Origin of the sequence: Pseudomonas sihuiensis, from assembly GCF_900106015.1 — a bacterium.
GTDB classification, from domain to species: Bacteria; Pseudomonadota; Gammaproteobacteria; order Pseudomonadales; family Pseudomonadaceae; genus Aquipseudomonas; species Aquipseudomonas sihuiensis.
This window is the reverse complement of the sequence record NZ_LT629797.1, coordinates 5385721-5443391: the sequence shown is the minus strand read 5'-3', so window position 1 is coordinate 5443391 and position 57671 is coordinate 5385721. Positions and strand designations below refer to the sequence as shown.

The following is a 57671-nucleotide window of genomic DNA, read 5'->3' as shown; positions in this document are numbered from 1 at the left end:
AAAACCGGACTGGTTCGTCCAGGTGGATGCGCCGCGTGACGTGATCGAACGCCCACTGGACGACGAGCTGGACGTCAGCGGCTGGGAACTGCGCAAGACCCTCGGCCTGCTGCGCAAGTCCAACCCGACGCTGCTGGAGTGGCTCGACTCGCCGCTGGTGTATCGCCAGGAAGATCAGGCAACCGCGCGCCTGCGCGAGCTGGCCGAGCACTTCTACAGCCCGCCGGCAGCGCGCAACCACTACCTGTCGATGGCCAGGAAGAACTTTCGCGGCTACCTGCAGGGCGACTCGGTGCGCTTGAAAAAATACTTCTACGTACTGCGCCCGCTGCTCGCCGTGCGCTGGATCGACCAGGGTCGCGGCCGGCCGCCGATGACCTTCGCCGACCTGCTGCAGACGGTGGACGACTCTGCGCTGCTGGCCGAGGTGGAGGAGTTGCTGGTTCTCAAGCGCAGCGCCGACGAGTCCGCCTATGGCCCGCGCCGCGCCGCTCTGCATGCGTTCATCGAAACGCAACTGCAGCAGCCGGTGCCGAGCCTGCCGCGTACCCGCGCGGACAGCAGCCTGCTCGACGCCTACCTGCGCGAGACAGTGAAACGCTACGCCTGAGCCGAGTACAGTTCGCAGCCGATCCGATATCCACCGTGCGGATAGTGTGGCAACGATCACCAAGGATTACAGATGAACAAGGACCTTATCGAGCTGGACGGCGCCATCGGCGGCGGCCAGATACTGCGCAGCGCGCTGAGCCTGTCGATGATCACCGGCAAGCCGTTTCGCATTCACAACATCCGCGCCAAGCGCAGCCGCCCCGGCCTGCTACGTCAGCATCTCACGGCTGTAACAGCGGCCGCGCAGATCAGCTCGGCCCGCGTGGAAGGCGCGCAGCTCGGCTCGCAGAGTCTGAGCTTTGCGCCCGGCGCGATCTAGGGCGGCGACTATGACTTCGCCATCGGCACCGCTGGTAGCTGCAGCCTGGTGATGCAGACACTGCTACCCGCCCTGCTGCAAGCCGACCAGCCCAGCCGGGTGCACATCAGCGGCGGTACGCACAACCCGCTGGCGCCACCCTTCGAGTTTCTCGAGCGGGCCTGGCTGCCGCTGCTCCGGCGCATGGGCGCACAGGTGGAGATCGAACTGCTGCGCCATGGCTTCGCACCGGCTGGTGGCGGCGCAATCGCCCTGCAGGTCGCACCGTCGGTGCTAAGCCCGCTGCACCTGAAGGCGCCCGGCGCCGTTCACCATCAGCTGGCAACCGCCATAGTGGCGGACGTGCCAGGCCATGTGGCCGAGCGCGAACTGGCGCGTGTCGGCAAGCGCCTGAAGTGGCCGGAACAGGCACTGAAAGGCATCTGGCTGGACAAGCAGATCGGCCCAGGCAACGTGTTGCTGCTGGAAATCGCCTGCGAGCACCTTACCGAGGTGTTCAGCAGCGTCGGCCAAAGCAGCGTGCGCGCCGAGCAGGTCGCTGACCGGGCCGTGGGTCAAGCGCGGCAATGGCTGCACAGCGGCGCCGCCGTGGCCGAGCACCTGGCCGATCAGTTGCTGCTGCCACTGGCCATGGCTGGCGGCGGCAGCTTCAGCACAACGCACATGAGCGAGCATCTGAGCAGCAACATGCAGGTAATCCAGCACTTCCTGAATGTAGCCATCATCTGCACTCAGACCGATGAACACGCCCTGCAGGTGGAGCTTCGGCGTCGCTGAAACCCGCCAGGCGCCGATGGCTCTGAGCTCTCCTATACTGAGATTCCCCTAACCCGTTTCAGGAGAGTCATCATGCGTCGCACGCTCATGTTTCTCGCCGCAACCCTGATCAGCCTGCCACTGTGGGCCATGCATTGCCCGCAGGATATGGCCAAGATCGATGCATTGTTGCAAAGCGATCCGCCTGCCGACCCAGAGGTGCTGGCCAAGGTGCAGGAGCTGCGCGCCGAAGGTGAAGCCCTGCACAAGGCCGGTGATCATGTCGAGTCGGTCAAGGTGCTGGGCGAAGCCCTCGACCTGCTGGCCGCCAGCGAATGAATCACGCTGGGCTTGCTCAATAACCGCTGTACAGCAAGCCCAGCGCGACCTGACGCACCTCCTGCAGATCTACCGGTTTGCTCAGGCAGGCCGAAGCGCCGCGCGCTTTGGCATCCTCGAACAACCGTGCATCGGCCACCGCGCTGATCACCATCACCGGCACATCACGCAAACGCGGCTCAGCGCGCATGGCGTCGAGAATATCCAGCCCATTGCCGTCAGGCAGGTCGATATCCAGCAACACCAGTGCCGGCTCACTTTCCTGCAATTCGGCCAATGCCCGCTGGCATGAACTCACGCCCCTGACCTCGGCAAACTCACGCAACGATGCCTGCAGGATCTTCATGCAGGCGGGATGATCCTCCACGCACAGCACCTGCACCAGACTTTTCACGGCCTGCGCCGGCACCTCGGCAGTCTCGTCGCCGAACACATCAGGGCTGGCCGCACTGGGGATGTCGAGCCAGAAACGACTACCGACACCAGGCTCGCTACGCACGCCGATTTCGCCTTCCATCAACGTGGCCAGCTCGCGGCAGAGCACCAGCCCGATGCCGGTACCGGGAATATTCGAGCTTTCCCGGCCGAGACGCTGAAACGGCTGGAACAGCTGCGCCTGCTGCTCGCTGGAAAGACCCGGTCCAGTGTCGTCAACCCACAACCGCACACAGTCGGCACGCACCTCGTAGCCCATGCGGATCATGCCGCGCGGGCTGTTGTACTTGATCGCATTGGACAGCAGGTTGAGCAGAATCTGCCGTACCCGGCGCGGGTCGCCCTGTACGAACAAGGGCGGATTGGCTGCCTCCATCACCTGCAATTGCAACTGTTTCTGCTGCACTTCGGGCTGCACCAGCTCGGCACAACCGCTGAGTAGCGCGCCGATTTCGATTGCCTGGAACTGCAACTGCTGACGCCGGCTCTCGATGCTCGACAGATCGAGAATGTCGTCGACCAATGAAGTGAGATGGCGGCTGGCGCTGACGATCTCACGCGCGTAATCGGTCTCCAACATGGCGTCCTGCTTGTCCTGCGCCTCCATCTCGATCAACTGAGCGAAGCCATGGATGGCGTTGAGCGGCGTGCGTAGTTCGTGGCTCATGCTCGACAGGAAGCGACTCTTGGCCTGGCTGGCCGCGAGCGCTTCAAGGCTGGCGTGACGCAGTTCTTCCTGCACTTGTTTGAGCCGAGTGATGTCGACGTGCGTACCGGCAATACGCAGTGGCCAGCCGCTCGCGTCGCGCGCCAGGACCTTGCCACGGCTGAGCAGCCAGAGGTAATCGCCGCGGCAATCGAGATAGCGGTATTCGGCGTCGAAATACTCTTCGCCACTGTCAGCGAATAGCTTGCGCAGGTGACGCAAACGCTCCAGATCATCGGGGTGTACGCGCTGGTTGAACTCGCTCAGCGTCAGGTGATTCGCACCCAGGCCAAAACGCCGGACGAAGCGCTCGCTGAGATCGATGGTCAGATCTGTGGTATCGATCTGCCAGAGGCTTTCAGTTGTACTCTCCAGCACCAGTTGCAGAATGCTTTGCGCCTCCTGCCGCTCATGCTCGCTGGCCTTAAGTTGCTTGCCGGCCTGCTGCACGGCGTCAGCCAGGCGACTGACCTCGGCGATATGACTGTCCGGCACGGCTGGTAAATATTTGCCCTGCCCCAGGCTGGTCGCCATGTCGACGATGCCATCGATGGGCTCGGCAAGTTGCTTGCTGAGATTGCGCGAACGCAGCCACATCAGGGCGAAGAACAGCAGATAGAACGCCGCCAGGCCGGCAATTAGCAGATAGCCGATCTGCATGTAACGCTCGGCCAACTGGTTGGTGTCATGGAAGATCTGCTCCTCGTCCACCACCAACAGCAAGCGCCAGCCGGTTTGCGGAATTTCGCTCCAGGCCACCAGCTGCTTGCGGCCGCCGAGCAGCACTTCCTGCACGCTGCCATTGCCCTCGTTCATCGCCTGAAGCAATGGCTCCATACCCTCGCGCTTGGCCAGGTTGAAGTCCTCGGGCTTGAGTACTTCACGGCGCACGGCCTCTTCGTAGGAGTACTGGGTCAGCTCACGCAGACCGAAATCCAGCTCCCCTGCCTTCGGCAACGCCATGATGTTGTGGTCATGGCTGACCAGCATCGCGTAGCCCTGCCAAGGCACGTTGAGTTCGGCAATCTCGCCCAGTATCTGGCCCACGGTCACGTCGAGACCGACCACGCCTTCGAGAAAGTCCTCGCGATACACCGGGGCGATGGCCGACATCATCCATCCCAGGCCTGCCGGGTCGAGGTAAACCTCGGTCCACATCACCTTGCGTTCGGGATTGTGCTTGGCGTCGGCGAGGTAATAGAAGTTGTAATCGGGTATCACCATGTCGTGGGGATACTGCGCGGGCGTATCGAACCAGGGATAGATGCGGTTGTAGCTGTCCCAGGTATTGAAATACAGCGCCGCTACCAGCGGGCTGGCCTGCTGGATCGAACGCATCAGCGGATCGAGTTGCGACAGGCGCATGACCTTGGCGTGATCCTGCTGAGCAAGTGGCGTGCTGTTGGCATAGAAGGATGCTGCGCGCCCGTCATCGCTGCGGGTATAGAACACGCCACTGTCAGTGACCGCATGGCGTTGGCGCTCAAGCTCATCGGCCTGGAAACGGGTATCGAGCAGCGCTTTGAGAGCGCCATCGCGGTACACCTGCACCAGCGACTCGATAGAGCGCAGCCGCCCGTCGATGATCTGCGCTTCGCGCAACGCGGCGCTGGCCAGATCTTTCACGGCTGTTTCCTGCAGATGCTCGATCTGCGCGTCACGAATCGCCTGATTGCTCAACAGATACACCGCGATCAGCACCGACTCCACCAGAATCAGCGGGATCAGCGCGCTTTGCACGAACGCTCGCCAGATCCACTGACGTAGAGGGTAGCGGCTAGAACTCGGCATTACAGCTCCTTTGCAGAGGACGCAGGCAGATGCGAGGCGCCATCATAGCTTCCCGCGATGGAATCCGCAGTCGACGCTGAGGAACCTTTGCCGTACACTTGACGTCCTATCTGTAACCGAAAAGTTTTGGGGCCGATTAGGATTCGACGCCGGTAGCGAAGCTCGAGGTGCATGCCGACTTGGTAACAGAAGTCGTAAATCAACTGTTGCAACTTTCTATAGTTGCCAATGACGAAAACTACGAGGGCTACGCTCTCGCTGCGTAAGCGGCGCGACTAGTCCTTCTGGTAGCTTCGGCTCCAGCGATCACTAGGGGATGCCTGTAAACCTGAAGTGATTGTCATGCAGAACAGGATCGCCGCGTAGTACGTTGTGGACGAAGTGGCTAAAACTTACACAACTCGCCCAATGCACCCTGCCCGTCGGGCGGCTGAGGGTTAACTCAATAGACACGGCTAAGCATGTAGTACCGACAGTGGAGAACTGGCGGACGGGGGTTCAAATCCCCCCGGCTCCACCATTACAACATCTAAAGACGTCCACGGACGTCTTTTTTTGTGTCTGAAACCCAGCAAATACGGGACCTTCAGCGTCATAGACGTACAAAGACGTCTGACTGCATCCATGCCTTCGTGTATTCCAAATTGTATTCCAAGCCCTAAGCCAGTATTTTTTGGAATACACAAATCGCACTGGAGTACACCATGGGTGCCGCAACAACGCGCCTTTCAGACCTGAAGGTCAAAGCAGCAAAGCCCAAAGAAAAGGACTACACCTTGACTGACGGCAACGGCCTTCAGATGCGAGTGAGAATCAATGGATCGAGATTGTGGAATTTCAACTACATCCACCCCATCACCAAGAAGCGACTGAATATGGGGCTTGGCACCTTCCCGGAAGTAAGCCTTGCTCAAGCCCGCAAACTGACCATTGAAGCGCGTGAGCTCGTAGCACAGGGCATTGATCCCAAAGAGAGACGCGACGCAGATCGACAGGCCAAAAAGGCCGCAACCGAGCACACGCTGCAGAACGTAGCGACGTCCTGGTATGAACTCAAGAAAGATGCAGTAACCCCCGCCTACGCTGAAGACATTTGGCGCTCGCTTACGTTGCACGTCTTCCCCGACTTGGGCGTTACGCCGATCGCATCCATAACAGCTCCGAAAGTCATCAGCCTTCTCAAGCCGCTCGAAACTAAAGGCAGCCTGGAAACCGTCAAACGCCTTACGCAGCGACTCAACGAAATCATGACCTACGGGGTCAACTCAGGCCTGATACCCGCCAACCCACTTACCGGGATTGGTAGCGTGTTCAAGAAGCCGAAGAAAAAGAACATGCCGGCCTTACATCCCGATGAGCTCAAAGAGCTCATGGTTGCAATCGCGAACGCCAGCATAAAAAGAACCACTCGATGCCTGATCGAGTGGCAACTGCACACGATGACTCGCCCCGTTGAGGCTGCCACTACCCGCTGGGCCGATATCGACTTCGAGAAAAGGATCTGGACGATCCCGGCTGAACGCATGAAGAAACGTCGCCCGCATACGGTGCCGCTTACAGATCAAGCATTGGCCATTCTGGAAGCAATCAAACCCTACAGCGGGCACCGTGAATACGTGTTCCCTGCTGACCGCAATCCGCGTACTCACTGCAATAGCCAAACAGCCAACATGGCCTTGAAACGCATGGGCTTTGAGGGACGCTTGGTAAGCCACGGAATGCGATCAATGGCCAGTACAACGCTCAACGAGCACGGCTGGGAGCCTGAGCTGATCGAAGTAGCGCTGGCGCATGTGGATAAGGACGAAGTGCGCAGTGCCTACAACCGTGCGGACTATATCGATCGCAGGCGCCCTATGATGGCTTGGTGGAGTGAGCATATTCAAAAGGCTGCTACCGGCAATCTTTCGGCTGCAGCTATCAATCAACTTGGTGATCGAAAAATCATTCCAATACGCCGCTAAGCAGCCAGAAATTATCAGCTGATTTTCGAAGATCGATGGTTGTTTTCGAGCCCTCGCCTACTCCACTCCGTCCATGATCAGCCAAGCTTTGCGATAAACCTGTCCATCAGCGCCCAGTGCAGCACTCCACCCCTGTTCCGGCAAGGCCTCAAGGCGTTGCCGGATCAAAGGCAAGGAGTCACCTGGTTTCAATTGCATCGCCCGAGCCAAAGCTGGTGCGGCTCGGCGAGGTACACCTAGAAGGCGCAGCGAAACTGCTTCATCTGTCGATACACCGTAATACACCTGCGAGGGTAGATTGGCTAATAGGCTACGCTCGCCGTCTTCAAGCTCTGATCCTGTAATAGCAAGCAGTGCATTCAACCCCCAAGAAGAGGTATGAGCCAGCTTACCGAAGAGGTTCTGACCGCACTTGGTCAAGGCAGTAACTGTATCCGTGCCTTCCTGGCTGAAGTGCCGCTCGGCAATGGTGACCAGCTCTTCACCATTCACCCAGTCCTTCAAAATGAGCGCAAGTTTGTCGCCATCTGGCGTTTTTCCACCTAAAACTGCCTTCAGGTTATCGCGCAACTCCGGCACACGGAGCAGCACCCCCATCATGGTCTGCAGAGTGCCGTCACCAGCCTTGAACAGCCTGTCCCGATCCCATGAATCTGGCCCGATGTTACCGCGATGGGTCATGACCGTTTTGATGCTCTGCAGCGAGAAGCCCGTACTGTCTACCAGCCCTAGCGGTTGTGCAGGGCTAGCCATGTAAGAAACGTAACTGCGGATACCTGTAAGCAAACTGCGAGCAAGCTGACTGTTTGACGTGCGAAGCCGTTCAAAGCCGAAGGTGCCACGCAAGACCTGCTCGATCTGATCGGCAAAGTTGGACGGCTGCCCCATCTGGCGGTAGGTATGGGCTAGATACTGCAGAAAGCTAGACCACTCGGGATGGTGGTAAACAATCAATCCAAGGTCAGTCAGTTCACCGGCTGCAGCTTGAGCCAACTGAATCAGTGCGGAGTTCAGATCTCCGGTGTTGCGGTTGATGAAGTCACGACGTTTTTCCACGTCAGCTGCGTCTTTGGCCACCAGCGCGACCACACCCAACTGCCCTTGAGAAACACGCCCCGCCCGACCAGCAATATTCCAGAAGTCCTCCGGCGGCATGGGAACAGAGCTCTTTCCTTGCGGGTAATGAGTAGACGCCATCACCACACCGCTCACAGGAAAGTTCACCCCCTGGGCAAGGGTAGTAGTGGCTGCCAGGACATCCAGATGACCTTTCTCGAACAGCCACTCCATCAGCATCCGGACTTCTTCCGGCAGCCCGCCATGGTGCACCCCCACACGATGGGACAACAAATCCACCAACGGGAACTGCTCGCCCATCTCTGCCGCCACATAGTCCTGCACAAACCGCAAATCAGCCGACAGTTCTATGCTTCGTCCAGACTTCAGCTTATGTGCCAATCTCCAGACATTATCCGGAGTGTTGTGCATGGCAATAACCGGCCCACGGGCAGCCAGCTTGCGCGCAGCGATCGCAGCTAGCGTACCCACAGCCTTGACCTCCGTCAGCGAGGTAGCCAGGCTCTGTTCTCTGCCCAGAGGGAACACGTCATCCAGGATAATACTGGGTCGAGAAGTGTGAACTGTCTCGAAGTTCACCTGATAATCGCGACTTCGCCCCTTCTTGGCACCCGCATCTACCGCGCTGACAATACCGATAGCCCTGTCATTCGGCTGCCAGTCCACCCCAAGGCTTATGTCTTCAGAGTTCAGACCACCCAACCAGCGCGCAACTTCCCGGGCGTTCTGGATGAAAGGCGTCAACAGTAGGAACTGCGCCTCGCGGCACTCACGGTTAATAGTTGCTAGCAGCAACTCAAGCCGCAGTCCGCGCTCACTGTCCTGAATCGTGTGAGCTTCATCCACCACAACTAGTGTGAGCGGACGACCAATTTTTTCCTCCCACCCCTGGCGTAGCATCAAATCGAACTTTTCGGGCGTGGCTACAAGAACACGAAACTGAGCATCACTCTGTTGCTCGGCCAACACCCCCGCCTCGATGCCGTTGACCTCCATAGCTGGACTGACCCGCTCCACTACCACGCCTAGCGGCTGGAAATCGCGCCGTAGCTGTCGCGTAACCTGATTCACCAGTGCCCGACTGGGTGCAAGATAAGCAACCCACCCCTTGCGGTCATCAAACTGATTCAGCGCCTGCAGCATGCGAAACTGGGCAATCAGCGTCTTACCACTGGAAGTCGGCAGACTAACCACCACGGCACGGCGGCTAGATCCCAGCAAGCCCCGCTCAGCAAGCGTGCGGCGCTGAGGTGGCAGCACATCGAACAGGGCACGATCACCACGGCCACGACTGACCAACTCGCGCACAAATTTCGTCACCCTTGAGTTCACCGCACGAGTGACCGTCCACAGCGAATTCGCCTCCATCTGAGCGGCTGCCCTTGCCAACAGACGCGTTAGCGGCCCCAGCTCAAGCAACTGAGCGGTATCACAGGCCGCAATGGCACGGTCAAAGTGCGAGTCCAGCATCGGCTGAATCTGAAAACTATCCTCCACCACGCCATCGGTGATGAAGTGGGCTAGCACGTCAGCTGCTTTGGCCAAATGGTAGATGGCGATAAGCTCTAGCGCCGAGCGCTTTGCTTGCAGCGGATCGAAAGACCCCAGGTACTCTCGCTCAAACTCCTGCTGGCTGGTGCGCAGAGCAGCCACCCGCTCAAGTACGGTGTCACGGTCGTTCCAGCCTTGCTTGCGAACCAGGCGCAACCATACATCGGTAAGAGTGGCACGACAGCGCTCCCCCCAATCTGACGAGTTCAGGGGTAGCACGGGCCAAGCTTTTTTATCATCAAGCGCACGGAGCCAGCGCGCAGCATCTGCTCCCCGGTCACCAATCACCGCCAATATGGATGCCCGCAGCATGTGCGTAGCCGCTGCCATCGGAGTTTCAGGTAAGGGCAGTACCCGCAAAAGTCGGAAAGCATCTGCTGCTGCACTGTGCAGTACCGCCTGGCGATCCTTCTCATCCCCAAAGCGGTCCAGTTCCATATCCAGCACGGCCAGTTCCAGCGCAGCCACTACCTCATGAATGGTCTGAGCATCTAAATCAGGCTCTTGCGGCGTCATTTCACGGTAGAACTGCACCCGGTCAGCATCACGCAGCGCTTGTGCACGCCGTTCTGCAATCGCTTCCAGCAGCCAGTGATTCATGTTCCACATCCCTGCGTAATAACAGCAGGCAGTTGTTCAATCGGCCAAGGCAGATACAAGGCAAGTAGGTGGCAACGTGTCGGGGCATGCACGCTCTTTACAAGAGCCTTGCCGCGATTTTTCAAATCCATCTCGCTGGCTGCCTGATCGCGTATTAAAACGCCAAATAGCGCTAGATCACGATTTCCAGACTCGAAATATCGCCTGCAAGCGGAATCAAAGGCTGCCTGATATTCAGTATTCTTGACTCTAGGCAGTAACCATTTGAGCAACTGGCACAAGGTGCCGAGGTTTCCAGCAAGCGTCTCTAGCTGATGGATCATGCCACTACGCCCAGTCATAACCTGAGGCGGCCATTTATCCTCGGATGAGCATTTGACTTCACCCAATGCCAGACGATGTGATTCACCATCGCGCTGGAAGCCAACAATGTCAGCACCTGGCAAAGATGCAAAAGGATTACGCTTGTCGCGCTCATTGTTCCAGGGCAACACCACGTCATGCTGCTCCTGCAGCACTACCTCTGCCAGTGCCTCACCCGCAGCCCAATCGCGAGTTTCTGGCAGCTCTGCGTCGAGCACAGCCTGCAAGGCATCCTGCCCCATACCAGTTAGGCTAAGACCTCGAAGATGCTGGCTCAATGCAATGCTGCCTTCACTATCGTTCAGGCGTGCAGACACGGGACCTTGCAGAAAGCCATTGAACAAATCTCCAGCCTGCGCACAGTTACCTTGCCAGGAGACGCAGCCATCTGCCGACTGATATAGGGTTTGCCAAATCATGCGCGGCTCTCATCCATGTCTAAAAAACGATGCAACAGGCACTGCCTGAGAGTTCTGAGGGAGTCCGCTATCTGCATTTGGGCGACGATCCTTGACACCTGGATTATCGTGTTAGCGCTGTGCGGGCCGCAAATCGTGGCTCACAGCATGCAGCTACCAAGACAAACTAACCGCATGCCATGACCCAAGTAGAAACGGGCGCCAGATAAGCATCAAGGCTTGATCAAGCTGGCAGGCTATTCGCCTTTGCTAACCCGCTCTATTTCACGAAGAGCTATTTCGTCCAGCTCCTCAATAGGAACACCGGAATAGCCTGCTTTTTCAGCTGCTTCGTGATCGAAATCGAGGGTATTTTCCTCTTCATCGTCTTCAAAACGGTCGCTCATTTCTTGCATCCTTCTTAGCAGCAGCTCTGAGGCTGCGGAGCGACAGTTTCGTAATCTGAGCAAGTAAAAGCAATTGTCAATCAACGATGACCTTTCCTGCCGCGTTGAATCCATTTTTTTTCAGTCACACATCACCGCAATGACATCCCCACCATGGAGTCTTCAACCATGTCATTGCACTGCCCGAGCTGCGGCTCTCCTCAGGTCTCCACGCACCTCTCCGCCATGCGGATTGCTGCCTTCATCGGCATGCTGGGCGGTGCGCTGCGTGGTGCCGGTACCATCCTGCTCACTGGTCCGGCCATTGCCAGCAGCGGCCTAGCCAAACCTCCCAACGTCAACCTCAATGCCCTGTCATCGGCCATTCTCAACGGACTGGTTGGTGCTGCTGGTGGTTGTGCGATGGGCGCTCAGCTTGGTGAAAAACTTGACCGTCATGTGCTGGCCCACAACCACTGTCTGAGCTGCGGTCACCGCTTCAATCAAACGGTCTGATCCGGCCGCCCTTCTCTTTCATTCATCCCTAAATGCCGGTGCTGCGCCATGCGCAGCGCTTTATGCCGGCTATTGCTCAAAGGAAATTCATCATGGCTCATCAAGTCGAACAAATGGCTTACGTCGGCACCACTCCCTGGCACGGCCTGGGCAACAACCTGCCTCGCAAGCAACCTATCGAGGTCTGGCAACGTCAAGCTGGTATGGACTGGCAAATCCAGGAGTCGCCGGTACATTTCAAATCGGATGCTGTCGGTCATCTGGGCACGATCCATTCCTTTCCTGAACAGAAGGTGCTCTACCGCTCCGATACCAAGGCTCCGTTATCGGTAGTCTCCAACCGCTATCACACCGTGCAACCGCGCGAGGTGCTGGAGTTCTATCGCGATCTGACCGAAGTGTCCGGCTATGAGCTGGAAACTGCGGGCGTGCTCAAGGGAGGTCGCAAGTTCTGGGCGCTGGCGCGTACCGGACAAGGCACGTCGATCAAGGGCAACGATCAGGTCAACGGCTACCTGCTGCTGGCGACTTCCTGTGACGGCACCCTGGCCACCACGGCGACACCGACCACCGTTCGCGTGGTGTGCAACAACACCCTGACGGTCGCCCTGGATGGCACCAGCCGTGCGATCAAGGTGCCGCACAACACCCGCTTCGATCCGAAGGCGGTGAAGAAGCAACTTGGCATCGCCGTCTCGCAATGGGACGACTTCATGTACCGCATGCGCGCGCTGGCTGAGCGCAAGGTGCAGTGGCATGAGGCACTGGGCTACTTCATGAACGTGCTGTGCGAGGTCAGTCCGACCGGCCAACTGCCCGAGCAGTTGCCCAACGAACGCGCTTTGCGCCGCGTGCAGGAGCTCTACGAAGGACGCGGGCGTGGTTCGGATCTGGAGTCGGCTCGCGGCACTGCCTGGGGTCTGCTCAACGCGGTGACCGAGTACGTTGACCATGAGCGTCGCGCTCGCAGCACTGAGTACCGACTCGACTCGGCCTGGTTTGGCCAAGGTGCACAGGTCAAGCAACGCGCTCTGAATGCGGCCCTGCAAATGGTCGCCTGATCTTCCCCTTTTCTACTTCATCCACTCCATAACGCCCGGTCAGTTCAGCGCTGACCGGGCGGTTTTGTGTCCGCGAGGTGAACACCATGAAAGCAACGTCATTGAATGGCAGCACCAGCAAGAAACGCCCTGCCCTGCGCCTGGTCAGCACCAAGGAGCTGCCGCGCGAGGACTGGCTGCAGATCCGCAAACAAGGCATCGGCAGTTCGGATGCAGCGGCGGCGGTCGGTCTCAGTCCCTACAAATCCCAGTTGGAGTTGTGGCTGGAGAAAACCGGCCGCGACAGCAACCTGCCGAAAACCGATCCGCACGACGAGGAAAGCCCGGCATACTGGGGCAACGTGCTGGAGCCCATCGTGGCCTGGCATTACAGCAAGCGCACGAAGCACAAGGTACGTCGCATCAACGCCGTACTGCAGCATCCCAATCCGGATTTGCCCTGGATGCTGGCTAACATTGATCGCGAGGTGATTGGTACAGACGAAGTGCAGATCCTCGAATGCAAGACAGCCGGCATAAACGGGGCACGCCTCTGGAAAGAAGGCGTCCCCGAATATGTGCAGTTGCAGGTGATGCACCAGCTCGCCGTAACCGGCAAGCAGGCGGCTGATGTGGCGGTGTTGCTCGGTGGTCAGACGCTGGAGATCCATCGCATCGAGCGGGATGAGCAGATGATCGCTCGCCTGATCGAACTGGAGCGCCGCTTCTGGCAGTACGTTGAAACGGATACACCACCACCTGCCGATGGCAGTGCATCGGCCGAGCTGGCGCTGCGTTGCCTGTATCCGCAGGACAATGGCCAGGTGGTCGACTTCAGCAGCAATGCCGGTCTGGCGGCTGCCTTCCTGGAGCTGAAGGCTGTGCGTCAATCGATCTCCGAGAAAGAAAAGCGCGAGGCCGAGCTCAAGCAAATGCTGCAGCAAGCCATGGGTGAATCGACCCGTGCTGAGTTCTCCAGCGGCTACGTGAGCTGGCGCAAAGCCAAAGACAGCACCGTGCTCGATGTCGAGCGCCTGCTCCAGGAAAAGCCTTACCTGCAGGCCCGTTATCCGAAGCTCAAGGAAGGTAGTCGGCGCTTTCTGATCGGCTGATCGCCCTCTTCTACTCCATCCCTCCCCTTGGCCAGTCCATGCAGTTCGCGCTGCTGGCTGGCCTTTTTTGCTTACAAGGAGCGCCATCATGCTCAAAGGCCTGGCAATTACCCCGCCCGTACTCGGGCGCATCTCGATCGGCAAGGTCGTCGAGAAGAACGGCAAGCGCCTGCCGGAGAAAGACGATCAATTCACCATCACCTCCCAGGTGCAGGGCAAAGACGGCTGGTTGCTGCATCCACTCAATGATGAGTTACGTCAGGGCAAGGACGACAAGCTGCGCAGCATCCCGGTGCGCTTGCTGTTCAACGAACCTGAGCTGAACTTCCGCGCTGATTACACCCTGTTTGATCGGCAGAACGGTCGACCGATGTGTGTCGGCAACGGTGAAACCTGCAAGCGTATCGGTAAGGATGGCGTCCAATCGCTGCCCTGCCCGTCACCCGATGCCTGCCCTCTAGCCAAGGGCAACGCCTGCAAGCCCTACGGGCGGATGAACGTGGTGATTGGCGATGAGGACGCCCTGGGCAGCTTCGTGTTTCGCACCACGGGCTTCAATAGCATCCGCACGCTGATAGCCCGGCTGCAATACTTCCGGGCCATATCCGGTGATCGCCTGGCCTGCCTGCCGCTGGAACTGCGTCTGCGTGGCAAATCCACGCGGCAGAGCTATGGCACACCGATCTTCTACGTCGATCTGACGCTACGTAGCGGCATGACCGTGGAGCAAGCGTTGCTCACTGCACGGGAGCTGGATGAGGCGCGTCTGGCGGCTGGCTTTGATCAGGCAGCGTTGGATGCCACCGCGCGACTCGGCCTGAGCAACGGCATCTTCGAAGACGACGGTGAGGACAGCAGCGCCATTGCTGAAGAGTTCTTTCCGGACGGCCAGCCTGCCGCATCGAAGCCCGACAGCACCGTTCACACCCAGTCACTCGCCGAGAAACTCGAAGCCCAATCCCAACAGCTCGAACCGTCAGCCTAACCATAGGCGGGCCGAATCGGCTCGCCATCCGGAGACACACCATGAAATTTCACAAACTCAGGGCCGGTGAAGTCGCCGGCAATTACCTGGTGGACTCGCCTGTCAGCGAAACCGACATCCTGCGCATGGCCCAGCAGTTGGCCACTCAGCGACTTAGTAAGGGACGCGCGCTGACTGATCCACACAAAGTCAGAGAACACCTGCAGGTGCTGCTGCAGGATCTACCACACGAAATCTTCGCGGTGCTGCTGCTCGACAGCAAACACCGGGTGATCAGTTTCGAGGAGTTGTTTCGCGGCACCCTCGATGCGGCCAGCGTGTATCCGCGCGAAGTGGTCAAGACAGTGCTCGCTCACAACGCCGCTGCCGTGATCCTGGTGCACAACCACCCTTCGGGCGATCCCTCGCCCAGCCAGGCAGATATACGCCTGACGCAGACACTCAAAAACGCCTTGGTCATGGTTGGCACCACCACGCTGGACCACTTCATCGTGGGGTCAGAAGGCATCGTGTCGCTGGCTGAACAGGGCTTGCTTTAACAGATGGCAGGCGCCGTTGGGCGAGACGCTACAGATCAGCGTCCAGCAGTAAGTCAGATGGTTTACATCCAAGCGCAGAAGCGATTCGCGCAATGTTCAGAAAGGTCACATTGCGTTCCCCACGCTCAATTTTCCCCATATGGGAGCGGTCAATCCCAGCCGCATCAGCAAGTGCTTCCTGGGAGAGAGCCTGCTGCGCTCTGCGGGCACGAACAGCCTTTCCCAGACGCATCAGGCTTTGGTCTTGATCTTGAGTCGCGGAGATTCTTGGCATGACGCGAATCGTTTCGTTATGCTGCCAAAACGACCACGGTATTTACGACCCATTTCTTTGATCACACAGGGAGTACTGAAATGATGAAGCTAACTTTTCATGACCTAGCCACCGCCAAACTTCCTCAACTCATCAGCAGCAAGGAGTCTTTCGAGGTCGTAGGCCTCGGCGGCAAGTTGCTCGAAGCTGTTCGCCTGGTCGAAAGCAAGATTGAGGTCACTGGACTGACTTGCCGCGTTTACACAGCCGGACGAATTGGCCTGGCAGCAGGCAGCTTCGCAGGAGGTATCACAGGCGCATTGGGGTTGCTCACGGCCACCGGCATTGCCATGCACAACCTGCTGACACTCAGTCCTGACTACGTGATCGAGAAGTATCCGACCTACAACCGGATCGTCGTTCGCTACAAGAAAAAGAAGAAGTAACCCTCCCCGACCTAACTCTTCAGCAATCACCTACGCCACATGGCCTCCATGCAGCTTCTACCTGCATGGGCCAAATAAATGAAAAGGAGTCCTCATGACCATATTCAGGAAGTCGCTCGTAGCTCTGGGGCTGATCAGCAGCCTCCCTGCCTTCGCAGAACAAGCGGAATTCTTCGATTACACGCCCGCCATGAACGTTATGTCCTGTGACACCAAGATGGAGATCCCTACTCTGGGTCTGAGAAGGGCCGATGGCTCATTGCCGACCCGAACCGTCTACGACTGTCGGCCGGCGGGCAAGAACACACCCAGCCAAAAGCAGATGGCATTCATCAACCGGGAAACGGGGGAGCGCTTTGTAAAACACACCGCAGGGACTTTAACCCTGCAGTGTGGAGAACACGGATGCGCCCTTCAAAATGAGGTCGACGGATACACTCCCGGTGCGCTGCTTGGACAGGGACGCCAGGGGAATTACCTCATCGAAAATGGCTGGTATCTGGACTATGACGCTCAAGGCAATACCGTGGCCTATCGCAACGATGTCGGCCCCAAGAAAAATCAAGCCCCGTTCGGTAGCTCGAAGCCACGCCCGAAGAACTATGGAAAGGAAGCCTGCTATGAAGATGCGCTAGATGAGCTCGAACGCAGATTCGGCGTGCCGAACGAAGACTACTATCTAGAGCTTCAGATTCGCGAAGAATGCGGCCTGCCGCTTCAGTAAGCGAACGCTAGCATCAGCTTAGATCTCGCACCAACCGGTGCGGGATCACTTTATTTTTTGCGATTACAGTATCGAAGCCATCACTCTTCAAATGGCTGCTTTCGACAGACTCTGTTGAGAAATGGGCCGGGTAACTAGGCCTTACGCGCCATCCGTTACCAACCCATTGAGCCATTGCCACTTCGCCGGTTCGTAATAATTCCGCACCAGCGCCGCGATATACTCGCTCTCAGTCTTTCAGCTCAGCCTCCTCCTCACGCCGATAGGCCCAACGATAGAGCGCTGGCAACACCAGCAGCGTAAGTGCGGTAGAGGACAGAATCCCACCGATCACCACAGTCGCCAGAGGGCGCTGTACTTCAGCCCCAGTCCCAGTCGCCAGAGCCATGGGCACGAAGCCAAGCGATGCAACGAGAGCAGTCATCAATACCGGGCGCAGACGTTGCAGGGCACCTTCGGTGACGGCCTGCTGCAACCCCATTCCCTCCTCGCGCAGATTACGAATGAAGGAAATCATCACCAGACCATTGAGAACCGCCACCCCGGAAAGAGCAATAAAGCCCACCCCGGCGGAGATCGAAAGCGGTATGTCACGCAACCACAGCGCCATCACGCCACCGGTCAACGCAAAAGGAATACCGGTAAACACCAGCAAGCCATCACGTACGTTGTTGAACATCATGAACAGCAGCATGAACACCAGCAGCAGGGCGACCGGCACCACCACTTGCAGCCGTTTGGCCGCCGATTGCAGCTGCTCGAATTGTCCGCCCCAGGTCGTCCAATAACCGGCAGGGAGCTTCACATCGCTGCGGATCCTCTCCTCCGCTTCTTGCACAAAGGAGCCGATGTCGCGCCCCCGCACGTTGGCACTCACCACAACCAGGCGCTTACCATTCTCACGACTGACCTGGTTTGGCCCTGGCGCCAGTTGCAGACTGGCCACTTCAGAGAGCGCGATAAAGCCGACGCTAGTGGCTGCACCCGTTGCTGGAACGGGTATCAGCAGTCGTGATAGCCCCTCAATATCGGTGCGCAGGTTCTCCGGTAGACGTACTACCAGATCGAAACGACGATCCCCCTCAAACAGCGTACCGGCCCGGCGCCCACCTACAGCCACGGCGACGGTTTCCTGAATGTCACCGACATTCAGACCATAGCGAGCCGCCTTGTCTCGGTCGATGGCCACGGTCAGCACCGGAAGGCCTGTTGTCTGCTCGGCCTTCACCTCGGACGCCCCATCAATACCGCCCAGGGTTTCGGCCACTTCGGCTGCCGTGCTATTGAGGACGTCCATATCGTCGCCGAATATCTTCACCGCGACATCGCTGCGCACACCCGATATCAATTCGTTGAAACGCAATTGAATAGGCTGCGAAAGCTCGTAGTTACTGCCCGGCACCAACTCGGCAGCGGCCTGCAGCTCGGCGATCAGAGCCTCACGCGACTTTTTCGGATCAGGCCATTGATCACGCGGCTTGAGCATCACGTAGCTGTCGGAAATGTTCGGCGGCATCGGGTCGGAGGCGATTTCCGCCGTACCGGTACGCGCGAATACTCGCTCCACTTCCGGCACCTTGGCCAGAATGGTCTCTTCCAGGCGCATCTGCATATCCACCGACTGCGTCAGGCTGGTACCTGGGACACGCAGCGCCTGCAGCGCGAAGTCCCCCTCACTGAGGCTCGGCACGAACTCGCTGCCCATACGTGATGCCAACAGACCGGAGAACAGAACCAGCGCCACAGCCGCACTGAAGGCCAGCATACGCCGCCGCATGACCCAGGCCAGCACTGGCTCGTAGGTGCGTCGGGCAACGCGCATCAGCGCGTTTTCCTCTTCCTTCACCTTACCGGTGACGAATAGCGCAATGGCCGCAGGAACGAAGGTCACCGAAAGGATCATGGCCCCGAACAGGGCGGTCACCACGGTGAAGGCCATGGGGTGGAACATTTTGCCCTCGACCCCGGTCAGGGCGAAGATCGGCAGGTACACCACCATGATGATCAACTGACCGAAAATCAGCGCACGCCGTGCTTCCTTGGAGGCCGCGAAGACCTCATGCAGGCGCTCACTACGGGTCAGCTCGCGGCCAAGCCTGTGCTGCGCATGGGCCAGACGGCGAATGGCATTCTCGACGATGACCACGGCCCCATCGACGATGATGCCGAAGTCGAGCGCCCCCAGACTCATCAGGTTGGCGCTGACCTTGTTGCTGAACATGCCGGTGAAGGTAAACAGCATCGACAGCGGAATGACCATGGCAGTGATCAGCGCCGCACGGATGTTACCGAGGAACAGGAAGAGGATGACGATAACCAGGATCGCCCCTTCGATCAGGTTCTTCTTGACCGTGGCGATGGCCTTGTCCACCAGATTGGTGCGGTCATAGACGGTCACCGCAACCACCCCTTCAGGCAGCGAACGGTTGATCTCCTCCAGACGTGCGGCCACGGCCTGCGACACACTGCGGCTGTTCTCGCCGATCAGCATGAACACTGTTCCCAGTACGACCTCGCGACCATTCTCGGTCGCAGCACCAGAACGTAGTTCACGGCCCAACATCACCTGCGCCACATGACTGACACGAATGGGCGTGCCGTCCACATTGGCCACGACGATATTGGCGATATCGTCCAGCGTGCTCAGTTGCCCAGGTGCCCGAATCAGTAGTTGCTCGCCATTGCGCTCGATATAGCCAGCACCGACGTTGGCATTGTTGCGCTCCAGCGCCAGCAGCAGGTCACCCAGCGTCAGCTTGTAGGCAGCCAGGCGTTTGGGATCTGGAGCGACCTGGAACTCCTTGGCGAAGCCACCAATGGTGTTGATTTCGGCAACGCCAGGCACCGTGCGCAACTGCGGTTTGATGATCCAGTCCTGGATCACTCGCAGATCGGTTGGTGTGTAAGGCGTACCGTCCTCCTTGAGTGCACCCTCCTCGGCCTCGACCGTCCATAGAAAGATTTCACCCAGGCCGGTGGAAATCGGCCCCATGGAGGCCTCGACACCCTCGGGCAATTGCTCCTTGGCGCTTTGCAGGCGCTCGTTGACCAACTGGCGGGCGAAATACAGATCCGTGCCATCCTCGAAAATCACGGTAACCTGCGACAGCCCCGAGCGTGACAGCGAGCGGGTCTGCTTCAAATGCGGCAGGCCGGCCATGGCCGTTTCAATCGGGAAAGTGATGCGCTGCTCGGTTTCCAGCGGCGAAAAGCCCTCGGCAGCGGTACTGATCTGTACCTGGACGTTGGTGATGTCGGGAACGGCGTCGATTGGCAGCTTCTGATAGCTGGCCACGCCCACACCGGCCATCGCCAAAACGGCCAACAGCACCAGAAAGCGCTGTTCTATGGCGAATTGAATGATGCGCTCAAACATGAAAAATACTCGTCGGTGAGGATCAGTGCGCGTGTTCCGCGCTGCCTTTGCCCAGTTCGGACTTGAGGATGAAGCTGCCTGTGGCAGCTACACGTTCGCCTGACTTCAGGCCTTCGCGTACCTCGACGAAGCCATCGCTGCGGGTGCCCAATGTCACCGGACGCACTTCGAAGCCTTCAGCGGTACGCACGAAGACACTGGTCTTGTCCTCGACATCCTGAATCGATGAAGCCGGCACCACGGCCGCGGCCTCATGGCTTTCAGTCGCCAGGGCAACCGAGACGAACAGGCCGGGACGCCAAATGCCGTCGGCGTTATCCAGGTCGATGCGGCCTGTCGCCGTCCGCGTCTGCTCACCCAGCAGGCGGCTGATGTAAGCCACCTTACCCGTAGCTTCGCGCCCCAGCTCTGGCGCACTGACACGTACTGACTGCCCGACTTTCACCTGTTCCAGATCACGCGGGGAAACGCTGAAGGTGACCCAGACGCGACTCAGGTCAGCCACCGTGAAGGCATTGCTGGCCTCACTGACGACTTCGCCAGGTACCAGGTGCTTCTCCACCACCACACCGGAAAAAGGTGCACGCAGGTTGTAACGGCTGCCATCGCCAGCCTCGCCCTGAGGGCTGATCGTCTTGCCCTTCTGTCGGGCATTGGCCAGAGCGATCTCGGCCTCCTGCAGCGTTTGCCGGGCCTGGAGATAATCCTGCTCGGCCGAAATACCGTCCTTCCACAATTGGCGTTCACGCTCGAAGGTCGTGCGGGCCAGCTCAACGCGTCGAGCGGCAGCCGCCATTTCACTGCGCAACTCGGAAACCTGCTGACTGACGATAGTCGCCAGGCCATCCCCAGCAGCCACCTTCTGCCCCAGCCCGACCAGCACGCGCTCGACCACGCCAGCGCTGGGCGGCACGACATGAGCCGTGCGCTCCTCGTCGAAATTCACCTCGCCAGGTAGAGAGATGTATGTGCTCATGGCTCGCGCTTGTACGTCGACGAGCTCAATGCCCGCAGCGGCTATTTGCGCCTTGCTCAGCACCAGCCCCCCCTCTTCGGCATGCCCCCCCGCGGACTCACCGTGATCATCGCCAGCCTCGCCATGATCAGCGTCGGCATGTTCGTCCTCGACCTCACCGACCTGCCTAACCTTGACTGCATCAACGCTGTCGTTACTGGCAAGCATGTGCCCAATTTCTGCGGCATAGCGCCCGCCGTTGTAGAACAACGCACCACCGACGAACCCCAAGGTCAGGGCCGCCGCGACGGCAACACCAAGTTTCTTCTGCATGAACAACCCCAAAAGATGATCAGTAACCGGCATCGCGCCGATCGTCGTGACAGGAAATCAGTAGCTATCCGCTTGGGCAGACAGATCGCCGTAGATGCGCTCCAGGCGAACCCAGGCATCGAGTGCTTCGCCGAGTGCCTGCAGGTAACGGGAGCGAACGTCGATCAATGTGCGCTGGGCATCGAGCACATCGATAAAACCGAACTTGCCCATCTGGAATCCACGCGTCGTGTTTTCCAACGCTGTGTCCGCGGACGCGAGCAAGCCACCTTCGAAGCCGCTAATCGCTCCCTGCGCCGTTCGCCACTGCTGATAGGCCTGCTGCACCTCACTGCGCAGGCGTAACTCGGCAGCATTTCGCAAGTCACGCGCCTGATCAGCCCGCCGCGAGGCAGCCAGAACATTGCCCTGATTGCGATCGAACAGAGGCAGAGGCATGGACAAACCAACAAGGTTGACGCGCTCACGATCCGCACTGCTGTATTGGCTGCCGAGGCTGACCGTCAGATCTGGAATCCGTCGACTCTTCTCGACCTCGATCCCGGCCTCCTGCCGGTCGATCTCGACCCTGGCAAGACGCATCTGCGGAACTTTGTCCAGACGGCTCAGAAGTGCGACTTCAGAGGGTATTGCGGGCATATCGGTAACATCGCCACTAAGGCTAGGCTCACCATTGGTCGATGAGGCCCCAATCAAGGCCAGCAACTGATTCATGGCATTGATGTGCTGATCGCGAGCCCGTGCGGCCTCCAGGCGAACCTCTTCGTACTGCAGCCGGGCACGCGATGCCTCCAGGGCAGAGGCCTTGCCCGCCTTGACGCGCGCATCGACGACCGCCACGCCGCGCTCGCTCAGGCGCTGTGACTGCTCAGCCAACTCTTGGCGCATCTTCGCCAACAAGGCTCCTTGGAAAGCACCTACCACCTCGGCACGCAGCTCATTGCGCAGTTGTTCCTGACCGATCGCAGCACTGTCGATACCGCGTTCGGCCATTTCTATACGGGCGCCGCGCTTGCCGCCCAGCTCGATAGGCTGGCTGATCTGTACCGTCGTGGTTCTCGTAGCACTGCGGGTGTCCTCAACCTCCCAAGACAACTCCGGATTGGGAATCACACCGGCTTGGCGACGCTCACCTTCTGCGATGCCGACATTGCGATCACCCGCCATCAACGACGGGTTGGTCTGCAATACTTGCCCCCATGCGTCGCCCAGGGTGATCGGCGTTGATGCCACGGCCTGGCTCACGATGAATGAGCAGGCAACAGCGAGGCAAAGTGCCTCAGCAATTCTCGAATAACGCCTCGACAAGGGCTTTTCCTCCACACCTGGATAAATTCGGAGACATGCATGAAACCTCCGAAAACTTTATTCGGTGCAGAATTTAGGGAGCCTCACCTATCGTCGAGGTGACTGCAAAATTACAATTACGTAATGCCCAGCCACGCCATATAACGCTGTATTAACATGCCGCGAATGCAACAATCATTCGAGTCATAAAGTTACAACTGGACATATAAAAAGCATCATAAAAGCAACCAGCGGCGTACACGGACGGGGCTGTAGCCCTCTAAATCAGGGGCCTCCCGCTTGACCCTGTAGTTACTACAGGGATCATCATCCGCCACGCAAATGCCGATCGCCCCCCAAGTCCAACAATCATCGCGACTCGATAAAAATTTCTCTCCCCCACCAAGGTCAACTACTACATGCGAATCCTGATTGTTGAGGACGAGCTTAAAACTGCCGAATATCTCCACCAGGGACTTACCGAGAGCGGCTATGTCGTCGATATTGCCACCAATGGTGTCGACGGCTTGCACATGGCGGCCCAGGCGTCCTACGAATTGATCATCCTTGATGTCGACTTACCAGAGATCGATGGCTGGGGCGTACTGGCCAGCATTCGCCGTAATAGTCGCACCCCTGTGATGATGCTGACGGCACGCGGGCGCCTGGCCGACAAGCTCAAAGGCTTCGACTCCGGTGCCGACGACTATCTGGTGAAGCCATTCGAGTTCCCCGAGCTTCTGGCCAGAGTTCGCTCGCTGCTACGAAGAGGTGAACAGGTCAGCGCGCCAGACGTGCTCAAGGTCGACGACCTTGAGCTGGATCCAGCCCGCCACCGCGCCTATCGCAACGGCCAACGAATCGATCTGACCACCAAGGAGTTCGCTCTGCTGCACCTGCTGATGCGACGCAGCGGCGAAGTACTCTCGCGCACCCAGATCATCTCGCTGGTCTGGGACATGAACTTCGACTGTGATACCAACGTCGTCGAAGTTTCCATCCGCCGCTTGCGCGCCAAGATCGACGACCCTTTCGAGAACAAACTGATCCACACCTTGCGCGGCGTCGGCTATGTACTGGAGGCTCGTCAATGAGGCCTGCCAGACTCTCAAGCCAACTCAGCCTGTCGGTCGCAATACTGGGCCTGATACTGGTTGCACTGCTGAGTGCGCTGGCTTATTTCTCGTTAAGCCGGCAGCTCGACTACATTGCAGAGCAAAGCCTCGAGGACAAGCTTCAGCAAATCCGCCATGGCATGAGAGAAATCAACACTCGCCCGGAAGTCGGTGACCAGGCCCACAACATCAGAGATTTGATCAAAGGCCACGACAGCCTCTCGCTCGCTCTTTATGACGACAGCTCGTCTCCCAAGGAAATCATGAGCGTGGGCCAGACACAGGAGGCCCTACCTTCCTTTATAGAAAACGCCAGCGAGACCATCGCCTTCGAAGATTGGCGAGATGCGCAGGACAAGCAGCTCTTGACCGCCTCGCAGCTTATTCTGCGTAAGGACGGATCACGAATACGCGCCGTCCTTACACTGGAGCGCTCCGCTGACCAAGCACTGCTACATGCCTATGTCGAATCCACCTTGATTGCCCTGCCCTTCGTACTGGCTCTGATCGCGGCCGGAGCCTGGTGGATCGCTCATCGCGGCCTGAGCTCCCTGAATCAGTTCCGCAAGGTTGCAGAACTCGTCTCGACCCAGGATCTGAGCCATCGCCTGCCACTGGATAACCTACCGCAGGAGCTTCGCGAATTGGCTAACAGCATCAACTTCATGCTTCATCGCCTGGACGGTGGCGTACAACAGCTTTCGCAATTCTCTGACGACCTGGCACATGAATTACGCTCCCCCATCACCAATCTGATCGGTAAAGCGCAGGTGACGCTCTCACGGGAACGCCCGCCAGAGGAATACAAACTGGTGCTGGAGAACTGCACTGAGGAGCTCGGCCGGGTCACACGGATCGTATCGGACATGCTGTTTCTCGCCCACGTCAGCCATCCGGCAGCACTTATCCCCTTCGAGGCAATTGCACTGCACGAAGAGGCAGAGAAAGTAGTGGAGCTTTTCAGCCTCACGGCCGAAGAAAAGGACATCAAACTCAACGTATCAGGGTACGCAACAATTAATGGCGATCGCTTGATGGTACAGAGAGCTATCTCTAACCTGCTATCCAACGCCATCCGCCATAGCCCGGAAGGCTCGAAAATCGATATTGACCTCGTCACTAACGCGACGAACGCCACCCTGGCAGTGAGCAACCCAGGTGCAGGCATTCCTCCCGAGCACCTACCCAAACTGTTCGAGCGTTTCTATCGCGTGGATCGTGGACGGTCACGTGCTGATGGCGGCACCGGGCTGGGCCTGGCCATCGTGCATTCGATCATGAGCCTGCACCATGGCCACGTGGGCGTGAGCAGCATCGCAGATCAGACCACAGTTTTTACGCTGTACTTCCCTTTACCAAAGCCCTTGATCGAGCAGGCCCGCCAAAGCTCAACGGAAAAGACTGCTTAATCGAATTGCGCCAGGGATGGCGCCCCCTTTTTGCCCCATCTACGTCGAATACAAGCCCCTCACCAGACGACACATTTTCTCAGTTTCAGCCGCCCACTTCGTCCCCTACAGACATTCATCTCATGGTAGATGGTGTGGTTCTCCTTGCTCAGACGCCGACTCGCCATCTTTCACACCGAGGGCGACCGCTGCTGCCAGGCATAGAAACCGTTGCTTAATACCCACAGCAGCCGGCACATCAGTGCTACGGGATAGAGACCGACCAATGCCTCGACAGCGCTAAACTTGACTCCGTGGGCTGTGAGGAGATGGCGAGCGTCTTTAGAGCATCGCATTACTGTTGACCTGAGCCAGCCGCTGGCGCAGCTTCACACTTTCACCACTCACACTGCTGTTCGTTCTAGCACTTCCACTTGCCCAACAGACTTTCAGCGATACCAAGCGTCTCTCGAACATATGACGAAGCGTCGTGCCAGTAAGCACTGCTCTACCGTCTCTCTTTTGAATTATTCGGAAAACGTCGCCTGGTATGGATCATGGACACTTATTACGGCAGACACTATCCACTATCAATCAGTGCCCACTCAACTTGGGATAGAGCAAACTCAAGTGGAGAGATATCGCGCCCACAAGACTAAGCAGTTCCAACCCAATTCTTTGACGAACAAAAAAAGCGCCCCCAAAGGGGCGCCAAGGAACCATCTCTCACCAAAGGAGCGGGAGCTACCAAGAGATGGACTGGAGAGAGCGAGCAGGACGGCTTGCGCTAGTTCACGCGCTCAGTCGTCTTGCTCACCCTGAGCACTTGGGGACGACTTCTGCTGCTCAACGGCTTTGTCACCATGAATGCGCTGCTGATTCTCACGGAATTGCTTGACGGCATTGAGCGAGCGCTCCGAACCATCCTCTGCAGAGGCAACCATACTGGCCGCCCCCAGAAACACGATAAGCAGAAACTGGGAAAAAACTTTCATATGCACCTCGGACTGACTGAGCAAACGTGGAAACGAACGCTTTGAAGACAGTCCCATGTTATGCATCGGCACCTAACATGAGCATGAGGTTCAAATTACAATCCTGTCAGACAGGGGCGGCGATGCCGCCCCTGAATGTCGTTACAGCACCTGAAGCGGATACTCGACGATCACACGCACTTCATCGAGGTCGCTTTCGTAAGCAGTAGCGCGAGTGGTCATCTGACGCACGCGCACGGACAGATCCTTCAGAGAACCCTCGAGGAATACGTATTTGACCTCAAAGTCGCGTTCCCAGCGCTTCTGATCGGTCAGCGGGTTACCAGTTGTATCATCCCTGCGCATGTACGTGCTGTTAGCGTTGGAGTAGTCCGCATCACTCCCCCGCGCGTAACGCGCCATGAAGCTCAGCCCTGGCACACCAAAGTCAGCCATGTCCAGATCGTAGCGCACCATCCAGGAGCGTTCCTTGGGCGAGTTGAAGTCGCTGTACTGAAGGGAGTTGTCGAGGAAGATCGAGTCGGACTGACGCAGGTAGTCAAAGTCGTCATCGCCGTTGTTACGCTGGTGAGAGAGCGCTACACGGTGAGCGCCGTACTTGACACCGATGCTACCGCTATAGATGTTGTTACTGAAATCACCCAGCTGCTTCTTACCTTCGTCGGTGGCGTTGTAGTAATTCAGACCACCAAACAACGACAGGTCCTCGGAAAGTGGGTAAGTCCACCACATGCCAGCGTAGTACTGATCCCAGGCATCCTTCAAACGGCTGCTGTAAAGGCTGAAGCCCAGGTTGTCGTTGAGCTCGTAGTCACCACCAAAGTAGCCGACCCAGGGAGAGTCCACCTGCCCAGCATAGAAGGTCGCGAAATCACCGCGTGAAGTGCTCTCCTGCGGTTGGCTCATGGCATGTAGACGACCGCCTTGCAGGGTCAGGCCCTCTATGCTTTCGTTGACGACCGTCACACCTTTGAAGCTCTGCGGCAGCAGACGAGAGTCCCCGTAGTGCACGACAGGTGTCGTTGGGAATACGTCACCGGCCTTGACGACCGTATCAGCGAAGCGCGCCTTTACCGCGGCCCCCACTTTCGAGTACGAGTCCTCGGCACGATCATCGCTGTCCACCGGGAACATGTTGACACTACCACCGGGGCCATATCGTCCATCACCGGTATCAAGCTTCAAGCCCAGTCCGGCATAAGCGTCGATGCCGAAACCAACGGTTCCCTGAGTGAAACCGGACTCGAAGTTAGCCATGATGCCGTGCGCCCATGCCTCGGTGTAGCTGCTGCGCTCACCGTTGGGCAGTACTCTAGCTTCGCCCTTACGGAAATCACGGTTGAAATAGAAGTTTCGGTTGAGAATATTCAGGCTGCTTCCTTCGATGAAGCCTTCGGATGCCTGAGGCTCGGATGCCTGAGCCATCGCGCTTGCACCGAATGCCAACGCGGAGATGATCGCCATGGTTAGAGGACTTTTTTTCATGCATTGCTCCTGATGCTTACCGGCAGTATTGGGATTGTCATAGGCCGATTTCTTCTTGTGGATTTGGCCCTTCTATCCTTGCAACCTCCAGATAACTCGAAGATGAGCGCCGCATTACAATTTCGTAATCAAAGAACCTCTTCATTTCCAGACTGTCACGAAGCCATCAATCTAGATGATGGCAAGCCGCTCTAACGGCAGTATCAGCACCTCATGCTGACGTACTCTGGAAGCATCATTATGAAAATTGGTGAACTCGCTAGGCGAACAGGCTGCCCAGTGGAAACCATTCGCTACTACGAGCGCCAGGGGTTACTACCCAGCCCCTCGCGCAATAACAGTAACTATCGTTTATATAGTCAGCTGCACTTCGAGCGCCTGACATTCATCCGCAATTGTCGTGCACTCGATATGACATTGGAAGAAATAGGTCGCTTATTGGCAATGCATGATCGGCCGCATGCGAGTTGCGCACTCATTAGTACATTGGTGGAAGAACACATCGCTCATGTCGAGGCACGCATTCAGAATTTGCAGGCACTGCATGCGCAGTTGCGCGAATTGCTCGGGCGCTGCAAGGGAGGAAGTGAAAAAATGGCATACTGTGGCATCGTACTCCAGTTGAGCAGCCACGGTAGCGGTTCGTCTTTATCAACCGCTGAAAAAAACGAATTGAAGTGAATCATGTTGCCCCTTCTGCACAGAACAGAAGAGGCAACTTTCCATGGTTTAAAGCAGTGGCAAGCTGTACGTCACATAAAGCCGATTCTCATCGACGTCTGCCCCAACATTGCCACGCAGACTGGCATTGCGCAGAGAGAAGCCAAGTCCCTTCAGTGATCCTTCCTGCAGAACGTAATCGAGGCGCAGGTCACGCTCCCATTCGTTACGCTCACCCTGTGCGCTGTCGACGTTATCACCCGACAAATACATCACCGAGGCTTTTAGCCCCGAGATACCCAGCTTGCCAAAATCATAGGCATAGCCGGCCAACCAAGTGCGCTCGCCAGCACTGAGGAATTTACCACCACGACCGATCTGCCGATCGGTGATCAGGTAACTGGTTGCCCCGTCGCCAGCATTCAGGTACGGGAAGGCGCTATCGCCGGACACCTGCTGATAACCCGCGCTCAGCTCATGACCGCTATGGCTGTAGGTGAACAAGGCACTCCAGGTACGGTTATCTACCTCACCACGCTTGCTGTCACCGACCGTCCAGTAACCGTTGCTGCGATAGCCCTCAGCCCGGCCGCTCTCACTGCTGTTCTTGCCATCGGAGGTGCTGTAGAAGTAACGCAGGTCGGTCTTGAGATTGCCACCGCCCAGTGCGTAGTTGTGGATCAATCCCAGGAAATGTTGCTTGTAGAAATCTTCCAGATTGCCGAAGTAATACTGAGCGGTGAGATCCTTGGTGACCTTGTAGTCGCCACCCGCGAAATAGAACGTATTGACGAACTGTCCAGTGGTTGCATTGTTGGATCCGGCGATGGACAAGCCACGTGAGTCAGTCGAGCTCCGACCTTTTGCGTGCTCCAACTGACCGGCTGTCAAGGTCAGCCCTTCGATCTCGTTGGAGACGATCTGACCACCCTAGAACAACTGCGGCAACAGGCGACCATCGTTGAAAGTCACCACCGGCAACTTCGGCTGCAGAGTGCCTAGGCGCAACTCGGTCTTGGAAAGACGCGCCTTGGCCGTTACACCGGCCTTGCTATAGTCACTGACCGCAGAACCATCGCTATCCAGCGGGAACAGGGCGCCAGGGTTACGATCAATACCTGCCTTGCCTGACCGGCCACCGCTATCGAGGCGCACCCCCAGCAGTCCAATGGCATCAACCCCCAGGCCGACCGTCCCTTCGGTGAAGCCAGACTGATAGTTGAGGATGAATCCCTGCCCCCACTCCTGAGTAGATGGAATGTCGCGATCACGCACATCCTCATTGAAGTAGAGGTTGCGCATATCGAGCGTCGCCTTGCTGTCTCCGAGAAAATCGGCGGAAGCAGCCTGACTGAGTGCAACCGCCGTAATGGCCAGTGCCAGGGTGGATCGTTTCATGCTTTATGCTCCAATTGTTATGGGTGAGGCATCGTTGTTTTTGTAACCATGTCGCCTGGTTCGACATGTAGCTTCACTCACCGTCATTAGGCAGAAACCACTGCCGCCGCTCCTCGAACGCAGCCTGGATCAACGCCACCAGCCCAACGACGTCCTCGCGCTGCGCGGACAATGGTGCGCAGGACAGCCAGATCGATTGCCTCATGGGCTGCGTGAAGAGGGTGGGTAGCGATTGCAGGTTCGCATCGAGATGAGTGATGTAGTTCGGCATCAGACCAACGCAGGCGGCATGCTTGACCAGTTCCATCGCCCACTGCTGAGAATGCACTCGCGTCACTGCGCTGCGCCTTGAGTCCACCAGAGCATTCCACGGTGAGAACAGGGCCGATGTCGGGATATCGGCCTGCTGAACCAGCATGTAGTCATTCAGATCTTCGAGGCTGGCGGGGAGGCGCCGCTCACGCGCATAGCGCTTGGCTATGCACGCCTGAAAGTCGATGCAGGCCAGACGCTGCGGTCGCGTCATGGCGAAACCTGGGTCGGGTCGAGTCTGATTCGGATCGGCCAACCAGATCATGACCTCACTCTGCATTAACGGGCCACGTTCCTGGCGGATCAGTTCCAGGTGCACACCAGCATCCCTACGCAGAAAGGCCACCAGATGCCGTCCCAGAATATCGTTGAGCACCCTGTCGGGTAACGCCAAACGAAGCTTGGGTTTTTCAAGCAACGCGGCCTCTGGCCGCAAATCTTGATACTGGGCAGCCAGCTCTGCCTGCAAAGAACGACCGCGTACCGTTAGAGCAAGGGCGCGCTCCTGATACACGAAGAGCGCCTCTCCAACAGTTTTCTCGAGCCGCTGCAACTGCCTGCGTAGCACCATGGGAGGCAGGTTCAGACTGCGAGCAGCCTGCTTAAAACTGGCACAGCGCGCAGTCGTCAGGAAGCTTCTGGCCACCTGCCGTTCGACCTCAGCCACGGCAGCCCCCATAAGCGCCGTCCGGTATTCGATTCGATGTGTGACCCAGAAGCATCATGTAAGGCAGATGAGAAGTGATTGCGTGCAAGCAAGCCTACTCACCACCACCTATCACCAGCCTTGCTGGAAAATTACTTATCTGTAATGCGGGAACGTGACCCTCACCGAGCACTCAAACTTCGGCTGGTCTAGCTGGATCGCCCTTACCTTCGGCGTAGGGGTCATCACAGCCTGCGGTTTCACCAAACGGTAATTGAAGTGAAACCACCCACGGACGATTACCGAAAAGCCCCAACACCCGCCAACTCTGGGCTGGCAGAACCAGCCTACACCCCGCAATCAAAACGTCACAAAACAGACCAATAACCGTCACCCGAACTGCAAAGCATCGCGTCGCCAACACCCAGCACTCGGCGATAAGGAGCCATGCATGTTGATCAAAAGCACCCAACTCTCCCCACTAGCACTCGGCATTCTGCTAAGCCTGCCGGCCTTCTCGGTAATGGCCGGCACGGTCACCACCGATGGTGCTGACATCGTTATCAAGACCAAAGGTGGCCTGGAGGTCGCGACGACCGACAAGGCATTCAGCTTCAAGATCGGTGGGCGTCTACAGGCCGACTATGCGATGTTCGACGACTACTACACCCGTAATGGCAACGCTGCCGATGCGGCATACTTCCGTCGCGCCTATCTGGAATTGGGTGGCACTGCTTACAAAGACTGGAAGTACCAGGTCAACTATGACCTGTCACGAAACACCGGTAACGACAGCGCAGGTTATTTCGATGAAGCCAGCGTGACCTACACTGGTTTCAGCCCCCTGAACATCAAGCTCGGGCGTTTCTACACCGACTTCGGCTTGGAAAAGGCTACCAGTTCCAAATGGACGACAGCCCTGGAACGCAACCTTTCATACGACCTGGCCGAATGGACAAATGACAACTCGGGCATGGGCGTACAGGCCAGCAGCGTACTCGCTGACAGCGTGTTCCTGTCAGGCAGCGTTTTCAGCGAGAACAATAACGATACCGACGGCGACAGCGTCAAACGCTACAACGCTCGCGGCGTTTTTGCGCCGTTGAACCAACCGGGTAACGTTCTGCATGTAGGCCTGCAGTACGCCTATCGCGACCTCAGTGGCAGTGCAGTGGATACTCGCATTCGCTCGCGTATGGGGATGCGCGGCGTCGATACCAACGGTGGCAACAGTGCCGGCGCCAACGGCAACCGTGCGCTGTTCGGTGGTAGCGCGGCCACTGCCGACCTCTGGGAAGACGATGCCGTTTGGGGCGTAGAAGGTGCATGGGCACTGAATGCCTTTTCGATTCAGGGCGAATACCTTAGCCGCACACTCAAGGCCGATCAGGCTAGCAGCGATATAGACGCCAAGGGCTACTATGTGCAGATGGCCTATACGCTCACAGGTGAGCCGCGCCTCTATAAACTCGATGGAGCCAAGTTCGACACCATCAAACCTGCCAACAAACAGTTGGGCGCATGGGAGTTGTTCTACCGATTCGACTCGATCACCATAGAAGATGACAACGTGACCAGCAGTAGCGCGACGCGACAAGTCGGCGATGCAAGCGGCAAGGCTCACACCTTGGGCGTCAACTGGTACGCCAACGACGCGGTAAAGATCAGTGCCAACTACATCAAGGCCAGCACCGACAAAGTTAGTAACTCGGTCGGTGATGATAGCGGCGACGGCGTCGTCATGCGCTTGCAGTACGCTTTCTGAGTCAGTCGCTGGCAGGTGCCCTCACCTGCCAGCCCCCTTTCGCGATTGTAATTTTGGCGCAATGCCTGGGTAAGGGACGAATCGCTAATGTTTGCCCTGTAAACACTAGCCAACGGGCCTACTCATGAAACTGCTCAAACGCCTCCTTCCGATCACTCTTCTGCTGGCTGCTGGCTGCACTTACGCACAGTCCTTTCCAGAGGACAAGGTCAGGCAGATCGAACAGAAGAGTGTCGAGATCGCTCAGAAATATGCCGAGCGCACCGGCAAGCCAGTGCCTGAAGTTCAAGACTATAGCTACAGCATGAAACTGAACGTAGCCAAAGTCATTTATCAGAGCCCGAACATTGAGTACTGCGGCGCAGTACCGATGATCATGGTATTCGAGGACTCGAACGATGAACTACGCAGCATCCGCTATCGAAGTTATGGCGAGTGTCGCAATCAACGCTGACAGCCAGCCCCCTTTTCAAGGGGGTATTGCATAAAGCCCACGCAAGTTCTCATTAACTCAGTTTGGTATGCTCGGCTTCGTCGATGAAAACGTCGCGACCACACCGGATTTAAGTCCGCCAATCAGCCATCTTGACGCTCGGCAAGCAAAGTAGGCTGGTCTCGCCTCGCCCTTGGATAAACGCTTCCCTGCTAATAGCAGATTTGAAGTCATCAAATCACAGCAAGGTCGATACCGTTGCTTTTACACAAACAGGGGCAGAAGAGGGTATCCATTGGCGCTAAAGCCAGCGCCTGAGCCTCACCCGCGCAGCAACTCTTGGCCGGCTCAAACTGGACTGGCGTAGCGGTCGGTTCGGTGATACCCAGCAACGGCTGTGGGCATTGCTGCGGCTCAGGCGCGCTGGCTCGCCACTCTATCCAAGCCTCGCGGATGATCTGCCCGGCGGAGTGCAGGAACAATGCGGCGATGGCCAGGCCGACGAGGATGTCCGGCCACAAGCTGCCTGTCAGCGCGACCATGCCTGCTGCGATAATCACGCTGCTGTTGGCCAGCAAGTCGTTACGCGAGCAGAGCCAGGTCGAACGCATGTTCAGGTCATCGGAGCGATGGCTGTAGAGCAGCGCGAAGCAGTAGCCATTGGCGATCAGTGCGAGTGTGCCGATGACACCCATCAAATCGGCAGACGGCACTTCTTGCAGTATCAGTTTGCGCAGAGCATCGGCTACCACCAGCACGCCGAACAACAGCATGAACCCGCCTTTGAACAGCGCGGCTCCGGCTCGGGCTCGAATACTGCGGTGCAGGACGAACAGCGTAAGGGCATACACCGACGCGTCGCCGAACATGTCCAGCGAGTCACCGAGCAGCGCCGTTGAGTTGGCGATCCAACCGGCGATGAACTCCACCAGGAACATGACGGCGTTGACGGCCAGGACGATATAGAGCAATCGGCTCTGTTTAGCGCGCAGTTGGGCCAGTTCGCCGGCCTTGTTTTCGCAGCAGCTGTCCATGATCCGTACCTCGTTCGCTCGATCTTGTCGTTAGAATGAGGGTTATAGCTACTATAAGGTCAAGTGCCATGAGTACGACGAACTTCACTGTGGGCCAACTGGCGCGCCTAACCGATACCAAGGCGGTAACCATTCGCTACTACGAGCAATTGGGCCTGCTGCCCATGGTTTCGCGCAACGATTCCGGCTACCGCCAGTACACAGCGGAGGAACGTGATCGGCTGCTGTTCATTCGTCGCAGCCGCGCCTTGGGCTTCAAGTCTTAACGACATCCGTCAGTTGCTGGTTTTTTCCGACCACCGCCAAGCGTCATGCGCCTCGGTGGATGCCAAGGTGGCCGAGCAGTTGGAGCAGGTGAGATTGCGCATCCGCGACCTACAGGGGCTGGAGAACGAACTGCAGCGCTTGCTGTCCTGCTGCCATGGTGGGGTAATCGAGGAATGCCGGATTATCGGGTCGCTGAGTCAGCAGCGCTAAATTGATGAACTCGAAGGGCGAGCAGGCGAGCGGCTAAGTAGACCAAGGGAGCAGCCCCTTCGAGGAGCCTATTCCGGTCAAACGCTGACGCCCGCCTCAACCGTCTCTCCACACCACCGAGCACACCTTCCCAGGGAATAGTGCTAGCAGCGTACCAATACCAAGCTACCGGAGTACAGGTTGCCCCTTACGCAGGCACTTCGCTCCCTTCGGACGCAAGCTCAGCCGCTGAAACCGCTTGACCAGATAGCTCATCGCATGATGGACATTGTCACGAGCCTGTTCGTCACGACGGTGGATCATCCCGATACCGCATTCATCACCGTACTGGGCTTTGTCCTGATTGCAGTTGTGGTAGCTACCTTTACCACGGGTGATCTGCTCCCACAGAGCACCAATCTGCTGCGCCTTGTAGATGTCCCCCCGCAGCATGGCGCCATTGAAGAAGAAGGCAGCATGGATGTGGTAACCACGGCGCTCTCCTTGCTCGACACGGCAGATGTAGCCTGTCTCATGCTCGAAGATCGGATTGCGTTCACGTGCCCGGATCAGCCGCTGCAGATCCGCAAATACATGCTCAACCCGCAGCCGGGCCTGAGCTGCAGAGCGATAGTACAAATCGACCCTGATCACCAGAGTAGTGGCGTAGCGATCCAATACCTGGTCAACGTACTCAGCTACTTCATGGGACTGCTGGCGTTCCTGATACCTTGCGTCATCCCTACGACGACGGTAAATGCGCTCACGAGTCAGTTGACGGATACGGTCAGCAAGGCGGTTTAGCGTATCGCTGTAGTCACGGTACTGTGACGTTGCTTCATCAAAGGAAATGATCCCTGCCAACGGACTATGTTCCACGCCGACGTCGTAACACGCCCGTTGAAACAGTCGCAGGTAAGGTCCGTAGTGGTAATCATCGCTGTGGCTGACCAACTCAAGCATCTGACCGATGTTCTCGAAGTAACGAGTGAGCTTGGTACGTTTGACCGTGCCATTAGCAGTAAGCGACTGCACGGGCCCATCGCTGTGTTCCAAAGCTTCAACTAGGTCTTCGATCTGGAGTGCGATATCGGATTGCGAGAGGGTTTTTGATGCGTGTGGATGGCTCATGGCTTGTCACCTGTGTTGTGTTTACATAACAGGTGCCATGTCTGTCTTTTTTTACCGTTTAACGCTTGCTGGGCTGTTGCTGTGTGATCAGCAACAGCATCTCTCCGTGCTGCAGTAGTTATTTACGACGATTACCTGTAATAGCGTATTTGGTTCTAGTTGATTGATATATAACTGGAACAAGCATACAACAGATCAGCAACGCACCGAGAAGCAGGGAGCCCAGAATAAAAACCTCCCCGAGCGCCAAGAGATTTCTCAAAACCAAAGTCAAGGGAGTTACCTGAGGCAACCTTCTTCATCGGCATAAAGGCTGCGACCATTTATAGGTCGCAGCCTTTATGCCACAAGCTCGAAACACTAGCCCGCCATATCTCGCTCTTTGATACGGGCCATAATCCACTCTTGAATTTCGCTCTCGAGAAATCCGATTGACCTATGGCCTAGCGAAACAGATTTTGGGAACTTCCCTTCTGCGAGATATTTATAGACGGTCGACCTAGCAAGGCCAGTTAGGTGGGTGACTTCTTTCAGACGGATGATCCTCATGAACGGTCTCCTGTAATACGTTCAGAGGATTACCAAGCGTTGTAAAAAAGTACTGGCGCCCGAGCCCAGAGCAGCCAGCTAGACAGCCGTCGCCGGCTGGCTTATATTCTGTCGCGCCGCACATCTGAGTCTCAGCGTGCGGCACCCGCCACTCAGAGTTGGGCCTGGAACGTCACACCAGCAACTACGCTTCGTAGCGCTGGTGCAGTTTTCGCAGAAAACAAGACCACCATCCCCGTACCTCAGGCATTCCATGCCTTTCCCTCTTTGCCGAAGGGAAGGCATGTGCAAATCGATAGCGCTTGAGCTCCGCAGCCACTGCATGAGCCTCCAAAAGCCTGATCGACTGCTGCGTTAGGCCTTTTTCCTGCGTTTTCGCGTGGGTCTCAGGCTGAAAAGCTTTTCTGGCTACCCCCTAGAAGCTACCTAGGTTCGTCCTAGGTTTAACGTAGATGCTAACGAGGTTTACCCTATGAACCATGACAACTCAGAAAATAAAGCAGCAAAAAAGCTTGCAGATATTCTTTCCAGGAATAAGGAAGATTCTCTGAAGCAGGCTGGAAAAGGAATAGTCTTCGATAACGAAGAATACGAGCTCGCCGCCAACCGCCAAGATAACTATCTTGAAGATTTGTTTAAGGCACGCACTAGCAACATGCGCCTTTTCAACTTCGCCTGGCTCTTCTTGCAATTTAAAGAAGACGCAAAATTTGAAGAATTTAATTTCGGAAAAAAAGAAAGCACTCTCGACGACATCGAGAGCTTCATGCTGGATGTTCTCACCAGCCATAAAATCGCGAGTGCCCTTGCAGAAGAAATATTGCGTGAGTTTAACCGCCGAGCAGTTCATCCAGAAAAATTGACCTGGGCCATTGGACCGCGCACGTCCAGGTGGATTAAGAACAAGATCACGCCTTTTGATCGCTACCAGATAAAGCGACTCCCTAATATTTCTGGCCCGCAACTCACCCAAGCGATATTCGACTTTATGGACGCTGATCTCAGTGCAAAGATTGCGCACTTGGAGGAGCTCAAAACACAGTGGGACCAGAACCTTAAAACGGATCACCACCTTAAGTGGCTTGATGATAAGGTGCACGGCAAAGAGCGCCGGGAACTGGCATGGGCTGCTCTTTGTGACAAATACCCAGACCGCTTTAACGTTGTGCGTGCTCCCAGCAAGCATCAAGATTTTCTGGAGATCTTTGACCAACTCGCTGAGGAGGGCGTCTCGAAACGAGACTTCATCAAGAGCCTAAAGGGGAAAGAGTCCAAGCTGAAAACTGCCAACAAGGGCAGGAAGGCTAAGAACCTCGATATTTTGCTCGAGAATCACCCGCGACTTAAAAAGCTGGCAGAGCACTGGGCAGTACCGGAGTGCATAGCGCTGGATAGGTTGATCTCTGAAGCCCACGAGAAAGAGTTCGGGAAAGAGTAACCTTCGGAGGACTGAGCCCTTAACCTCAAATGAAGCCCCGCGTCGAATGAGGCGATGCGGGGCTTTTGTCTCGAGGGCAAGCACTGTCATCCCGACCTAAGACCTCAGTGCCTGCTGCTGGAACCCAAAGGGCTAAGCTTGGTATTCCAAAATGTATTCCACGAACAATTTTAACCGAGACTTTTTCTTTAAAATCATAAAGATAGAGAATCATTTCAGATTACCCCGGCCAATTGAAGCAAGCATAAACCCCTGATTTTCCTAGAGAATTTCAGGGGTTTTGTGTTTTCAGGGGCAGCGAATGCCCCGAAAGTGTCACCCTTCAATCAAGAGCTGCTGATTGAACGATCACCAGTGAGTGAGCAGAACGCGATGTCAGGAGGTGATTATTTATGTTCAGTGTTCTGATTCTCGGCTTTTTCTTCCTGCTGCTAGGCATCGGTGTTGGCGTTTCCGTCTTTCTGGATATATCAAGCGGCTCCGTCTATATCGCCGGGCACCGCGGCTCACCTTCGGCTTGGTACAACGCGGAGCACAATCCCGAAGAGTTTGCATCAGCTATCCAGCTCAGCATTGGATTCGCCAGTGTTTCGGCCATCATTGGTCTGGTGCTGATCGCGGTCGCGGTCAGAATGGCATTCCCTAAGCGCAAGCAGTACCGCTGGCTGATTTGACCATCGCAAGGAGGCACAACATGGAATACTTAACGTTCAGCCGCGTACTTTCTTTGAGCTGCCTTATGGCGGCGCAAGGCCCGGTGCTCGCAAGCTTTGAACAAGGCAACCGAGCAGTGGCCTACAACGGCGGCATACTTCTCGCTCAGTTTGTTGGTGCGTTCGTTCTGCTGACAGTCATTGGTGCGATATGCATGATTGTTCGAGACATCCGCAACTGGCTTTGCCGGCGTCGGGAACGAAAGGCTCAGTCAATTTCAGAGGATTCTGCAACACAATCTTTATGCGACGATTAACAGAAGTGGTACCGGGACATTGTGGAGGAGTAGGCTATCTGGACTGTATAAAATACCAGCCTTGAATCGAACTCACTTCGTAGGCTCTGCAAAAAGCCAGAAGTAGTCCTGAATGAAGGGCTGCCTTGGGCTGATACCTACCGTTGACGAGCGACAGCGTTGGGTCGTTCGCTGACAGCCAGAGCTACAAAGCATGAAGCCCAAGCTAGAAATGAAGGGCATGGCAATCTAGTGAGAACGAAGGATGTGCCCTGCCAACGGACTCAACCTCACCGCCTCGGCCAGATGTTCCGGGGCGAGGTGCGAGTAGCGCATCGACATTCATCTCCAGCAACCTGCTCAAGCGGACAAGGGATCATTACGAAACCACCATCCTTGCAGGCCAGCGAAAGGAATGACTAAAGCCCATAAGGCCCGAGTCATTCCACTAGCAACCCTCGCCAAAAACCTTATGGACGCCCAACAAGGTAGTCCAGAAGCCCGGCGGTTATTCTGATCCTGGCAGCTGCATCATCCAGCGCTTTATCAAGAGCTGAGCTCAGTGGGTAGCCGTTGAATCGCTGGCTATTAATAACCTCCCGATGGCCTGCCCCGGTTTCAACCAGAATGGAAACGGCGCAATCGGAGACATAGTGCCCACCACAATCGATCTGGTTGATCGATACGCTTAGCTTCTTCTCACCCTCTCCCGACACCGGTAGAAACGCTACAGCTCCGGCAACCTTGTAGCGGGTGTAGTGGTCAACCCATCCCGAAAGTGTCACAGCAGGATCAGGCTACCAATAATCCGGTTTGACGATGGCTGGCTTCCTGGGAAGTGGCACCTTTAGCGGGAGCTGGAAAGCCGCAAGTTCAGACTCGGGAATGTGCCGGCGGATCCAGTGGGCATGCTCTTTCAGTGATCCCGGCGGATCCCGCTGTTCGTGACGGTGCGGAAGAATCACGCCAATGCGGATGTGCGGGAAGTCCGAGCGAATGGCAGCGAGAGCAGGCGCCAGGTCAGTGTCGCCCGATACCAGCACGATCTGATCCAGCTGCAGATCCGCAGACCGGCATGCTGCCCGATACATGCCTAGAGCCAGGTTAACGTCCGTCTCTTTCTCTTCGAGCTGCCAAATCGCTACCTGATCTTGCCTGGAAGGCTTCTGACCATCGAGGTACCTGGGCGCATAGCCCTTCGCCAGCCGGTGTGTACCGAGCGTGACCGAGACACCTCTCGCTTGCAAAGCGCGGATATAGCGATTCTGCGCATCGTTGGAGACCTGGCCACGAGTCGCAAGCCTGGCGATGACAGGAGAGGTGAAGTAATCGACGGAGACCAGTTCGGCCGACGGTTCCTGGATCCGTAAGATCTCGGCAAGCAGCGCAGTCAGATCCAACCACTTGTGGTCGGAGCCATGCAGGACGCCGTAATAGAGGTTGTAGCCGTCTACGAAGAAAGCTGTACGCACAATGCCCTATCCCTAGAAACGAAAAAACCGGCTTTATGGGCCGGTTTCTTCACCCGAGGCTAAGGCTGAACTGAATCGGCCCGCCAAGGGTTGAGTCGTGAAAGTATTATCCCGCAAATATGCGTTTCCGGCAACACGAACCAACACAATCAAACACCAACCAACTCAAGCCCTGAAAGCGGGCTCAACCTCAAAGCCTCAGCCAAATGCTCGGGTGCAAGGTGAGCATAACGCATGGTCATGGCCAAGCTGGAGTGGCCCAGGATTTCTGTAGCGTGAGGATGTTCCCGCCCTTCTGCATGAAGTGGCTGGCGAAGGTGTGTCACATAGCATGGGCGGCCTGGCCTTTCGGCAGGTGGATGGTCGTCCTGGCAGCGCTCAGGTTGCCACCACCAATTAACGAATTTTATTCATTAATAAATTGAATAAATGCCAAAAATAAGAACAAAAATAATCAATAGACTCGCGGCCGTTCTTACCGGAGCTCCGCCCATGTCTGTTTATGAATCAGCCTCTCAATCTGTCCGCTCGCAACGAGGCGCCGGCCTTAGCGTCGCCATCCTGGCATTTTCCGCCTTTCTCATCGTCACCACTGAGTTCCTGATCATCGGCCTTCTGCCTGCTCTTGCCCGAGACTTGGACATTTCCATCTCGATGGCAGGCCAACTGGTGACTCTGTTTGCCTTCACGGTGATGATTTTTGGGCCACCGCTGACAGCAATGCTTTCTCATCTTGATCGAAAGAAGCTGTTCGTGGCCATTCTGCTGATTTTCGCCGCATCAAACGCTCTTGCGGCGGTGTCGGACAGCTTTTGGCTTCTTGCCGTAGCGCGCCTGGTGCCTGCATTGGCCCTGCCCGTTTTCTGGGGTACCGCCAGTGAAACCGCGGGGCAACTGGCCGGCCCCGAGAAAGCGGGTCAGGCGATAGCGAATGTTTACCTGGGCATCTCTGCCGCGATGCTACTGGGCATTCCGCTGGGCACCCTGGTGTCGAATGCGCTTGGCTGGAGGGGCGCATTCTGGTTGCTCGCCGGCTTATCGCTGATCATGGCGCTGGCAATCCTGGCCTTCATGCCTGCCGTATCCCGCACTGCCAAGGTGGACTTTCTGCAGCAAGCGAAGATTTTCAAGGAACCCTATTTCCTTTCGAATGTGCTGCTTTCCATCGTCGTGTTCAGCGCCATGTTCACCGCCTACACCTACCTCGCCGACATCCTGGAGCGCGTGGCGGGCGTGCATCCGGAAAATATCGGCTGGTGGCTGATGGCATTCGGCGCAGTCGGCCTGATAGGCAACTGGATTGGCGGCAAGGCGATCGATAGATCGCCGATCAAGGCCAGCGTGCTCTTTTTGCTTCTGCTGGCGATTGGCATGACTGCGGTTGTTCCATTCGCGCATATGGGTCTGATTTTCTGCGCTGCGCTGGGCCTGTGGGGCATTGCCAATACCGCTCTTTATCCGGTCAGCCAGGTCCGTGTCATGAGTTCGGTCTCCCATTCCAAGGCACTGGCGGGCACCACCAACGTGTCGGCAGCGAATGCAGGCATCGGTATTGGCGCCATTGTCGGCGGCATGACCATAGCCAATCAGGGGATCGAGTATCTTGGCTATGCTGCTGCGGCTATCGCCGTCATGGCTCTGATGTTGGTGCCGCTGGTACATAAGTTGGCGTCCCGGCAGGAGCGGGCACCTGCGACCTGAAGGCGTCGGTTCTGGTCAATGCGGAGCATGGTTCGGCGTAATCAGTGCTCCGCCTTATCTGCCGAGGTTCGCATGCCATGCGGTGTAAGCCGGGGACGCAGGTAATCCAGAAGAGCTTTGACCTTGGCTGCGTTTTCGCGATTTTTCAGCCAGATCAAATGCATGGGCAAGCCATCCGTAGCCAGGTCCGGCAACACTTCGACGAGCGTTCCCTGTTCGATGTGGCGCTGCGTAAGCCAGGTCGGTAACTGCCCGATACCGTGCCCTGCAAGCACCGCCGCCACCTCCCCCTCACCGTCCCCCACGGCAATTCGCGTTTGTACCGCTCGGCGCTCCATCTCTCCCGGCCGCGCCCCCCTGAAAAACCAGGAGCTGACCAAGCCATCACTCTGCAGGTAACCGATGCACTGGTGGTTATCCAGATCATGTTGGTTTTCAGGATAGCCATAGCGCTGCACGTAGTCCGGTGAGGCGCAGAAGATCAGGCGCTGCGCACCAAAGTACTCATGACCCAGATTGGCCGGCCAGGTATCCGGGCCACCGATTCGTACGACGATATCGATGCTCTCGTAAGCAGGATCGATAAACCGATCAGTGAACGATATATGCGGCTGAAGCATGGGGTGCAGGCGTACAAAATCCATGATCAATGGCAGTACATGGAGACGACCATAGGAGGCCGGCAGGTCTATACGGACTTTGCCATGGAGCTCGTGCTCCTGACTGACCAGCGCATGTTCGACCTCTTCGAGCTCGGACAGAACCGATGTGCACGTCCTGTAGAACAGGACTCCTGCATCGGTCAGCGCCAGCGAGCGGGTGGTGCGATTGAATAGCCGCGCGCCCAGACGCTCCTCCAGCCGTGCCACGCTTTTGCTGACGGCAGAGCCGGTGAGATTGAGGCGTTCGGCAGCAGCACTGAAGCTGCCAAAATCAGCGACGGCAACAAAGACATCGATCCCCTTCAGCCGCTCGGATGAATGCATCCCTATCTCCATTTCTGAACCCAGGTACGATCCTACCGAAATACCTGGCAGAGGCCTGCATCTCAATCGGTGCTTCGCTCGAAAAGCACACTGCAGACACAGTAGAAATTGGTCCGTCGTACTCGAGAGAACATCAAGGCGGGCCAGGCAGCTGCGCTGATGCTCCTTACCCCAGTGGTCAGAACATTATCCTTGCGCAAATTCCCTGACATTGGCGAAGGCCTCGCCGAAGTAGGCTTCGTAGCTGTGCTTTTCGACATAGCCCAGATGCGGCGTACAGAGAATGCGCGGATGAGTCAGCAGCGGATGATCGGCCTGCAGGATCGGCTCCTGCTCGAAGACGTCCAGCGCTGCCTGACCAGGACGGCCACGGTCCAGCGCGTCAAGCAGCGCCCCCGGCGCGATCAGTTCGGCGCGGCTGGTATTGACCAACAGCGCGTCAGGCTTCATCCGCGACAGATCAGCGGCGCTCACGCAATGCCGGGTGGCAGGCAGCAGGCGCAGGTGCAGGGTGAGCACGTCGGCCTGCTCGAAGAAGGCTTCGCGCGTCGATGCGGCCTCGTAGCCATCGGCGATGGCGGCCTGGCGCGAAGCCTCGCTGCCCCACACCAGAACGCGCATGTCGAAGGCCCGCGCATAACGCGCCAAACGCTGGCCGATCTTGCCGTAACCCCAGATGCCCAGCGTCTGACCATACAGACGCTGGCCCAGGTTGACCTGCCAGTGCCCGGCATACAGACCGTTCATGGCCTCGCGCAGCTGACGCCGGGCATTGAGGATCAGCGCCCAGGTCAGCTCGGCCGCAGCGATGGGCGAGCCGGTGCCCTCGGCGACGATCACGCCGCGCTCGCGGCAGGCCTCCAGATTCAGATGCGGGCCGGCTCGCCCGGTCTGGCTGATCAGTTTCAGTTTGGGCAAGCGTGCAAGCAGCGCGGCGTCGATATGCGTGCGCTCGCGGGTCAGCACCAGCGCGTCGGCATCGGCGAAGCGCTCAGCCAGTACATCCGGGTCGCTGACGGCATCGTGATACACGCAGACATCGAAGCCCTCCAACAGGCTGAAACAATCGAGCTGTTGAACGACGCGCTGATAGTCATCCGGTATCACGATACGCATGCCAAGTCTCCGAATCAGGCCTCGCTGGCAACGGGGCTCTGCTGACGGCGCGCACGCCAGGCGCGCCAGAACGGCAGCACGATCATCACTGCCACCAGCGCCCAGACCACCCAGGTGATCGGGCTGGCGTACAGGATACCGAGATCACCGCTGGACAGGGACAGCGCACGACGCAGGTTCTGCTCCATCATCCCGCCAAGGATAAAGCCGAGCAGGGTCGCCGACAGCGGGAAGTCCAGCTTGCGCATGACGTAGCCGAACAGGCCGATGGCGATCATCAGGTACAGGTCGAAGGTGGTCGCATGCACCGCATACACGCCGATGGCGGTGATGATCGCCACTGCCGGCACCAGCGCCCAGTACGGCACGGCCAGCACCTTGGTGAAGACCTTGATCATCGGCACGTTCATGATAATCAGCATGACGTTGGCGACGAACAGCGAGGCGATCAGGCCCCAGACGATGTCCGGCTGATTCTGGAACAGCAGCGGCCCCGGGGTGATGTTGTACAGCGTCAGGGCGCCGAGCATCACCGCCGTGGTGCCCGAGCCTGGTACACCGAGGGTTAGCATCGGCACCATGGAGCCGCAGGCAGCGGCGCTGTTAGCGGTTTCCGGTGCGGCCAGGCCGCGCAGGTCACCGTTGCCGAACTTGTTGTCCTTCACAGCCATGCGCTTTTCGCTCATGTACGACACCGCGCTGGCCAGTGTCGCCCCGGCGCCCGGTAGCACGCCGAGGACGAAACCGACCACGCCGCTGCGCAGGTTGGTGGCGAGCACGAAGCCGCCTTCCTTCATGTTAAAGAGCATGCGCCCGCTGGCCTTGATCGCCTTCTGTCCATGGTGGGTGCGCTCGAGCAGCACCAACAGCTCGCTGACCGAGAACAGCCCCAGCACCAGCACCACGAACTGGATGCCATCAGCCAGGCCCAGGCTGCCGAAGGTGAAGCGATAGACGCCGCTGTTAGCGTCGATGCCCACGCACGAAAGCAGCAGGCCGATCAGCGCCGCAACCGCGGTTTTCAGGGGTTTGTTGCCGGCCATCCCGGCCAGGCAGGTGATGGCGAAGACCATCAACACGAAATATTCGGCGGGGCCGAACGCCACCGCCCACTTGGCCAGCAACGGTGCGAACAGCACGACACCGACGGTAGCGATCAGGCCACCGATGAACGAGCTCCAGGCCGACAGGGACAGTGCGACACCGGCCTGGCCCTGGCGGGCCAGCGGGTAGCCGTCGAGGGTAGTCATCACCGCGGAGGCTTCGCCTGGGATGTTGAGCAAAATCGAGGAAATACGGCCGCCGTATTCGCAGCCCAGGTATACCGCCGCGAGCAGGATCAAGGCGGTTTCCGGCGGCAGCCCCAACGCGAAGGCAACGGGAATCAGCAGGGCCACGCCGTTGATGGGGCCAAGGCCTGGCAGCAGGCCAACGACGGTGCCGATCAAGGTGCCACACAGGGCAGTAAGCAGGTTGTAGGGGCTCAGGGCCACGCCGAAGCCATGGCTGAGATAACCGAGAGTATCCATGGGTTCAGCTCTCCAGGGTCGAAAGGATGCCAAGCGGCAGTGGTACGGCGAGTGCTTTGTCGAACAGCAGGTAGAGGCCGATGGCCAACACCACGCCACTGATCAGGCTGTGTAACCAACTGCCGCCATACAGACGCGCCATGCCGATGCCGAACAGCACGCTGGCCGGGATGAAACCGAGCGATTCGAACAGCACCGCATAGCCAATCATCAGGCCCAGAAAGACCAGAGCCTTGATCATCACTTCGCGGTTCAGGGGCGGTTCTTCGCCCTGCACGTCACCGGCCGGCTGGAGCAGCAGTTGCAGGCAGCCGAAGGCGATCAGCAACAACAGCAGCAACGGGAAGGCCTTGGGCCCGACCGGCTCGTAGGAAAACGGGGCGCTATAACCCCAGGCGAAAAAACCCAGGATGCAGCAAAGCAGCAGGGTCACCCCCGCAAAGATACGGTCATGCATGTGGATGCGCTCCAGAACGCTGCGCCGTCAGTGACGGCGCATGGGGAACTTGGTTACTCGACCAGGCCGAACTCGCGACCCAGCTTGCGGTACTCCGCGACCTGACTCTTGACCAGCGCATCCAGCTCCGGCCCGGTCACGTAGTAAGGCAGTACATCGCGGTCGGCCAGGTAGGCCTGGAAGTCGCTGGAAGCCGCGAGCTTGGCGAAACGCTCCTGCCACCAGGCCACGTCTTGCTCTTTCACGTCAGGGCCGAGGAAGTAGCCGCGAATCAGCGGCCAATGGATCTCGTAGCCCTGCTCACGCGCGGTGGGGATCGAAGCCAGGTCACCGCCCAGGCGCTCCTCGCTGAAGATCGCCAGGGTACGAATCTTGTTGCCCTGCTGCGCGCGAATCTCGCTGGCGCTGCCGGTGACCAGATCCACGTGGCCGCCCATCAGCGCCATGTAGTGCTCGGCACCACCCTCGAACGCCGCGTAACGCAGATCGCGCGGATCGACACCCGCGGCGCGGGCCAGCAGGGCTATTTTCACCCAGCCCTGGCCGCCGACACTGCCGCCGCCACCAACCACGATGCTTTTCGGGTCTTTCTTCAGCGCCTGCACCACATCATCGAGGTTCTTGTAGGGAGAATCCTCACGTACCGCCAAAGTGCCGTAATCGTTACCAACGGTGGCCAGCCACTTCACCGCGGTCTCGTCGAAACGACCGTATTTGCCCAGCGCCAGGTTGAGCAGCGAGGCGCCGGAGAAGGCCACCAGGGTGCCGGGTTCGGCACGGCGGTTGGCGGCAATGGAGTTGTAGGCCACGGCGCCGATGCCGCCCGGCATGTAGGTAACACGCATCGGCGATTTGAGCAGGCCTTCATCCTTGAAACCAGCCTGAGCCAGCTTGCAGGTCAGGTCGAAACCGCCGCCTGGTTTGCTTGGGGCGATGCACTCCGGACGGGAGGGTTCGCCAGCCAGTACCGAGCCACTGGCAAGCAGTACGGCGAAAGACAGCGGCAGAATGCGGCGCAGAGAGCAGGTGATCATGATGGGTTCCTCTTATTGGTCTTGTATGTAAAGCCGATGCATTACCAGAGCGGCACGATATAACTCAGGATCAGGCGATTCTCGTCCAGATCACGGACGAAGCTCGATCGGTAGGTGGCATTTCTCCAGGTCACCTTGAGATTCTTCAGCGGGCCATCGCCAAAGGCGTAGGCGATATCGGTGTTGCGCTCCCACTCACGCCCTTCGCCTGCCGCCAGGTCGACCTGATCACCGCGCACGTAGCGGGTCATGAAGGTCAGGCCCGGTACGCCGACGCTGGCGAAGTTGAAGTCGTAGCGCAATTGCCAGGAACGCTGGTCAGGGCCGGCAAAGTCGTTGATCTGCAGGAAGTTGGTCAGGTAAGGCGTGGCCCCGTCGACATAGGTGAAGCCATCGTCGCCAAGCATCTTTTGATAAGCCAGGCCCAGTGCATGGCCGGCGACGCTGTAGGTGAACATGCCGTTGATGACCTGGTTGTCGATGTCACCAACCAGCTCGCGCCCAGCTTCGCTGTTGCTGAAATAACGCAGGTCGCTTTTCAGCTTGCCAGGCCCCAGTGCCAGGCTGTGTTGCAGGCCGAGGAAATGCTGGCGATAGACGTCGCTCAGTTCGGCGTAGTGATAACTGGCGAGCAACTGCGGGTTGATCGCGTAATCGACGCCGGCGAAGCGCAGCTCGTCGCTTTCGGGGCTGCGACCGAATCGGCCGTTCTTGTTGTTCAGCGACAGTTTCTCGGAGCCGGACACGCTGCGCTGCACCACGCGGTCGATCTCGCCCAGGGTGAAGGTGGCGCGTTCGAGGTCCTTGCTCTGCAGCTGCCAGCCCTCGAACACCTGCGGCAGCAGGCGTGCGTTGCTGTATTGCAGGTAGGGCATCTTCGGCAACAACGTGCCCACGCGCAGTTGGCTCTCGGCGAAACGCACCTTGCCGGTCACGCCCAGCTTGCTGTAATCGTCCTCGGCGCGATTGCGGCTGTCACGCGTTAGCAGGTCGGTGCCGCTGCGATCTGGCGAGGAGTCGAGTTTCAGACCCAGCATGCCGATGGCATCGACACCAAAACCGACGGTGCCCTGGGTGTAGCCGGACTCCAGGTTGAGGATGAAGCCTTGCGCCCATTCTTCGCGCTTGTTCTGCCCGGCATTCTCGCGAAAGTCGCGGTTGAGGTAGAAGTTGCGCAGCTCCAGGCTGGCCTTGCTGTCCTCGATGAAACCGGCAGCGCTGGCACCGACAGCAGGCAGCGCCATGACCGTCATACCGACGACGGAGCAACTGAGGGATCTTGTTCTTATCATTGTGACTGGCCCTACGGGTGTGGTTGTGGTGAAGCGAAATCAGCTGCCGGTGCGCCTCAGGCTGGGGATGTACACCTCACCCGAGAACAGGCGACGGGCCGTGCGCACCAGCGAGGCACGCAGGTTGTCGGGGTTGCCATCAGCGGCAGGCTGCAGGGAAACCTCGATCTGCCCGCCCGGATGCTCCAGGCGTACCAGCGCCTCGCCTTCGATGGGCGCGACGTCATGGGCGACGCTGCCGGGTAGCGCGCAGGCCGTGGCCAGGCCGATGGCACCGGTGGCAGCGACCGAGCGGTGGCAGGTATGCGGCATGAAATAGCGCACGCTCAGCGTGCCGCCATGGCGTGCAGGTGCCAGCAGCACCGGCTTGGGAATGACCATCTGCGACACGTCACCAAGCCCCATGGCCAGGCCGGCCTGCAGGCGAATGCGTTCCAGGCGCTGGAGAAAGGCGCTGTCGGCATCCAGTTCAGCCGGTGACTCGTAGCCGGTCTTGCCCAGCGCCTCGGCATGCAGCAGCACCATCGGCATGGCCATGTCGATGCAGGTGGCCACGACCCCGTCGAACTCGTCACGCACGCGGCCGGTGGGCAGCAGGCGGCCGGTCTTGGCGCCAGCGGCATTGAGGAAGGTCAGCTTGATCGGCGCGGCAGTGCCAGGTACGCCGTCGATGGCGGTGTCGCCGTCATAGCGCACGCGGCCATTGGGGGTCATCACGTCGGAATCGACGAAGGTGTTGGTATTGAGGTTGCGAATGCGCACCCGGGTCATCGGCGAACCGGCATTGACCAGGCCGTGCTCGATGGCGAAAGGACCGATGGCACAGAGCATGTTGCCGCAGTTGGGCGCGGTGTCGACGCGGCGCTGGGTGACCATGACCTGCACGAACAGGTAGTCGACATCGGCGTCCGGATGCGGCGAGCGGCTGACGATCGCCACCTTGCTGGTCTGCGGGCTGCCGCCGCCGATACCATCGATTTCCAGCTCATGGCCCGATCCCATCAGGCTGAGCAATACCTCGTCGCGCTGTTGCGGGTCCGTGGGCAGGTGATTGGCCAGAAAGACCGGCCCTTTCGAAGTACCGCCTCGCATGAGTACACAAGGTACCGTCCGCATGATGCCTCCAACGCAATAAAACCAGTGATTGTTGCTTTGCGTCGATTATGGGGAGCGGATATTTATTCTGTAAAATGCATATATTTTGATATTTATTCCATTTAACGCATTAATGCATGTGCATATTTCCTCGCTTGCCAGTCCTGAGCCGAAAGACTAGGGTTCATTGGTAAATTTCAAACAAAAATACGCACGACTGATAACCCAAGCGCATGAATTACGAACTGCAAGACATCCGCGCTTTCGTGAAAATCGCCGAGTTCGGCAACTTTCACGAGGCCGCCAACGCCATCCACCTGTCCCAGCCGGCCCTGACCCGGCGCATGCAGAAACTGGAAGAAAGCCTCGGCATCCAGTTGCTGGATCGCACCACGCGTCGGGTCAGCCTGACTGCCGTGGGCCGGGATTTTCTGCCCAAGGCGCAGCGCCTGCTGGACGACTTTGAGCGCTCGATCCTCGGCATCCGCGAACTGGCCGAGCGCCAGTCCGGCCAGGTCACCCTCGCCTGCATCCCGACGGCGGCCTTCTACTTCCTGCCGACGGTGATCCGCGCCTTCAACCTGCAGTACCCGAAGATCCGCATCCGTATCCTCGACCTCAGCGCCCATGAAGGGCTGGAAGCGGTTATTCGCGGCGAAGCGGATTTCGGTATCAACATGCAGAGTGGGCAGAGCGCAGAGATCGACTTCACCCCGCTGGTCAATGAGCCCTTCGTGCTCGCCTGCCGGCGTGACCATCCCCTGGCCAAGCAGCCAGAAGTGGCCTGGCGCGAGCTCAGCGACTATCGCCTGATCGGCGTCGGCCGCCTGAGTGGCAACCGTGTGCTGCTCGATCACGGCCTGGCCCATCTCGACTGGCGCCCAAGCTGGTTCTACGAGGTGCAGCATCTGTCGACATCACTCGGCATGGTCGAGGCCGGCCTGGGCATCGCCGCCCTCCCCAGCTTGGCGATGCCGGCCGAGGATCATCCGATTCTGGTCAGCCGGCCACTGGTCGATCCGGTGATCAGTCGTACGCTGGGCCTGGTACGCCGCCGCGGCTCTTCGCTGTCGCCGGCAGCCGAACAGTTCGTCGAAACCCTGCTGCGGCAATGGCCGAGCTACACCTCCATCGGCACCAGTAACCCTGCCGAACTCGAAAGCTGAGCTATCTCTTGGGCCGGCGTCGCACTCGCCGCCGGTCCGACGCGCTTTCATCAGCAACCACCGAGCAAGACAGGCCGCCGAAAACCCGGATAATGGCCGCCATTTTGTTTCGCTCGCTGGTATTGCCCCATGGAAATCAAGGTCAACTTTCTCGACAACCTTCGCCTCGAAGCCAAGTTCGATGACTTCACGGTGATTGCCGATCAGCCGATTCGCTACAAGGGCGATGGCTCGGCGCCGGGGCCGTTCGACTATTTCCTGGCCTCCTCGGCGCTGTGCGCGGCGTACTTCGTCAAGCTGTACTGCCAGACGCGCGACATTCCCACCGAGAACATTCGCCTGTCGCAGAACAACATCGTCGACCCGGAGAACCGCTACGCGCAGATCTTCAAGATCCAGGTCGAGCTGCCGGCGGACATTTCCGAGAAGGATCGCTTAGGCATCCTGCGCTCCATCGACCGCTGCACCGTGAAGAAGGTGGTGCAGCAGGGCCCCGAATTCATCATCGAGGAAGTCGACAACCTCGACGCCGATGCCCAGGCGCTGCTGATGCCGGTGAGTGACACCACCACCTACATCCCGGGCAAGGATCTGCCGCTGGAGCAGACCATCGCCAACATGTCGGGCATCCTCGCGGACCTCGGCATGAAGATCGAGATCGCCTCTTGGCGCAACATCGTGCCCAACGTCTGGTCGCTGCACATTCGCGACGCGCAGTCGAACCTGTGCTTCACCAACGGCAAAGGATCGACCAAGGAAAGCGCACTGGCCTCGGCCCTGGGCGAGTTCATCGAGCGGCTGAACTGCAATTTCTTCTACAACGACCAGTTCTGGGGCGAGGACATCGCCAGCGCCGAGTTCGTCCACTACCCCAACGAGCGCTGGTTCAAGCCGGGCCCGAAGGATGCGCTGCCCGAGGAAATCCTCGACGAGCATTGCCTGGCTATCTACAACCCGGATGGCGAACTGCGCGGCTCGCACCTGTATGACACCAACTCGGGCAACACCCTGCGCGGCATCTGTTCGCTGCCATTCGTGCGCAGGAGCGACGGCGAGACGGTGTACTTCCCGTCCAACCTGATCGAGAACCTGTATCTGTCCAACGGCATGAGCGCCGGCAACACCCTGGCCGAAGCCCAGGTACAGTGCCTGTCGGAGATATTCGAGCGGGCGGTGAAACGCGAGATCCTCGAAGGCGAGCTGTGCCTGCCGGACGTGCCGCAGGAAGTGCTGGCCAAGTACCCGGGCATCGTCGCCGGCATTAAGGGCTTGGAGGAACAAGGCTTCCCGGTGCTGGTGAAGGATGCTTCCCTCGGCGGTGAATTCCCGGTGATGTGCGTAACCCTGATGAACCCGCGCACCGGCGGCGTATTCGCCTCCTTCGGAGCGCACCCGAGCCTGGAAGTGGCGCTGGAGCGCAGCCTCACCGAACTGCTGCAGGGCCGCAGCTTCGAAGGCCTCAACGACCTGCCGCAGCCGACCTTCGACAGCCTGGCGCTGACCGAGCCGAACAACTTCGTCGAGCACTTCATCGACTCCAGCGGCGTGGTGTCCTGGCGCTTCTTCGGCGCCACGCCGGACTTCGAATTCGTCGAATGGGATTTCTCCGGCGAAGGCAGCGACTCGAATGAGCAGGAAGCCGCGACCCTGTTCGGCATCCTCGAGGACATGGGCAAGGAGGTTTACGTGGCCACCTATGACGATCTCGGCGCCAACGCCTGCCGCATCCTGGTGCCGGGCTACTCGGAAATCTATCCGGTCGAGGATCTGATCTGGGACAACACCAACAAGGCGCTGCTGTTCCGCAAGGACATCCTCAACCTGCACAGCCTGAGCGACCGCGAACTGAAGTCGCTGCTGCGCAACCTCAACAACACCGAGGTCGACGACTACACCGATATCACCACGCTGATCGGCATCGAGTTCGACGACAACACGGTGTGGGGCCAGCTGACCATCCTCGAGCTGAAGCTGCTGATCAACCTGGCGCTGAAGAAATACGACGATGCCAAGGAGCTGGTCGAGGCCTTCCTGCAGTACAACGACAACACCGTCGAGCGCGGCCTGTTCTACCAGGCGGTCAACGCCGTGCTGGAGATCCAGCTGGACGACGAGCTGGAGCTGGCCAACTACGAGCACAACCTGCGCCGTATGTTCGGCAACGAGCGCATGGATGCAGTGATCGGCTCGGTGGACGGCAGCGTGCGCTTCCATGGCCTGACGCCGACCAGCATGAAACTCGAAGGCCTGGACAAGCACCTGCGCCTGATCGACAGCTACAAGAAACTGCACGCTGCGCGCGCCAAAGCAGCCGGGCTGGCCGGCTGAACATGGTCAGCGAGCGCCCAACCCACAGAGTCGCAGCGCTGATGCTGGCGGCCGGTTATAGCCGCCGCTTCGGTGCCGACAAGCGCCGGCTGGAACTCGCCGACGGCCGCTCGTTGCTCAGCGCCAGCCTGGCACTGCCCTGCTCGATGCTGGAAGAGGTCTGGCTGGTGCTACGCCCGGACGAAGCGCCAGCAGCGCTGGATCTGCCGACGGGTGTGCGTATCGTGCAGAACCCGGCCACCGCCCAGGGCATGGGCCACAGCCTGGCGGTAGGCGCCGAGCGACTACTGGCCGAATCCGGCGCCGAGGCAGTGGCGATCTTTCTCGCCGATATGCCGGCGATTCGCCGCGACAGCCTGGAAACCCTGTTCGCTCACGCCAGCGCGAACGCCATCGTGCTGCCCAGCTACCAGGGCAAACGCGGCCACCCGGTGCTGTTCGGCCGCGCTTTCTGGCCGCAGCTCGCGACGCTGAACGGCGATGCCGGCGCCAAGCCGGTGCTGCAGCAGCACCCCGAGGCTGTGCGCATCGTCGAGCTGAACGATCCTGGCGTACTGCAGGACATCGACACCCCGGCAGACCTGTCTCAGTTATAGGTCCGCCAAGGGGTTCACTCGCCACAACGCAGGCGGCGGGTTTCACCCGCCCTACTGCCCGGCCTGATGCAGCAGCACCTCACTCAACGCCTGCGCCGCGCTGGATAGCTGATGCCCGGCCTGGTGCAGCAGGCCGACGCGACGCGACACCTGTGGCTCGCTCAGCGGTAGGCAGCGGGCGCCCAGCTCTTCCATCTGCTGCCGGCACAGTTGCGGCACGGCGCTGACGCCGAGGCCTTCGGCAACCATGCGCCCGACCGTGACCAACTGATGACTTTCGAACGCTACCGGCAGCTTGCCGTGGCTGGAGGTCACGCTGTCTTCCAGCAGCAGGCGTACCGCCGAAGGCCGTTGCAGGGTGATGAAGGGTTGTTCCAGCAGTTGCGCCCAGGTCAGCGCTTCGTGGTCGGCAAGATTGCTGGCTGCCGGCACCACGGCAACGAAACGGTCCTCGTACAACGGGGTGAACTGCAGGCCGTCGAGGGTCGCCGGCTCGAAGGCGATACCCAGCTCGACGCGACCGTCGCGCACCATCTCCATCACCTGCTCGTTGATCACGTCGTGCACCGCCACGTTGACCCGTGGGTAGGCGTCGCGAAAGGCGCGCAACGCCGCCGGCAGGCGGTTACCGGCGAACGAGGGCATGGCTGCTACCGCCACCTTGCCCATCTGCAAAGTGAAGTGCTGGCGCAGCAGGTCCTCGGCATTGTCCCAGTCGGCCAGCAGGCGCACGGCAATCGGCAGCAACGTCTCGCCCTCGGGCGTCAGCGCCACGCTACGGGTGGTGCGCACCAGCAACTGGCCACCGAGCGATTGCTCCAGATTCTTGATCGCCAGGCTCAGCGCCGGCTGCGACAGATGCAGGCGTTCGCAGGCCTGGGCGAAGCTCAGGCTTTGCGCCACGGCGAGAAAGGCGCGTAGCTGCTTGACGGTCATTGATTTATTTACCTGATCAATCAAGAGGAAAAACAAACTTAACAAATAAGCTCGCAGCACTGAAGCTTGACCGCAGCCTGGCAGTGCTCCTGCCCCATAACGACAAAAGAGAGGCAGCCTCGAATGAGCGGACTCGACAAACGCGTCGGCAGCTATGCAGAAGCCCTGGACGGCCTACAGGACGGCATGACCGTACTGGCCGGCGGTTTCGGCCTGTGCGGCATCCCCGAGAACCTGATCGCCGAGATCCGCCGTCGTGGCGTGCGCGATCTGACCGTGGTGTCCAACAACTGCGGCGTCGATGGCTTCGGCCTCGGCGTGCTGCTGGAAGACCGGCAGATCCGCAAGATGATCGCCTCCTACGTCGGCGAGAACGCCCTGTTCGAACAGCAACTGCTCTCCGGCGAGCTGGAAGTCGAACTCACCCCGCAAGGCACCCTGGCCGAGAAGCTGCGCGCTGGCGGCGCCGGCATCCCCGCTTTCTTCACCGCTACCGGCTATGGCACCCCGGTCGCCGAAGGCAAGGAAGCGCGCGAAATCAACGGCCGCCACTACATCCTCGAGCCGGCCATCACCGGCGACTTCGCCATCGTCAAGGGCTGGAAAGCCGACCACTTCGGCAATGTGGTCTACCGCCACACCGCGCAGAACTTCAACCCGGTGGTCGCCACTGCCGGGCGCATCACCGTGGTCGAGGTCGAGGAGATCGTCGAACCCGGTGAACTCGACCCGACGCAGATTCACACCCCCGGCATCTACGTCGACCGGCTGATCTGCGGCAACTTCGAGAAACGCATCGAAAAACGCACGCTGCGCGCCTGAGGAGAAAGACCATGGCTCTTACCCGTGAACAAATGGCCCAGCGCGTCGCCCGCGAGCTGCAGGACGGCTTCTACGTCAACCTCGGCATCGGCATTCCCACCCTGGTGGCCAACTACGTACCCGAAGGCATGCAGGTGATGCTGCAGTCAGAGAACGGCCTGCTCGGCATGGGCGCCTTCCCCACCGAAGAAGAAGTGGACGCCGACATGATCAACGCCGGCAAGCAGACCGTCACCGCGATCAAGGGCGCGGCGATCTTCGACTCGTCGCAGTCCTTCGCCATGATCCGTGGCGGCCACGTCGACCTCACCGTGCTCGGCGCCTTTGAGGTAGACGTGCGCGGCAATATCGCCTCGTGGATGATCCCCGGCAAGCTGGTCAAGGGCATGGGCGGCGCCATGGACCTGGTGGCCGGCGCCGACAACATCATCGTTACCATGACCCACGCGTCCAAGGACGGCGAATCCAAGCTGCTGGAGCATTGCAGTCTGCCGCTGACCGGCTGCGGCTGCATTCGCAAGGTGCTGACCGATCTGGCCTACCTGGAGATCGAGGACAACGCCTTCATCCTGCGCGAGCGCGCACCGGGCGTGAGCGTCGAGGAAATCGTCGCCAAGACCGCCGGCAAGCTGATCGTCCCCGAACACGTACCGGAAATGAGCTTCTAAGTTGTCTACCGTTCTGTAGGCGCCACCACGCACGGCGCCTACAGAGCGTTTTTTTGGCTATGTCCTACACCCTGTAGGAGCGGATTCATCCGCGAAGCTTTTTCCGCCCTACCGCGCCAAGAGGATTTCCCATGCAAGACGTCGTCATCGTTGCCGCCACCCGCACCGCCATCGGCAGCTTCCAGGGCAGCCTGGCCGAGATTCCTGCGCCGGAACTCGGCGCCATCGTCATCAAGCGCCTGCTGGAGCAGACCGGTCTCGACGCAGCCCAGGTCGATGAAGTGATCCTTGGCCAGGTGCTTACCGCAGGCAGTGGCCAGAACCCCGCGCGCCAGGCCGCCATTCGTGCCGGCCTGCCCCATGCCGTACCGGCCATGACCCTGAACAAGGTTTGTGGCTCGGGCTTGAAAGCCCTGCACCTGGCTGCCCAGGCCATTCGCTGCGGTGACGCCGAGGTGATCATCGCCGGCGGTATGGAGAACATGAGCCTGGCGCCCTACGTGCTGCCCAAGGCCCGCACCGGCCTGCGCATGGGCCACGCGCAGATGCTCGACAGCATGATCGTCGACGGCCTGTGGGACGCCTTCAACGACTACCACATGGGCATCACCGCCGAGAATCTGGTGGAGAAATACGGTATCAGCCGTGAAGCCCAGGACGCCTTCGCCGCTGCATCGCAACAAAAGGCCGTGGCCGCCATCGAGGCCGGTCGCTTCGATGCCGAGATCACTCCAGTGCTGATCCCGCAGCGCAAGGGCGACCCTATCGCCTTCGCCCGTGACGAGCAGCCGCGCGCCGGCACCACAGCCGAATCCCTGGCCAAGCTCAAACCCGCATTCAAGAAAGACGGCAGCGTTACAGCCGGCAACGCCTCCAGCCTCAACGACGGCGCCGCTGCCGTGCTGCTGATGAGCGCGGCCAAGGCGCAGGCGCTGGGTCTGCCGGTACTGGCGAAGATCAAAGGCTATGCCAATGCCGGTGTCGACCCGGCGATCATGGGCATCGCCCCGGTGTCGGCCACCCGTCGCTGCCTGGACAAGGCCGGCTGGAGCCTGGCCGACCTGGACCTGATCGAAGCCAACGAAGCCTTCGCGGCCCAGGCGCTGTCGGTCGGCCAAGAGCTGGGCTGGGATGCCGACAAGGTCAACGTTAACGGCGGCGCCATCGCCCTCGGCCATCCCATCGGCGCCTCGGGCTGCCGCGTGCTGGTCAGCCTACTGCACGAGATGATCCGCCGCGATGTCAAGAAAGGCCTTGCCACGCTGTGCATCGGTGGCGGCCAGGGCGTGGCACTGGCCATCGAGCGCGCCTGAGCAGCTAGAAAACGTAGGGCGGGTGCAACCCGCCACTACAGGGATGGCGGGTTGCACCCGCCCTACGGTTCAACACAACCACCCGCTCGGCCTCGGCCGAGCGTTGTCATATCCACTGCAACCCGCAGGCATAGCCAACCCTGAATGCCTGGTAAAGCCCTTACACAACCATAAGAAAGAGGCGTCATCCATGTTCAACACCCTCACCCGCATGAGCGTGAGCCTGGTACAAAAGTACCTGCCCTCACCGTTCGTTTTCTCCGCCTTGCTAACTCTGGGCGTGCTGCTCGCTGGTATCTTCTCCACTGGCCAATCGCTACCGGCCATGGTGCAGCACTGGAGCAGCGGTTTCTGGACGCTGCTCGGCTTCGCCATGCAGATGTCGCTGATCTTCGTCACCGGCCACGCTCTGGCCAGCGCACCGATCATCAATCGCCAACTCGACCGCCTGGCCGGCCTGGCACGCACACCCGGTCAGGCGATCATCATGGTCACCCTGGTGGCGCTGGTCGGTTGCTGGGTCAACTGGGGCTTCGGCCTGGT

Annotated in this window: 51 protein-coding genes, 1 other RNA gene and 3 pseudogenes (2 of these 55 only partly in view); 30 read left to right on the top strand and 25 right to left on the bottom strand. The window is 58.7% G+C overall.

Going from position 1 to position 57671, the window contains the following annotated elements; all coding sequences use genetic code 11:
• The 3 genes and pseudogenes from BLT86_RS25435 to BLT86_RS25425 all read left to right on the top strand — a co-directional run.
• Positions 1-610, top strand: the 3' portion of a protein-coding gene (locus BLT86_RS25435) for a nucleotidyltransferase domain-containing protein (RefSeq protein WP_017678046.1). 179 nt of this gene lie to the left of the window's left edge; the window shows 610 of its 789 coding nt (coding positions 180-789); its start codon lies off the left edge, out of view; it ends in the stop codon at positions 608-610.
• Between the two features lie 72 nt (positions 611-682).
• Positions 683-1708: pseudogene (rtcA, locus tag BLT86_RS25430) on the top strand (RNA 3'-terminal phosphate cyclase).
• 72 nt (positions 1709-1780) lie between these two features.
• A complete protein-coding gene (locus tag BLT86_RS25425) occupies positions 1781-2026 on the top strand; it encodes a hypothetical protein (RefSeq protein ID WP_017678048.1) in 246 nt (81 codons plus the stop codon).
• A 16-nt stretch (positions 2027-2042) separates the two neighbouring features.
• On the opposite strand, the gene BLT86_RS25420 is transcribed toward BLT86_RS25425, so the two are convergent.
• A complete protein-coding gene (locus BLT86_RS25420) occupies positions 2043-4958 on the bottom strand; it encodes a hybrid sensor histidine kinase/response regulator (protein WP_092380259.1) in 2916 nt (971 codons plus the stop codon).
• A gap of 128 nt (positions 4959-5086) precedes the next feature.
• Between BLT86_RS25420 and ssrA the strand changes: the two genes are divergently transcribed.
• Together ssrA and BLT86_RS25410 are read left to right on the top strand one after the other, a co-directional pair.
• Positions 5087-5478: a transfer-messenger RNA gene (gene ssrA, locus BLT86_RS25415) on the top strand.
• 184 nt (positions 5479-5662) lie between these two features.
• Positions 5663-6922 carry an integrase domain-containing protein gene (locus tag BLT86_RS25410; RefSeq protein WP_012017844.1) on the top strand — a complete coding sequence of 420 codons (1260 nt, stop codon included), beginning with the start codon at positions 5663-5665 and terminating at the stop codon, positions 6920-6922.
• 57 nt (positions 6923-6979) lie between these two features.
• Here the strand turns inward: BLT86_RS25410 and BLT86_RS25405 are convergent, their stop codons facing one another.
• From BLT86_RS25405 to BLT86_RS25865, 3 genes are all read right to left on the bottom strand, one after another.
• Positions 6980-10150: a DEAD/DEAH box helicase gene (locus BLT86_RS25405; protein WP_012017843.1), complete on the bottom strand. Its 3171-nt coding sequence runs from the start codon at positions 10148-10150 to the stop codon at positions 6980-6982.
• The gene (locus BLT86_RS25400) at positions 10147-10932 is read right to left on the bottom strand and encodes a hypothetical protein (protein WP_012017842.1); all 786 of its coding nucleotides are present in this window, start codon (positions 10930-10932) and stop codon (positions 10147-10149) included. The genes BLT86_RS25405 and BLT86_RS25400 overlap by 4 nt, the downstream gene beginning before the upstream one ends.
• A gap of 236 nt (positions 10933-11168) precedes the next feature.
• Entirely contained in the window at positions 11169-11318 is a 150-nt protein-coding gene (locus BLT86_RS25865; protein ID WP_021488266.1) for a hypothetical protein, read from the bottom strand.
• A gap of 168 nt (positions 11319-11486) precedes the next feature.
• Here BLT86_RS25865 and BLT86_RS25395 point away from each other — a divergent pair, with 168 nt between their 5' ends.
• The 5 genes from BLT86_RS25395 to radC all read left to right on the top strand — a co-directional run bounded on the left by BLT86_RS25395 (position 11487) and on the right by radC (position 15489).
• Positions 11487-11813 (top strand): hypothetical protein, encoded by a 327-nt coding sequence (locus BLT86_RS25395; protein ID WP_012017841.1) that lies wholly within the window; start codon positions 11487-11489, stop codon positions 11811-11813.
• A 92-nt stretch (positions 11814-11905) separates the two neighbouring features.
• Positions 11906-12874, top strand: coding sequence for a DUF932 domain-containing protein (locus tag BLT86_RS25390; RefSeq protein ID WP_012017840.1), 969 nt, complete (start codon positions 11906-11908; stop codon positions 12872-12874).
• Positions 12875-12960: 86 nt separating this feature from the next.
• Positions 12961-13965, top strand: a complete 1005-nt coding sequence (locus tag BLT86_RS25385; protein WP_012017839.1) for a YqaJ viral recombinase family nuclease — start codon at positions 12961-12963, stop codon at positions 13963-13965.
• An 88-nt stretch (positions 13966-14053) separates the two neighbouring features.
• Positions 14054-14950 carry a recombination directionality factor gene (locus BLT86_RS25380; protein WP_012017838.1) on the top strand — a complete coding sequence of 299 codons (897 nt, stop codon included), beginning with the start codon at positions 14054-14056 and terminating at the stop codon, positions 14948-14950.
• A gap of 41 nt (positions 14951-14991) precedes the next feature.
• A complete protein-coding gene (gene radC / locus BLT86_RS25375; RefSeq protein ID WP_003241511.1) occupies positions 14992-15489 on the top strand; it encodes a RadC family protein in 498 nt (165 codons plus the stop codon).
• 28 nt (positions 15490-15517) lie between these two features.
• Here the strand turns inward: radC and BLT86_RS25370 are convergent, their stop codons facing one another.
• Positions 15518-15763, bottom strand: a complete 246-nt coding sequence (locus BLT86_RS25370) for a helix-turn-helix domain-containing protein (protein ID WP_003241510.1) — start codon at positions 15761-15763, stop codon at positions 15518-15520.
• Positions 15764-15843: 80 nt separating this feature from the next.
• On the opposite strand from BLT86_RS25370, the gene BLT86_RS25365 reads away from it, so the two are divergent.
• The gene (locus tag BLT86_RS25365; RefSeq protein WP_012017837.1) at positions 15844-16188 is read left to right on the top strand and encodes a hypothetical protein; all 345 of its coding nucleotides are present in this window, start codon (positions 15844-15846) and stop codon (positions 16186-16188) included.
• A 94-nt stretch (positions 16189-16282) separates the two neighbouring features.
• A complete protein-coding gene (locus BLT86_RS25360; protein WP_003241504.1) occupies positions 16283-16912 on the top strand; it encodes a hypothetical protein in 630 nt (209 codons plus the stop codon).
• Between the two features lie 229 nt (positions 16913-17141).
• Here the strand turns inward: BLT86_RS25360 and BLT86_RS25355 are convergent, their stop codons facing one another.
• Genes BLT86_RS25355 through BLT86_RS25345 form a run of 3 tightly spaced genes read right to left on the bottom strand, consistent with a single transcriptional unit; the run spans position 17142 to position 22884 of the window.
• On the bottom strand, positions 17142-20288 hold the full coding sequence (locus tag BLT86_RS25355) for a CusA/CzcA family heavy metal efflux RND transporter (protein WP_092380257.1): 3147 nt from the start codon (positions 20286-20288) through the stop codon (positions 17142-17144).
• A 22-nt stretch (positions 20289-20310) separates the two neighbouring features.
• Positions 20311-21576, bottom strand: a complete 1266-nt coding sequence (locus tag BLT86_RS25350) for an efflux RND transporter periplasmic adaptor subunit (RefSeq protein ID WP_092380527.1) — start codon at positions 21574-21576, stop codon at positions 20311-20313.
• A 57-nt stretch (positions 21577-21633) separates the two neighbouring features.
• Entirely contained in the window at positions 21634-22884 is a 1251-nt protein-coding gene (locus tag BLT86_RS25345) for a TolC family protein (protein WP_092380255.1), read from the bottom strand.
• 398 nt (positions 22885-23282) lie between these two features.
• Between BLT86_RS25345 and BLT86_RS25340 the strand changes: the two genes are divergently transcribed.
• The gene (locus BLT86_RS25340; protein WP_003464910.1) at positions 23283-23957 is read left to right on the top strand and encodes a heavy metal response regulator transcription factor; all 675 of its coding nucleotides are present in this window, start codon (positions 23283-23285) and stop codon (positions 23955-23957) included.
• Complete coding sequence (locus tag BLT86_RS25335; protein ID WP_092380251.1) at positions 23954-25387, top strand: heavy metal sensor histidine kinase; 1434 nt, start codon at positions 23954-23956, stop codon at positions 25385-25387. The genes BLT86_RS25340 and BLT86_RS25335 overlap by 4 nt, the downstream gene beginning before the upstream one ends.
• A 779-nt stretch (positions 25388-26166) precedes the next feature.
• Here BLT86_RS25335 and BLT86_RS25330 read toward each other — a convergent pair.
• Together BLT86_RS25330 and BLT86_RS25325 are read right to left on the bottom strand one after the other, a co-directional pair.
• Positions 26167-26361 (bottom strand): hypothetical protein, encoded by a 195-nt coding sequence (locus tag BLT86_RS25330; protein WP_197676122.1) that lies wholly within the window; start codon positions 26359-26361, stop codon positions 26167-26169.
• Positions 26362-26502: 141 nt separating this feature from the next.
• Positions 26503-27846 carry an OprD family porin gene (locus tag BLT86_RS25325; protein ID WP_092380244.1) on the bottom strand — a complete coding sequence of 448 codons (1344 nt, stop codon included), beginning with the start codon at positions 27844-27846 and terminating at the stop codon, positions 26503-26505.
• Between the two features lie 240 nt (positions 27847-28086).
• Between BLT86_RS25325 and cadR the strand changes: the two genes are divergently transcribed.
• Complete coding sequence (cadR, locus tag BLT86_RS25320; protein ID WP_157719690.1) at positions 28087-28527, top strand: Cd(II)/Pb(II)-responsive transcriptional regulator; 441 nt, start codon at positions 28087-28089, stop codon at positions 28525-28527.
• A 48-nt stretch (positions 28528-28575) separates the two neighbouring features.
• On the opposite strand, the pseudogene BLT86_RS25315 reads toward cadR, so the two are convergent.
• Positions 28576-29904 (bottom strand): annotated as a pseudogene (locus BLT86_RS25315) (OprD family porin).
• Positions 29905-29977: 73 nt separating this feature from the next.
• The gene (locus tag BLT86_RS25310; RefSeq protein WP_231976564.1) at positions 29978-30883 is read right to left on the bottom strand and encodes a LysR family transcriptional regulator; all 906 of its coding nucleotides are present in this window, start codon (positions 30881-30883) and stop codon (positions 29978-29980) included.
• A gap of 502 nt (positions 30884-31385) precedes the next feature.
• On the opposite strand from BLT86_RS25310, the gene BLT86_RS25305 reads away from it, so the two are divergent.
• Positions 31386-32627, top strand: a complete 1242-nt coding sequence (locus BLT86_RS25305; protein ID WP_231976627.1) for an OprO/OprP family phosphate-selective porin — start codon at positions 31386-31388, stop codon at positions 32625-32627.
• Positions 32628-32751: 124 nt separating this feature from the next.
• Entirely contained in the window at positions 32752-33081 is a 330-nt protein-coding gene (locus BLT86_RS25300; RefSeq protein WP_003241486.1) for a DUF2790 domain-containing protein, read from the top strand.
• A 212-nt stretch (positions 33082-33293) separates the two neighbouring features.
• Here BLT86_RS25300 and BLT86_RS25295 read toward each other — a convergent pair whose 3' ends face one another.
• The gene (locus tag BLT86_RS25295) at positions 33294-34094 is read right to left on the bottom strand and encodes a cation transporter (RefSeq protein WP_003241483.1); all 801 of its coding nucleotides are present in this window, start codon (positions 34092-34094) and stop codon (positions 33294-33296) included.
• Between the two features lie 68 nt (positions 34095-34162).
• Here BLT86_RS25295 and BLT86_RS26310 point away from each other — a divergent pair, with 68 nt between their 5' ends.
• Entirely contained in the window at positions 34163-34360 is a 198-nt protein-coding gene (locus BLT86_RS26310; RefSeq protein WP_021488257.1) for a MerR family DNA-binding transcriptional regulator, read from the top strand.
• Positions 34361-34373: 13 nt separating this feature from the next.
• Positions 34374-34571 carry a MerR family DNA-binding protein gene (locus tag BLT86_RS26305; protein WP_331715042.1) on the top strand — a complete coding sequence of 66 codons (198 nt, stop codon included), beginning with the start codon at positions 34374-34376 and terminating at the stop codon, positions 34569-34571.
• Between the two features lie 165 nt (positions 34572-34736).
• Here the strand turns inward: BLT86_RS26305 and BLT86_RS25280 are convergent, their stop codons facing one another.
• Entirely contained in the window at positions 34737-35681 is a 945-nt protein-coding gene (locus BLT86_RS25280; protein ID WP_012017828.1) for a YagK/YfjJ domain-containing protein, read from the bottom strand.
• 360 nt (positions 35682-36041) lie between these two features.
• Positions 36042-36230, bottom strand: a complete 189-nt coding sequence (locus BLT86_RS25275) for a helix-turn-helix transcriptional regulator (RefSeq protein WP_003241473.1) — start codon at positions 36228-36230, stop codon at positions 36042-36044.
• Positions 36231-36702: 472 nt separating this feature from the next.
• On the opposite strand from BLT86_RS25275, the gene BLT86_RS25270 reads away from it, so the two are divergent.
• From BLT86_RS25270 to BLT86_RS25260, 3 genes are all read left to right on the top strand, one after another.
• Positions 36703-37668, top strand: coding sequence for a hypothetical protein (locus BLT86_RS25270; protein WP_003241471.1), 966 nt, complete (start codon positions 36703-36705; stop codon positions 37666-37668).
• 392 nt (positions 37669-38060) lie between these two features.
• The gene (locus tag BLT86_RS25265) at positions 38061-38342 is read left to right on the top strand and encodes a hypothetical protein (RefSeq protein WP_017678050.1); all 282 of its coding nucleotides are present in this window, start codon (positions 38061-38063) and stop codon (positions 38340-38342) included.
• A 20-nt stretch (positions 38343-38362) separates the two neighbouring features.
• The gene (locus BLT86_RS25260) at positions 38363-38638 is read left to right on the top strand and encodes a hypothetical protein (protein WP_092380232.1); all 276 of its coding nucleotides are present in this window, start codon (positions 38363-38365) and stop codon (positions 38636-38638) included.
• A 776-nt stretch (positions 38639-39414) separates the two neighbouring features.
• Here BLT86_RS25260 and BLT86_RS25255 read toward each other — a convergent pair.
• Positions 39415-40089 (bottom strand): NYN domain-containing protein, encoded by a 675-nt coding sequence (locus BLT86_RS25255; RefSeq protein ID WP_017678052.1) that lies wholly within the window; start codon positions 40087-40089, stop codon positions 39415-39417.
• Between the two features lie 149 nt (positions 40090-40238).
• A pseudogene (locus tag BLT86_RS26180) lies at positions 40239-40456 on the bottom strand (tyrosine-type recombinase/integrase); the annotation flags it as partial.
• Positions 40457-40581: 125 nt separating this feature from the next.
• Between BLT86_RS26180 and BLT86_RS25245 the strand changes: the two are divergent.
• Positions 40582-41790 (top strand): MFS transporter, encoded by a 1209-nt coding sequence (locus tag BLT86_RS25245; protein ID WP_017678053.1) that lies wholly within the window; start codon positions 40582-40584, stop codon positions 41788-41790.
• A 41-nt stretch (positions 41791-41831) separates the two neighbouring features.
• Here the strand turns inward: BLT86_RS25245 and BLT86_RS25240 are convergent, their stop codons facing one another.
• The 7 genes from BLT86_RS25240 to BLT86_RS25210 all read right to left on the bottom strand — a co-directional run bounded on the left by BLT86_RS25240 (position 41832) and on the right by BLT86_RS25210 (position 49320).
• Positions 41832-42776 carry a LysR family transcriptional regulator gene (locus BLT86_RS25240; RefSeq protein ID WP_017678054.1) on the bottom strand — a complete coding sequence of 315 codons (945 nt, stop codon included), beginning with the start codon at positions 42774-42776 and terminating at the stop codon, positions 41832-41834.
• Between the two features lie 186 nt (positions 42777-42962).
• Positions 42963-43892, bottom strand: a complete 930-nt coding sequence (locus BLT86_RS25235) for a D-2-hydroxyacid dehydrogenase family protein (RefSeq protein ID WP_092380230.1) — start codon at positions 43890-43892, stop codon at positions 42963-42965.
• Positions 43893-43906: 14 nt separating this feature from the next.
• Complete coding sequence (locus BLT86_RS25230; RefSeq protein WP_092380226.1) at positions 43907-45421, bottom strand: tripartite tricarboxylate transporter permease; 1515 nt, start codon at positions 45419-45421, stop codon at positions 43907-43909.
• A 4-nt stretch (positions 45422-45425) separates the two neighbouring features.
• Positions 45426-45878 carry a tripartite tricarboxylate transporter TctB family protein gene (locus BLT86_RS25225; RefSeq protein ID WP_059390640.1) on the bottom strand — a complete coding sequence of 151 codons (453 nt, stop codon included), beginning with the start codon at positions 45876-45878 and terminating at the stop codon, positions 45426-45428.
• A gap of 53 nt (positions 45879-45931) precedes the next feature.
• Complete coding sequence (locus tag BLT86_RS25220) at positions 45932-46912, bottom strand: Bug family tripartite tricarboxylate transporter substrate binding protein (protein WP_092380223.1); 981 nt, start codon at positions 46910-46912, stop codon at positions 45932-45934.
• 41 nt (positions 46913-46953) lie between these two features.
• On the bottom strand, positions 46954-48204 hold the full coding sequence (locus BLT86_RS25215; protein WP_092380220.1) for an OprD family porin: 1251 nt from the start codon (positions 48202-48204) through the stop codon (positions 46954-46956).
• A 39-nt stretch (positions 48205-48243) separates the two neighbouring features.
• Positions 48244-49320, bottom strand: a complete 1077-nt coding sequence (locus BLT86_RS25210) for a 4-oxalomesaconate tautomerase (protein ID WP_092380216.1) — start codon at positions 49318-49320, stop codon at positions 48244-48246.
• 212 nt (positions 49321-49532) lie between these two features.
• On the opposite strand from BLT86_RS25210, the gene BLT86_RS25205 reads away from it, so the two are divergent.
• From BLT86_RS25205 to BLT86_RS25195, 3 genes are all read left to right on the top strand, one after another.
• The gene (locus tag BLT86_RS25205) at positions 49533-50465 is read left to right on the top strand and encodes a LysR family transcriptional regulator (RefSeq protein ID WP_021488248.1); all 933 of its coding nucleotides are present in this window, start codon (positions 49533-49535) and stop codon (positions 50463-50465) included.
• A gap of 129 nt (positions 50466-50594) precedes the next feature.
• Entirely contained in the window at positions 50595-52793 is a 2199-nt protein-coding gene (locus BLT86_RS25200; RefSeq protein ID WP_090336391.1) for an OsmC domain/YcaO domain-containing protein, read from the top strand.
• A gap of 2 nt (positions 52794-52795) precedes the next feature.
• A complete protein-coding gene (locus BLT86_RS25195; protein WP_026088685.1) occupies positions 52796-53389 on the top strand; it encodes a nucleotidyltransferase family protein in 594 nt (197 codons plus the stop codon).
• A 51-nt stretch (positions 53390-53440) separates the two neighbouring features.
• On the opposite strand, the gene BLT86_RS25190 is transcribed toward BLT86_RS25195, so the two are convergent.
• The gene (locus BLT86_RS25190; protein ID WP_090336393.1) at positions 53441-54325 is read right to left on the bottom strand and encodes a LysR family transcriptional regulator; all 885 of its coding nucleotides are present in this window, start codon (positions 54323-54325) and stop codon (positions 53441-53443) included.
• Positions 54326-54448: 123 nt separating this feature from the next.
• Between BLT86_RS25190 and BLT86_RS25185 the strand changes: the two genes are divergently transcribed.
• The 4 genes from BLT86_RS25185 to BLT86_RS25170 form a co-directional block, all read left to right on the top strand.
• Entirely contained in the window at positions 54449-55147 is a 699-nt protein-coding gene (locus tag BLT86_RS25185) for a CoA transferase subunit A (protein WP_017678065.1), read from the top strand.
• An 11-nt stretch (positions 55148-55158) separates the two neighbouring features.
• Positions 55159-55815, top strand: coding sequence for a CoA transferase subunit B (locus BLT86_RS25180; protein WP_021488233.1), 657 nt, complete (start codon positions 55159-55161; stop codon positions 55813-55815).
• A gap of 131 nt (positions 55816-55946) precedes the next feature.
• On the top strand, positions 55947-57128 hold the full coding sequence (locus tag BLT86_RS25175; protein WP_017678067.1) for an acetyl-CoA C-acetyltransferase: 1182 nt from the start codon (positions 55947-55949) through the stop codon (positions 57126-57128).
• Between the two features lie 190 nt (positions 57129-57318).
• A protein-coding gene (locus tag BLT86_RS25170; RefSeq protein ID WP_017678068.1) for a short-chain fatty acid transporter crosses the window boundary here: on the top strand, positions 57319-57671 show its 5' end (the start). It continues 991 nt past the right edge of the window; 353 of the gene's 1344 nt are visible here — the first part of the coding sequence; it begins with the start codon at positions 57319-57321; its stop codon lies off the right edge, out of view.

Excerpts from the sequence above, each read along its gene's own strand:
- BLT86_RS25220 (WP_092380223.1), bottom strand. The coding sequence starts at position 46,912 with ATGATCACCTGCTCTCTGCGCCGCATTCTGCCGCTGTCTTTCGCCGTA.
- BLT86_RS25365 (WP_012017837.1), top strand. The coding sequence starts at position 15,844 with ATGATGAAGCTAACTTTTCATGACCTAGCCACCGCCAAACTTCCTCAA.
- BLT86_RS25425 (WP_017678048.1), top strand. The coding sequence starts at position 1,781 with ATGCGTCGCACGCTCATGTTTCTCGCCGCAACCCTGATCAGCCTGCCA.
- BLT86_RS25240 (WP_017678054.1), bottom strand. The coding sequence starts at position 42,776 with ATGCATTCATCCGAGCGGCTGAAGGGGATCGATGTCTTTGTTGCCGTC.
- BLT86_RS25180 (WP_021488233.1), top strand. The coding sequence starts at position 55,159 with ATGGCTCTTACCCGTGAACAAATGGCCCAGCGCGTCGCCCGCGAGCTG.
- BLT86_RS25200 (WP_090336391.1), top strand. The coding sequence starts at position 50,595 with ATGGAAATCAAGGTCAACTTTCTCGACAACCTTCGCCTCGAAGCCAAG.
- BLT86_RS25330 (WP_197676122.1), bottom strand. The coding sequence starts at position 26,361 with ATGAAAGTTTTTTCCCAGTTTCTGCTTATCGTGTTTCTGGGGGCGGCC.
- BLT86_RS25865 (WP_021488266.1), bottom strand. The coding sequence starts at position 11,318 with ATGAGCGACCGTTTTGAAGACGATGAAGAGGAAAATACCCTCGATTTC.
- BLT86_RS25190 (WP_090336393.1), bottom strand. The coding sequence starts at position 54,325 with ATGACCGTCAAGCAGCTACGCGCCTTTCTCGCCGTGGCGCAAAGCCTG.
- BLT86_RS25395 (WP_012017841.1), top strand. The coding sequence starts at position 11,487 with ATGTCATTGCACTGCCCGAGCTGCGGCTCTCCTCAGGTCTCCACGCAC.
- BLT86_RS25420 (WP_092380259.1), bottom strand. The coding sequence starts at position 4,958 with ATGCCGAGTTCTAGCCGCTACCCTCTACGTCAGTGGATCTGGCGAGCG.
- BLT86_RS25260 (WP_092380232.1), top strand. The coding sequence starts at position 38,363 with ATGGAATACTTAACGTTCAGCCGCGTACTTTCTTTGAGCTGCCTTATG.
- BLT86_RS25210 (WP_092380216.1), bottom strand. The coding sequence starts at position 49,320 with ATGCGGACGGTACCTTGTGTACTCATGCGAGGCGGTACTTCGAAAGGG.
- BLT86_RS25355 (WP_092380257.1), bottom strand. The coding sequence starts at position 20,288 with ATGTTTGAGCGCATCATTCAATTCGCCATAGAACAGCGCTTTCTGGTG.
- radC (WP_003241511.1), top strand. The coding sequence starts at position 14,992 with ATGAAATTTCACAAACTCAGGGCCGGTGAAGTCGCCGGCAATTACCTG.
- BLT86_RS25340 (WP_003464910.1), top strand. The coding sequence starts at position 23,283 with ATGCGAATCCTGATTGTTGAGGACGAGCTTAAAACTGCCGAATATCTC.
- BLT86_RS25325 (WP_092380244.1), bottom strand. The coding sequence starts at position 27,846 with ATGAAAAAAAGTCCTCTAACCATGGCGATCATCTCCGCGTTGGCATTC.
- BLT86_RS25400 (WP_012017842.1), bottom strand. The coding sequence starts at position 10,932 with ATGATTTGGCAAACCCTATATCAGTCGGCAGATGGCTGCGTCTCCTGG.
- BLT86_RS25410 (WP_012017844.1), top strand. The coding sequence starts at position 5,663 with ATGGGTGCCGCAACAACGCGCCTTTCAGACCTGAAGGTCAAAGCAGCA.
- BLT86_RS25305 (WP_231976627.1), top strand. The coding sequence starts at position 31,386 with ATGGCCGGCACGGTCACCACCGATGGTGCTGACATCGTTATCAAGACC.
- BLT86_RS25385 (WP_012017839.1), top strand. The coding sequence starts at position 12,961 with ATGAAAGCAACGTCATTGAATGGCAGCACCAGCAAGAAACGCCCTGCC.
- BLT86_RS25230 (WP_092380226.1), bottom strand. The coding sequence starts at position 45,421 with ATGGATACTCTCGGTTATCTCAGCCATGGCTTCGGCGTGGCCCTGAGC.
- BLT86_RS25205 (WP_021488248.1), top strand. The coding sequence starts at position 49,533 with ATGAATTACGAACTGCAAGACATCCGCGCTTTCGTGAAAATCGCCGAG.
- BLT86_RS25335 (WP_092380251.1), top strand. The coding sequence starts at position 23,954 with ATGAGGCCTGCCAGACTCTCAAGCCAACTCAGCCTGTCGGTCGCAATA.
- BLT86_RS25300 (WP_003241486.1), top strand. The coding sequence starts at position 32,752 with ATGAAACTGCTCAAACGCCTCCTTCCGATCACTCTTCTGCTGGCTGCT.
- BLT86_RS25265 (WP_017678050.1), top strand. The coding sequence starts at position 38,061 with ATGTTCAGTGTTCTGATTCTCGGCTTTTTCTTCCTGCTGCTAGGCATC.
- BLT86_RS25380 (WP_012017838.1), top strand. The coding sequence starts at position 14,054 with ATGCTCAAAGGCCTGGCAATTACCCCGCCCGTACTCGGGCGCATCTCG.
- BLT86_RS25280 (WP_012017828.1), bottom strand. The coding sequence starts at position 35,681 with ATGAGCCATCCACACGCATCAAAAACCCTCTCGCAATCCGATATCGCA.
- BLT86_RS25350 (WP_092380527.1), bottom strand. The coding sequence starts at position 21,576 with ATGCAGAAGAAACTTGGTGTTGCCGTCGCGGCGGCCCTGACCTTGGGG.
- BLT86_RS25295 (WP_003241483.1), bottom strand. The coding sequence starts at position 34,094 with ATGGACAGCTGCTGCGAAAACAAGGCCGGCGAACTGGCCCAACTGCGC.
- BLT86_RS25215 (WP_092380220.1), bottom strand. The coding sequence starts at position 48,204 with ATGATAAGAACAAGATCCCTCAGTTGCTCCGTCGTCGGTATGACGGTC.
- BLT86_RS25225 (WP_059390640.1), bottom strand. The coding sequence starts at position 45,878 with ATGCATGACCGTATCTTTGCGGGGGTGACCCTGCTGCTTTGCTGCATC.
- BLT86_RS25245 (WP_017678053.1), top strand. The coding sequence starts at position 40,582 with ATGTCTGTTTATGAATCAGCCTCTCAATCTGTCCGCTCGCAACGAGGC.
- BLT86_RS25405 (WP_012017843.1), bottom strand. The coding sequence starts at position 10,150 with ATGAATCACTGGCTGCTGGAAGCGATTGCAGAACGGCGTGCACAAGCG.
- BLT86_RS25370 (WP_003241510.1), bottom strand. The coding sequence starts at position 15,763 with ATGCCAAGAATCTCCGCGACTCAAGATCAAGACCAAAGCCTGATGCGT.
- BLT86_RS25360 (WP_003241504.1), top strand. The coding sequence starts at position 16,283 with ATGACCATATTCAGGAAGTCGCTCGTAGCTCTGGGGCTGATCAGCAGC.
- BLT86_RS25390 (WP_012017840.1), top strand. The coding sequence starts at position 11,906 with ATGGCTCATCAAGTCGAACAAATGGCTTACGTCGGCACCACTCCCTGG.
- BLT86_RS25275 (WP_003241473.1), bottom strand. The coding sequence starts at position 36,230 with ATGAGGATCATCCGTCTGAAAGAAGTCACCCACCTAACTGGCCTTGCT.
- BLT86_RS26310 (WP_021488257.1), top strand. The coding sequence starts at position 34,163 with ATGAGTACGACGAACTTCACTGTGGGCCAACTGGCGCGCCTAACCGAT.
- cadR (WP_157719690.1), top strand. The coding sequence starts at position 28,087 with ATGAAAATTGGTGAACTCGCTAGGCGAACAGGCTGCCCAGTGGAAACC.
- BLT86_RS25175 (WP_017678067.1), top strand. The coding sequence starts at position 55,947 with ATGCAAGACGTCGTCATCGTTGCCGCCACCCGCACCGCCATCGGCAGC.
- BLT86_RS25270 (WP_003241471.1), top strand. The coding sequence starts at position 36,703 with ATGAACCATGACAACTCAGAAAATAAAGCAGCAAAAAAGCTTGCAGAT.
- BLT86_RS25235 (WP_092380230.1), bottom strand. The coding sequence starts at position 43,892 with ATGCGTATCGTGATACCGGATGACTATCAGCGCGTCGTTCAACAGCTC.
- BLT86_RS25195 (WP_026088685.1), top strand. The coding sequence starts at position 52,796 with ATGGTCAGCGAGCGCCCAACCCACAGAGTCGCAGCGCTGATGCTGGCG.
- BLT86_RS25185 (WP_017678065.1), top strand. The coding sequence starts at position 54,449 with ATGAGCGGACTCGACAAACGCGTCGGCAGCTATGCAGAAGCCCTGGAC.